56 protein-coding genes (1 of these 56 cut by a window edge) are annotated in these 55,705 nt (G+C 75.1%); 26 read left to right on the forward strand and 30 right to left on the reverse strand.

Features of this window, described 5'->3' with window-relative positions; genetic code table 11:
* Nucleotides 1-196: 196 nt before the first annotated feature.
* Both HH311_RS27515 and HH311_RS27520 read right to left on the reverse strand, forming a co-directional pair.
* Nucleotides 197-673 carry a hypothetical protein gene (locus HH311_RS27515; RefSeq protein ID WP_169186919.1) on the reverse strand — a complete coding sequence of 159 codons (477 nt, stop codon included), beginning with the start codon at nt 671-673 and terminating at the stop codon, nt 197-199.
* A 5-nt stretch (nt 674-678) separates the two neighbouring features.
* Complete coding sequence (locus HH311_RS27520; protein ID WP_169186920.1) at nt 679-1,800, reverse strand: magnesium transporter CorA family protein; 1,122 nt, start codon at nt 1,798-1,800, stop codon at nt 679-681.
* Nucleotides 1,801-2,207: 407 nt separating this feature from the next.
* Here HH311_RS27520 and HH311_RS27525 point away from each other — a divergent pair, with 407 nt between their 5' ends.
* Nucleotides 2,208-2,582, forward strand: a complete 375-nt coding sequence (locus tag HH311_RS27525) for a hypothetical protein (protein ID WP_169186921.1) — start codon at nt 2,208-2,210, stop codon at nt 2,580-2,582.
* A gap of 160 nt (nt 2,583-2,742) precedes the next feature.
* Here the strand turns inward: HH311_RS27525 and HH311_RS27530 are convergent, their stop codons facing one another.
* The 3 genes from HH311_RS27530 to HH311_RS27540 all read right to left on the reverse strand — a co-directional run bounded on the left by HH311_RS27530 (nt 2,743) and on the right by HH311_RS27540 (nt 5,142).
* Nucleotides 2,743-3,228 (reverse strand): DUF4188 domain-containing protein, encoded by a 486-nt coding sequence (locus tag HH311_RS27530; protein WP_169186922.1) that lies wholly within the window; start codon nt 3,226-3,228, stop codon nt 2,743-2,745.
* 79 nt (nt 3,229-3,307) lie between these two features.
* Nucleotides 3,308-4,351, reverse strand: coding sequence for a 2,3-butanediol dehydrogenase (locus tag HH311_RS27535; protein ID WP_169186923.1), 1,044 nt, complete (start codon nt 4,349-4,351; stop codon nt 3,308-3,310).
* A 32-nt stretch (nt 4,352-4,383) separates the two neighbouring features.
* Entirely contained in the window at nt 4,384-5,142 is a 759-nt protein-coding gene (locus HH311_RS27540; RefSeq protein WP_169186924.1) for an SDR family NAD(P)-dependent oxidoreductase, read from the reverse strand.
* A 290-nt stretch (nt 5,143-5,432) separates the two neighbouring features.
* Between HH311_RS27540 and HH311_RS27545 the strand changes: the two genes are divergently transcribed.
* The 3 genes from HH311_RS27545 to HH311_RS27555 are packed head-to-tail and all read left to right on the forward strand — an operon-like array spanning nt 5,433 to nt 8,793.
* Complete coding sequence (locus tag HH311_RS27545; protein ID WP_312030448.1) at nt 5,433-6,485, forward strand: thiamine pyrophosphate-dependent enzyme; 1,053 nt, start codon at nt 5,433-5,435, stop codon at nt 6,483-6,485.
* A gap of 14 nt (nt 6,486-6,499) precedes the next feature.
* Entirely contained in the window at nt 6,500-7,477 is a 978-nt protein-coding gene (locus HH311_RS27550) for an alpha-ketoacid dehydrogenase subunit beta (protein ID WP_312030449.1), read from the forward strand.
* Between the two features lie 8 nt (nt 7,478-7,485).
* Nucleotides 7,486-8,793, forward strand: coding sequence for a dihydrolipoamide acetyltransferase family protein (locus HH311_RS27555; RefSeq protein WP_169186925.1), 1,308 nt, complete (start codon nt 7,486-7,488; stop codon nt 8,791-8,793).
* Here HH311_RS27555 and HH311_RS27560 read toward each other — a convergent pair.
* Together HH311_RS27560 and HH311_RS27565 are read right to left on the reverse strand one after the other, a co-directional pair.
* The gene (locus HH311_RS27560) at nt 8,779-9,327 is read right to left on the reverse strand and encodes an Lrp/AsnC family transcriptional regulator (RefSeq protein WP_169186926.1); all 549 of its coding nucleotides are present in this window, start codon (nt 9,325-9,327) and stop codon (nt 8,779-8,781) included. The genes HH311_RS27555 and HH311_RS27560 overlap by 15 nt on opposite strands.
* Before the next feature lie 74 nt (nt 9,328-9,401).
* Nucleotides 9,402-9,836: an SHOCT domain-containing protein gene (locus HH311_RS27565; protein WP_169186927.1), complete on the reverse strand. Its 435-nt coding sequence runs from the start codon at nt 9,834-9,836 to the stop codon at nt 9,402-9,404.
* A gap of 244 nt (nt 9,837-10,080) precedes the next feature.
* Between HH311_RS27565 and HH311_RS27570 the strand changes: the two genes are divergently transcribed.
* Together HH311_RS27570 and HH311_RS27575 are read left to right on the forward strand one after the other, a co-directional pair.
* Nucleotides 10,081-10,242, forward strand: a complete 162-nt coding sequence (locus HH311_RS27570; RefSeq protein WP_169186928.1) for a hypothetical protein — start codon at nt 10,081-10,083, stop codon at nt 10,240-10,242.
* Entirely contained in the window at nt 10,239-10,901 is a 663-nt protein-coding gene (locus HH311_RS27575; RefSeq protein ID WP_169186929.1) for a hypothetical protein, read from the forward strand. The genes HH311_RS27570 and HH311_RS27575 overlap by 4 nt, the downstream gene beginning before the upstream one ends.
* A 24-nt stretch (nt 10,902-10,925) precedes the next feature.
* On the opposite strand, the gene HH311_RS27580 is transcribed toward HH311_RS27575, so the two are convergent.
* Together HH311_RS27580 and HH311_RS27585 are read right to left on the reverse strand one after the other, a co-directional pair.
* Nucleotides 10,926-11,318, reverse strand: coding sequence for a hypothetical protein (locus HH311_RS27580; RefSeq protein WP_169186930.1), 393 nt, complete (start codon nt 11,316-11,318; stop codon nt 10,926-10,928).
* A 40-nt stretch (nt 11,319-11,358) separates the two neighbouring features.
* Complete coding sequence (locus tag HH311_RS27585) at nt 11,359-11,949, reverse strand: hypothetical protein (protein ID WP_169186931.1); 591 nt, start codon at nt 11,947-11,949, stop codon at nt 11,359-11,361.
* Nucleotides 11,950-12,110: 161 nt separating this feature from the next.
* Here HH311_RS27585 and HH311_RS27590 point away from each other — a divergent pair, with 161 nt between their 5' ends.
* Entirely contained in the window at nt 12,111-13,061 is a 951-nt protein-coding gene (locus HH311_RS27590) for a magnesium transporter CorA family protein (protein ID WP_169186932.1), read from the forward strand.
* Here HH311_RS27590 and HH311_RS27595 read toward each other — a convergent pair.
* Nucleotides 13,049-13,642 (reverse strand): peroxidase-related enzyme, encoded by a 594-nt coding sequence (locus tag HH311_RS27595; RefSeq protein WP_169186933.1) that lies wholly within the window; start codon nt 13,640-13,642, stop codon nt 13,049-13,051. The two genes, HH311_RS27590 and HH311_RS27595, sit on opposite strands and share 13 nt — an antisense overlap.
* Complete coding sequence (locus tag HH311_RS27600; protein ID WP_169186934.1) at nt 13,639-13,965, reverse strand: hypothetical protein; 327 nt, start codon at nt 13,963-13,965, stop codon at nt 13,639-13,641. The genes HH311_RS27595 and HH311_RS27600 overlap by 4 nt, the downstream gene beginning before the upstream one ends.
* 266 nt (nt 13,966-14,231) lie before the next feature.
* On the opposite strand from HH311_RS27600, the gene HH311_RS27605 reads away from it, so the two are divergent.
* The 4 genes from HH311_RS27605 (at nt 14,232) to HH311_RS27620 (ending at nt 17,860) form a co-directional block, all read left to right on the forward strand.
* The gene (locus tag HH311_RS27605; protein WP_169186935.1) at nt 14,232-15,788 is read left to right on the forward strand and encodes an acetyl-CoA acetyltransferase; all 1,557 of its coding nucleotides are present in this window, start codon (nt 14,232-14,234) and stop codon (nt 15,786-15,788) included.
* Nucleotides 15,785-16,852, forward strand: coding sequence for an MBL fold metallo-hydrolase (locus tag HH311_RS27610; protein ID WP_169186936.1), 1,068 nt, complete (start codon nt 15,785-15,787; stop codon nt 16,850-16,852). Before HH311_RS27605 ends, HH311_RS27610 begins: the two co-directional genes overlap by 4 nt.
* A gap of 100 nt (nt 16,853-16,952) precedes the next feature.
* Nucleotides 16,953-17,129: a hypothetical protein gene (locus HH311_RS27615; protein WP_169186937.1), complete on the forward strand. Its 177-nt coding sequence runs from the start codon at nt 16,953-16,955 to the stop codon at nt 17,127-17,129.
* Between the two features lie 38 nt (nt 17,130-17,167).
* Nucleotides 17,168-17,860, forward strand: a complete 693-nt coding sequence (locus HH311_RS27620; RefSeq protein WP_169186938.1) for a DUF6962 family protein — start codon at nt 17,168-17,170, stop codon at nt 17,858-17,860.
* On the opposite strand, the gene HH311_RS27625 is transcribed toward HH311_RS27620, so the two are convergent.
* Complete coding sequence (locus tag HH311_RS27625; protein ID WP_169186939.1) at nt 17,844-19,220, reverse strand: pyridoxal-dependent decarboxylase; 1,377 nt, start codon at nt 19,218-19,220, stop codon at nt 17,844-17,846. The genes HH311_RS27620 and HH311_RS27625 overlap by 17 nt on opposite strands.
* Nucleotides 19,221-19,509: 289 nt before the next feature.
* On the opposite strand from HH311_RS27625, the gene HH311_RS27630 reads away from it, so the two are divergent.
* Nucleotides 19,510-20,058, forward strand: a complete 549-nt coding sequence (locus HH311_RS27630; RefSeq protein ID WP_169186940.1) for a hypothetical protein — start codon at nt 19,510-19,512, stop codon at nt 20,056-20,058.
* Nucleotides 20,059-20,424: 366 nt separating this feature from the next.
* Here the strand turns inward: HH311_RS27630 and HH311_RS27635 are convergent, their stop codons facing one another.
* Complete coding sequence (locus HH311_RS27635) at nt 20,425-21,258, reverse strand: LLM class F420-dependent oxidoreductase (protein WP_169186941.1); 834 nt, start codon at nt 21,256-21,258, stop codon at nt 20,425-20,427.
* Nucleotides 21,259-21,518: 260 nt separating this feature from the next.
* Here HH311_RS27635 and arr point away from each other — a divergent pair, with 260 nt between their 5' ends.
* Nucleotides 21,519-21,944, forward strand: coding sequence for an NAD(+)--rifampin ADP-ribosyltransferase (arr, locus tag HH311_RS27640; RefSeq protein ID WP_169186942.1), 426 nt, complete (start codon nt 21,519-21,521; stop codon nt 21,942-21,944).
* A 269-nt stretch (nt 21,945-22,213) separates the two neighbouring features.
* Here arr and HH311_RS27645 read toward each other — a convergent pair whose 3' ends face one another.
* The 6 genes from HH311_RS27645 to HH311_RS27670 all read right to left on the reverse strand — a co-directional run bounded on the left by HH311_RS27645 (nt 22,214) and on the right by HH311_RS27670 (nt 28,754).
* Entirely contained in the window at nt 22,214-22,357 is a 144-nt protein-coding gene (locus HH311_RS27645) for a hypothetical protein (RefSeq protein WP_169186943.1), read from the reverse strand.
* A 356-nt stretch (nt 22,358-22,713) separates the two neighbouring features.
* Complete coding sequence (locus tag HH311_RS27650) at nt 22,714-24,027, reverse strand: DUF222 domain-containing protein (RefSeq protein ID WP_169186944.1); 1,314 nt, start codon at nt 24,025-24,027, stop codon at nt 22,714-22,716.
* Between the two features lie 409 nt (nt 24,028-24,436).
* A complete protein-coding gene (locus HH311_RS27655) occupies nt 24,437-25,045 on the reverse strand; it encodes a histidine phosphatase family protein (protein WP_169186945.1) in 609 nt (202 codons plus the stop codon).
* Nucleotides 25,042-26,529, reverse strand: coding sequence for an FGGY family carbohydrate kinase (locus HH311_RS27660; protein ID WP_169186946.1), 1,488 nt, complete (start codon nt 26,527-26,529; stop codon nt 25,042-25,044). Before HH311_RS27660 ends, HH311_RS27655 begins: the two co-directional genes overlap by 4 nt.
* A complete protein-coding gene (locus HH311_RS27665; protein ID WP_169186947.1) occupies nt 26,526-27,887 on the reverse strand; it encodes an MFS transporter in 1,362 nt (453 codons plus the stop codon). Before HH311_RS27665 ends, HH311_RS27660 begins: the two co-directional genes overlap by 4 nt.
* A gap of 75 nt (nt 27,888-27,962) precedes the next feature.
* Nucleotides 27,963-28,754: a DeoR/GlpR family DNA-binding transcription regulator gene (locus HH311_RS27670; RefSeq protein WP_169186948.1), complete on the reverse strand. Its 792-nt coding sequence runs from the start codon at nt 28,752-28,754 to the stop codon at nt 27,963-27,965.
* 114 nt (nt 28,755-28,868) lie between these two features.
* On the opposite strand from HH311_RS27670, the gene HH311_RS27675 reads away from it, so the two are divergent.
* Genes HH311_RS27675 through fucP form a run of 4 tightly spaced genes read left to right on the forward strand, consistent with a single transcriptional unit; the run spans nt 28,869 to nt 33,462 of the window.
* Nucleotides 28,869-29,513 (forward strand): class II aldolase/adducin family protein, encoded by a 645-nt coding sequence (locus tag HH311_RS27675; RefSeq protein WP_169186949.1) that lies wholly within the window; start codon nt 28,869-28,871, stop codon nt 29,511-29,513.
* Between the two features lie 18 nt (nt 29,514-29,531).
* The gene (locus tag HH311_RS27680) at nt 29,532-30,587 is read left to right on the forward strand and encodes a 2-hydroxyacid dehydrogenase (protein WP_169186950.1); all 1,056 of its coding nucleotides are present in this window, start codon (nt 29,532-29,534) and stop codon (nt 30,585-30,587) included.
* On the forward strand, nt 30,584-32,098 hold the full coding sequence (locus HH311_RS27685) for an FGGY-family carbohydrate kinase (protein ID WP_169186951.1): 1,515 nt from the start codon (nt 30,584-30,586) through the stop codon (nt 32,096-32,098). The genes HH311_RS27680 and HH311_RS27685 overlap by 4 nt, the downstream gene beginning before the upstream one ends.
* 5 nt (nt 32,099-32,103) lie before the next feature.
* Nucleotides 32,104-33,462 (forward strand): L-fucose:H+ symporter permease, encoded by a 1,359-nt coding sequence (fucP, locus tag HH311_RS27690; RefSeq protein WP_169186952.1) that lies wholly within the window; start codon nt 32,104-32,106, stop codon nt 33,460-33,462.
* Nucleotides 33,463-33,474: 12 nt separating this feature from the next.
* On the opposite strand, the gene HH311_RS32885 is transcribed toward fucP, so the two are convergent.
* A complete protein-coding gene (locus tag HH311_RS32885; protein ID WP_169186953.1) occupies nt 33,475-33,687 on the reverse strand; it encodes a winged helix-turn-helix domain-containing protein in 213 nt (70 codons plus the stop codon).
* A 74-nt stretch (nt 33,688-33,761) separates the two neighbouring features.
* Nucleotides 33,762-35,006 carry a M23 family metallopeptidase gene (locus tag HH311_RS27700; RefSeq protein WP_169186954.1) on the reverse strand — a complete coding sequence of 415 codons (1,245 nt, stop codon included), beginning with the start codon at nt 35,004-35,006 and terminating at the stop codon, nt 33,762-33,764.
* A gap of 142 nt (nt 35,007-35,148) precedes the next feature.
* On the opposite strand from HH311_RS27700, the gene HH311_RS27705 reads away from it, so the two are divergent.
* Nucleotides 35,149-36,849, forward strand: coding sequence for an ATP-binding protein (locus tag HH311_RS27705; RefSeq protein WP_169186955.1), 1,701 nt, complete (start codon nt 35,149-35,151; stop codon nt 36,847-36,849).
* The gene (locus HH311_RS27710) at nt 36,837-37,475 is read left to right on the forward strand and encodes a response regulator transcription factor (protein ID WP_169186956.1); all 639 of its coding nucleotides are present in this window, start codon (nt 36,837-36,839) and stop codon (nt 37,473-37,475) included. The genes HH311_RS27705 and HH311_RS27710 overlap by 13 nt, the downstream gene beginning before the upstream one ends.
* Here HH311_RS27710 and HH311_RS27715 read toward each other — a convergent pair.
* Nucleotides 37,465-38,070, reverse strand: a complete 606-nt coding sequence (locus HH311_RS27715) for a dihydrofolate reductase family protein (protein WP_169186957.1) — start codon at nt 38,068-38,070, stop codon at nt 37,465-37,467. The genes HH311_RS27710 and HH311_RS27715 overlap by 11 nt on opposite strands.
* 150 nt (nt 38,071-38,220) lie before the next feature.
* On the opposite strand from HH311_RS27715, the gene HH311_RS27720 reads away from it, so the two are divergent.
* On the forward strand, nt 38,221-39,258 hold the full coding sequence (locus HH311_RS27720; protein ID WP_169186958.1) for an RNA polymerase subunit sigma-70: 1,038 nt from the start codon (nt 38,221-38,223) through the stop codon (nt 39,256-39,258).
* Between the two features lie 7 nt (nt 39,259-39,265).
* On the opposite strand, the gene HH311_RS27725 is transcribed toward HH311_RS27720, so the two are convergent.
* Nucleotides 39,266-40,099, reverse strand: a complete 834-nt coding sequence (locus HH311_RS27725) for a LysR family transcriptional regulator (protein WP_169186959.1) — start codon at nt 40,097-40,099, stop codon at nt 39,266-39,268.
* A gap of 69 nt (nt 40,100-40,168) precedes the next feature.
* Between HH311_RS27725 and HH311_RS27730 the strand changes: the two genes are divergently transcribed.
* Together HH311_RS27730 and HH311_RS27735 are read left to right on the forward strand one after the other, a co-directional pair.
* Nucleotides 40,169-41,059, forward strand: coding sequence for an NAD(P)H-binding protein (locus HH311_RS27730; protein ID WP_169186960.1), 891 nt, complete (start codon nt 40,169-40,171; stop codon nt 41,057-41,059).
* A gap of 51 nt (nt 41,060-41,110) precedes the next feature.
* A complete protein-coding gene (locus HH311_RS27735) occupies nt 41,111-42,703 on the forward strand; it encodes a hypothetical protein (RefSeq protein ID WP_169186961.1) in 1,593 nt (530 codons plus the stop codon).
* Here HH311_RS27735 and HH311_RS27740 read toward each other — a convergent pair.
* Complete coding sequence (locus tag HH311_RS27740) at nt 42,586-44,181, reverse strand: hypothetical protein (protein ID WP_169186962.1); 1,596 nt, start codon at nt 44,179-44,181, stop codon at nt 42,586-42,588. The genes HH311_RS27735 and HH311_RS27740 overlap by 118 nt on opposite strands.
* A 199-nt stretch (nt 44,182-44,380) precedes the next feature.
* On the opposite strand from HH311_RS27740, the gene HH311_RS27745 reads away from it, so the two are divergent.
* Complete coding sequence (locus HH311_RS27745; protein ID WP_169186963.1) at nt 44,381-47,569, forward strand: arabinosyltransferase domain-containing protein; 3,189 nt, start codon at nt 44,381-44,383, stop codon at nt 47,567-47,569.
* Between the two features lie 13 nt (nt 47,570-47,582).
* Here HH311_RS27745 and HH311_RS27750 read toward each other — a convergent pair whose 3' ends face one another.
* The gene (locus HH311_RS27750; protein WP_169186964.1) at nt 47,583-48,281 is read right to left on the reverse strand and encodes a GNAT family N-acetyltransferase; all 699 of its coding nucleotides are present in this window, start codon (nt 48,279-48,281) and stop codon (nt 47,583-47,585) included.
* A 101-nt stretch (nt 48,282-48,382) separates the two neighbouring features.
* Nucleotides 48,383-48,661, reverse strand: coding sequence for a hypothetical protein (locus tag HH311_RS27755; RefSeq protein ID WP_169186965.1), 279 nt, complete (start codon nt 48,659-48,661; stop codon nt 48,383-48,385).
* A gap of 63 nt (nt 48,662-48,724) precedes the next feature.
* On the opposite strand from HH311_RS27755, the gene HH311_RS27760 reads away from it, so the two are divergent.
* Nucleotides 48,725-49,231, forward strand: coding sequence for a hypothetical protein (locus HH311_RS27760; RefSeq protein WP_169186966.1), 507 nt, complete (start codon nt 48,725-48,727; stop codon nt 49,229-49,231).
* Nucleotides 49,232-49,288: 57 nt separating this feature from the next.
* Nucleotides 49,289-50,107: an ANTAR domain-containing protein gene (locus HH311_RS27765; RefSeq protein ID WP_169186967.1), complete on the forward strand. Its 819-nt coding sequence runs from the start codon at nt 49,289-49,291 to the stop codon at nt 50,105-50,107.
* A gap of 458 nt (nt 50,108-50,565) precedes the next feature.
* Here HH311_RS27765 and HH311_RS27770 read toward each other — a convergent pair whose 3' ends face one another.
* The 3 genes from HH311_RS27770 to HH311_RS27780 form a co-directional block, all read right to left on the reverse strand.
* Entirely contained in the window at nt 50,566-52,035 is a 1,470-nt protein-coding gene (locus HH311_RS27770; RefSeq protein ID WP_169186968.1) for a hypothetical protein, read from the reverse strand.
* Nucleotides 52,036-52,336: 301 nt separating this feature from the next.
* Nucleotides 52,337-53,077 (reverse strand): VOC family protein, encoded by a 741-nt coding sequence (locus HH311_RS27775; protein ID WP_312030451.1) that lies wholly within the window; start codon nt 53,075-53,077, stop codon nt 52,337-52,339.
* Complete coding sequence (locus HH311_RS27780) at nt 53,074-54,483, reverse strand: MFS transporter (RefSeq protein WP_211190904.1); 1,410 nt, start codon at nt 54,481-54,483, stop codon at nt 53,074-53,076. Before HH311_RS27780 ends, HH311_RS27775 begins: the two co-directional genes overlap by 4 nt.
* Before the next feature lie 104 nt (nt 54,484-54,587).
* Here HH311_RS27780 and HH311_RS27785 point away from each other — a divergent pair, with 104 nt between their 5' ends.
* Nucleotides 54,588-55,145, forward strand: a complete 558-nt coding sequence (locus tag HH311_RS27785; RefSeq protein ID WP_169186969.1) for an ABATE domain-containing protein — start codon at nt 54,588-54,590, stop codon at nt 55,143-55,145.
* Between the two features lie 15 nt (nt 55,146-55,160).
* Here the strand turns inward: HH311_RS27785 and HH311_RS27790 are convergent, their stop codons facing one another.
* Nucleotides 55,161-55,705, reverse strand: the 3' portion of a protein-coding gene (locus HH311_RS27790; RefSeq protein WP_169186970.1) for a TetR/AcrR family transcriptional regulator. Its footprint extends 82 nt past the window's final position; the window shows 545 of its 627 coding nt (coding positions 83-627); the start codon falls outside the window, past its right edge; its stop codon occupies nt 55,161-55,163.

Genomic DNA, 55,705 nt, shown 5'->3' on the forward strand with positions numbered 1-55,705 from the left:
CCGCTTCGGCCTGCCCTGTGTGCTCCTGATCAGCCGCCTCGCGGCCCCGCACGTGCCCGGTCTTCGACGAGGGGTACGCCAGGCATCTCCGCGGCCGCCCCGCTCTGCCTGCTGTGCCCTTGATCAACCGACCGTCCGCGCGCTCGTCCAGGAGCTCACCACGCCGGGGTGGCCCCTTCCCGATGAGGGCAGCGTGTCATCGACGGAGGACCTCCCGGGCCGCCCCGTGCCAGAACGGCACCGCGGCGAGGTAGAGACCCCCGACGGCGATGAGCCCGACCGCGGCGTCGACGCTCGTGCGGCCGTCCCGGGACCAGTACACGTCCTCGAGGTCGATCAGCAGCGCGAGCTCGTCGACGATCAGCGCCGTACCGCTGCCGTAGGCGGTCGCGGTGACCGGGTGCCGTCGGTGGCGCTCCTCGCCGCGCAGCGCGACGGCGCCGACGGCGGCGAGCAGGAGGATGCCGATGTTGTAGTGGTGCAGGTGGCGCCCGCCCGCGCTCATCCCGCCGCTCGAGGGCCCGTGGCCCGCCCGGATCCAGTGGGTGATCGCCCGGGTGATGGCGAACGTCGCGCCGAACCCGCTCCAGGCGACGATGAGCGACTGCTCGGTGGGGCCGACCCGATCGCGGGCGACCGCCCGCAGCCGGGTGACGAGACCCTGGTCCGCCATTCTCGTCACACCCATTTCCGGCGCTTGAAGCCGAGGTAGATCCCGCCCCCGATGACGAGCATGAGGACGATGCTGGTGACGAATCCCCAGGACTGCTGGAATCCGGGATACGGGACGTTCTGGCCGTAGAAGCCGGTGACCGCGGTGGGCACCGCGATGATCGCGGCCCAGCAGGTCAGCTTGCGCATGATCTCGTTGAGCCGGTTGCCCTGGATGGTCAGGCGGGTCTCGAGGATCGTGGTGACCAGGTCGCGGAGCGACTCGGTCCACTCGGTGGCTCGCAGGACGTGGTCGTAGACGTCCTGGTAGTAGGGCGTGAGGGCCTCGTCGAGCAGGTGCAGGTCGCGTCGCATGAGCGTGTTGACGACCTCGCGCATGGGGAGCACCACGCGACGGAGCAGCACCAGCGACTTCCGCAGCTCGAAGCTCCGCTGCTGCAGCGCCTGGCCGGGGTCGACCTCGGCGAAGAGCTGGTCCTGGAGCTCCTCGATCTCGTCGTCCAGGGACTGCACGGCGGTGAAGTGACCGTCGACGACCTGGTCGAGCAGACCGTGCAGCAGGAAGCCCACTCCGTGGGCGGCGAGGTCGGGGCTGGCGTCCCACCGGCCGACGAGGGCTTCCGGGTCGAAGCCGTCGTCCTTGCGGACGGTGATGAGCGCTCGCGGCGTGATGAACGCGGCGATCTCGCTGGCGGCGAGCCGCCCGGTCCCGGCGTCGAGCCGGACCGCGTAGGCGGAGAGGAACAGGTGGTCGTCGTACCGGTCGACCTTGGGCCGCTGGTGCTCGTTGACCGCGTCCTCGACGGCGAGCGGGTGCAGGCCGAACTCCTCGGTGATCACCTCGAGGTCGCCGGTGTCCGCGTCGTGCAGGTCCAGCCAGACGAACGTGTCGGGGTGGGTGTCCAGGTGGTCGCTGAGCTCGGCGACCGGGAAGCCCTCGTCGATCAGCCGGCCGCCGCGGTAGGCGCGGGTCCGTGCCGGGCAGCGCGGCGGGCTGTGCCCGGTGACCGTCCGACCGGCGGCGGCCGCCGGGTCGCCCCCGGCGAACGTGGTCCCGTCGGCCGGCCGGGCGCGCAGGCCACCCCCGGGCGCCGGCCCGGCGTCCGTGGTCACCGTCTCGGAGCTCATCGTCGTCCTCTCCCGTCCCGCGCCGATGTGAACGGAGGGATGACACGGAGGAGCCACGGGGAATCGGCGAGAACTGCTCCGCCGACGAATGGACGCCGGAGATCGGTGACCGGTGGATCCGTGTCGAGAGAGATCCACACGATTCCCAAGGAATGGTCATCACCCGGCGAATGGCGTGGCAACGCCGGACGCCGTCAACGGCCGAGGACGGGGACTCGGGCGGCCCGGTGCGCCGACTGCCGCCCTCTGTCCCTCGTTCGCCGGCCACGAACTCGACGGCTCTGCCCGACGGGCGACATCGGCCGCACAGCCGGCCGCCTGTCCGGTCGATTGACCCCGAAAACTTCTGCGCGACCATGACAGACAGTCGCCGGGATTCGCCCGGCCGGGGTGCGGGAGGAGGAAACGTGAGCGGCACATCGATCGTCGACGTTCCGGCTCCGCGGACCGAGGGCCCGGTGTTGCAGGCCCACGAGAAGGCGCGGTGCCGCGCCGCGGCCGCCCAGGCCCGAAGGGTCCTCCCGGAACCGGTGGGCGAACTGATCGCCCGGGAGCTCGACGCCTACGCGGACTTCGCCCACCGTTTCGACGCCTCCGGGCTCGTGCCCCGGGTCGTCCTCGCGGTCCTCGGTCGCCCCTCCCCGCCGCCGACGCCGTCGGCTCTCCCGGGCAGCGCGCCACCGCCGGCCGCCCCGGCGCAGGCGATCCGGAAACGGGTGGCGACGAGGCCGGAGAAGGTCACGCGCGTGCCGCACACCGGCCCGTTCTTCCGCGACCGGTGACACGGCGAGCCGGGTCGGGGGATTCCGGCGAGGGGCGCCCGCCACCAATAGAGCCGACCGGAGGTGCCCTTCGCTCGGAAACGACCTCGGGTCGCGGGATTCCGACGAATGGCGCCCCTCGCCCATAGGGCCGACCGGAGGTGCCCTTCGCTCGGAACACTCAGCCCGTGGGGACCGTCCCGTCGACGTCGTCCCGGCGCCGCACCCGCAGCCGGGCGGTGCTCGCGTCGGACAGCGGCACGAGCCGGCCGACCTTGCCCAGCCCGAAGGGCGGCATGTTGCCGTAGATGGCCTCGTACTGGCCGGCCTTCACGAGGTACGTCTCGTGCCAGATCCCGGTCCGGCCGTTGCGGCGGTAGTAGTTCCGCCACGCCTCGAGGTGCGGGTCGTCCTGGTCGCGCGCGAACGCCTCGAGGTGCTCGAAGGACCGCCAGTACTGCACGATCACCGGGAACCCCATCGTGTAGCCGAGCAGGCCCTTCTCCGGGTGGGCGACGAGGTGGTCGAGCATGTGCCGCATGCCCCGGCGACCACCGAGGTCGAGGAAGGTCCGGACGGGGTGGCGCAGGTCGGGTCGCGCCCCGATGAGGAAGACGACGAAGTCGCCGTCCACCTCCGCCGTCTTCCGGTCCTGTGCCGGTGCCATGACGGTCCCCCTTCTGTCGTCCACCGATAGGGCACACCCGGGACGTTCCGCCCACCAGGGCCGAATGGGCAGGAAGTGCTCAGAGGTCGATGAGGACCTTCATCCGCTCGCCGCGTCGCAGCTCGTCGTAGACCGTGAGCAGGTCGTCGAGCGGGGCGTGGTCGACCCAGCCCTCGCCGGTGATCCCACCGCGGGACATGGCGTCGATGACGTGGCGGTAGTCGTCGTCGGTGTAGACCAGCGAGGCCACGATCTGGGCCTCGCCGAGCAGCAGGGCGGTGGGGTTGAGCTCCATGGGCTGCTCGTGGATCCCGACGACGACGACCTTGCCCTGCGGTGCGAGGGCGCCGATCCCGGTGAGGATCGCGGCGCCGACCCCGGCCGCGTCGAAGACGACCCGGGCACCGAGGCCGTCCGAGGCCTCGTGGGCGGCGGTGGCGACCTCAGTGACCGTCGGGTCGATGACGGTCGAGGCGCCGAGGCGGGACAGGATCGCGCGCCGCTGCGCCGACGGGTCGCTGGCGATGATGTCCGTGATGCCCGCGGAGCGCAGGGCGAAGAACAGGCCGACGCCGATGGGGCCGAGCCCGGCGACGACGGCGAGCTCGCCCGGACGGATCCCCGAGAGCTCGACCGCGTGGTACGAGACGGCCATCGGCTCGACGAGCGCGCCGAGCTCGAGCGACACGTCCTCGGGCAGTGCGAAGACCATGGTCTCGGGCAGCACGGTGTACTCCGAGAGCCCGCCGCCGGGCCCGGACAGGCCGTGGAACGCCAGGATCCGGCAGGTGTTCGGGTGGCCCGCGCGGCACGAGGGGCACGTGCCGCAGGTGTAGGTCGGTCGGACCGCGACCCGGTCGCCCTCGCGGACCGAGGTGACGCCCGCGCCCATGGCGGTGACGGTGCCGGAGAACTCGTGCCCGAGGGCGACGGGCGCCTGGATCCCGGTCTGGGGGTGGGGCGCGACCGGCACGAACGTCTCGGAGGCGAAGTACTCGTGCAGGTCGGAGCCGCAGACGCCGTTGTGGGCCACGCGGAGCTGGACCTCGCCGGAGCCGGGTTCGGGGGTCTCGACGTCCTCGATGCGGATGTCGTGGGGGTGGTGGTAGATCGCGGAGCGCATCGGTGGGCCCGCCTTCCTCGAGGTGGTGGGGGTCAGCCGCTCATGCCGCCGTCGATCGCGAAGGTGGAGCTGCTGACCATCGCCGAGGCGTCGGAGGCCAGGTAGAGCGCGGCCGCGGCGATCTCCTCGGGGGTGGTGTGGCGCCCGAGCGGGATCAGCCCGTCGAAGTCGAGGGCGGCGTCGGCCTGCGACTTGCCGGTCGCGCGCATCTCGATGTCGTCCTGGAACGGCGTGGAGGTCGGCCCGGGGTGCAGCGTGTTGACCCGGATGCGGCGCTCCGCGACCTCCTTGGCCGCCGAGCGCATCAGCCCGACCTGGCCGTGCTTGGCGGCGACGTAGGCGGAGAGGTCCCCGAAGCCGACCAGCCCGACGACGCTGGAGGTGATGATGACGCTGCCGCCGTCGTTCATCCGGGGCAGCGTGTGCTTGAGGACGTGGAAGGCGCCGCCGACGTGCACCGCGAGCACGCGGGCGAACACGTCCTCGGGGTAGTCGACGATCTTCGCGACCTCGCCGGAGATGCCGGCGTTGGAGAACACCACGTCGAGGCGCCCGAAGCGGTCGACCCCGGTGGCGACGGCGGCGGCGACCGCGGCGGAGTCGGTGACGTCGGCGACGGCGGAGACCGCGTGGTCGGGTCCGAGCTCCTCGACCGCGGCCTTGAGCAGGCTCTCCTCGATCCCGACGAGCACGACCCGCGCGCCCTCGCGGACGAACAGGCGGGCCGAGGCGAGACCGATCCCGCTCTCCCCGCCGGTGATCAGGGCGACCTTGCCCGGCAACTGCGCCATCGGGCCCACCTCGGTTCTCGGGACTCGCGCGGGCTCCCATGAGACGACGGATCGCGTGCCATGGGCAAGGACGCAATCCGGGGACGCGGAGCGCGACGACGTGGACACCGCAGCCCGGCCGAGACGCACTTGAGCAGTCTGCGGACCTGGCCACTGGACAATCGTTCGGAGAGACTGGAACAATCTCCGTCATGTGATCAGCCACCGCTGATCCCGACGAGCGTCCGACGCGCCCGGAGACCCCGGACAGGACGTGGACCCGCACACCGCGACCCGGTGGAGGAACACCCGTGGAGACCTTCCAGCTCGTCTCCCCCGAGGGGGTACTGGCCGACGACCCGGCCGCCGCGGACGTCGACGGCGACCTGTGTCGTGGCCTCTACCGCGACATGGTCCTGGCCCGCCGGCTCGACGCCGAGGCGTACAGCCTGCAGCGCCAGGGCGAGCTCGGCCTGTGGCTGCAGTCCTGGGGCCAGGAGGCCGCCCAGGTCGGATCGATCCGCGCGATCCGCGACACCGACTGGGTCTTCCCGTCCTATCGCGACCACGCCGCCGCGATGTGCCGCGGCATCGGCCCCGAGGAGCTGCTCGCGCAGTGGCGCGGGGTGCGCCAGAGCGGCTGGGACCCGGCCCGCCACCGGTTCCACCTCTACACCCTGGTGCTGGCGGCGCAGCTCCCGCACGCGGTCGGCTACGCGATGGGCGTCCAGCGCGACGGCGCCGACGAGGTCGTCATGACCTACTTCGGCGACGGATCCTCGAGCGAGGGCGAGGCGAACGAGGCCTTCAACTGGGCCGTGACGATGGCCGCCCCGGTGCTGTTCTTCTGCCAGAACAACGGGTGGGCGATCTCCACGCCCACCTCGGCGCAGTACGGCGCCCCGCTGCACCGGCGCGCGGCCGGGTTCGGGCTGGCGACGCAGCTGGTCGACGGCAACGACGTGCTGGCCGTCCGCGCCGCCACCGCCCGGGCCGCGGCGGCGGTGCGGGCGGGGGAGGGGCCGGCGCTGATCGAGGCGGTCACCTACCGCATGGCCGGCCACTCCACCTCCGACGACCCGACGCGCTACCGCAGCGGCGCCGAGCTCGACCACTGGGCCACGCTCGACCCGCTCGAGCGCCTCCGGCGGCTGCTCGACGACCGCGGCTGGGCCACGCCCGGCTTCGTCGAGGAGCTCGAGACCGAGGCCACCGAGCTGGCCGCCGAGGTCCGGCGGGTCTGCCGGGCCATGCCCGACCCGGACGCCGACGCCATGTTCGCCCACACCCTCGCCGTCGAGACCCGCAGCCAGGCCGCCGAGCGCGCCGGGTACGCGGCCTACACGGCGTCGTTCGTGGACTGAGGACGGAGGACGCCGTGCTCACCCTGTCCCAGGCGATCAACCGCGCGCTGCGCCACGGTCTGGAGTCCGACCCGAAGGTCCTGGTCATGGGGCAGGACGTGGGCCGGTCCGGCGGCGTGTTCCGGGTGACCGACGGACTGCAGAAGGACTTCGGGGCCGACCGCGTCGTCGACACCCCGCTCGCCGAGGCCGGCATCGTCGGGACCGCGATCGGGCTGGCGATGCGCGGCTACCGCCCGGTGTGCGAGATCCAGTTCGACGGGTTCGTCTACCCGGCGTTCAACCAGATCACCTCGCAGCTGGCCAAGCTGCACGCCCGCTCCGGCGGCCGCATCACGGTCCCCGTCGTCGTCCGCATCCCGGTCTCCGGCGGTATCGGCGCGGTCGAGCACCACTCGGAGTCCAACGAGGCCTACTTCGCCCACACCGCGGGGCTGCGGGTGATGGTCGCGGCGACCCCGCAGGACGGGCACTGGATGCTGCGACAGGCGATCGAGTCGGACGACCCGGTGATCTTCTTCGAGCCCAAGTGCCGCTACTGGTCGAAGGGCGAGGTCGCCGAGACCGCCGACGACCCGCTGGTGCTGCCCGCCGAGGTCGCGCGCACGGTGCGCCCCGGCACCGACGTCACGCTGCTGACCTGGGGCTCGATGGTCGAGACCTGCCTGGCCGCGGCCGCGGCGGCCGACGGCGAGGGCCGCTCGCTGGAGGTCGTCGACCTGCGCTCGCTCTCCCCGATCGACACCGACGCCCTCGTGGCCGCGGTCGCCCGCACCGGCCGCGCCGTCGTCGTCCACGAGGCGCCGACCTTCGGCGGGCTCGGCAGCGAGGTCGCCGCGATGCTCTCCGAGCGGTGCTTCACCAGCCTCGAGTCACCCGTCCTGCGCGTCGGCGGCTTCAACGTGCCCTACCCGGCCGCCCGCCTCGAGGGGCACTACCGCCCCGACCTCGACCGCGTCCTCGACGCCGTCGACCGCGTCCTCGCCTGGTGAGGGGAACCATGGCCACCGAGACCTTCGTGCTGCCCGACGTCGGGGAAGGGCTGACCGAGGCCGACGTCCTGTCCTGGCACGTCGCCGTGGGGGACGAGGTGGGCGTCAACCAGGTCGTCGTCGAGGTCGAGACCGCCAAGGCCGCGGTCGAGCTGCCCTGCCCGTTCGACGGCACCGTCGCCGAGCTGTTCGCCGCCGAGGGCGAGACGGTGCCGGTCGGCGCGCCCCTCATCGCCGTGACCACCGCCGCCGTCGAGCAGGCCGCCGAGCACTCTCCCGACGACGAGGCTCCCGACGACGAGGCTCCCGACGACGGGGCTCCCGACGACGAGGGCAGCGGGAGCGTCCTGGTCGGCTACGGCACCAGTGCCGCCCGCACCCGGCGGCGTCGTCGGCGGCCCGCGAGCCCGGAGCCGGCCACCGGTCGGCCGAGCCGGCCCCCGGCGACGCCGCCGGTGCGCAAGATGGCGAAGGAGCTCGGCGTCGACCTGGCCGAGGTGACCTACGACGGCGACCGCATCCGTCGCGAGGACGTGCGCCGCCACGCCGGGACCCCGTCCGCGCCGGCCGCCTCGGCCGCCGCCCCGTCCGCCCCGTCCGCCGTCGTCGAGGAGCCCGGCGACCGGCGGGTGCCGATCACCGGCGTCCGGCGGGCGACCGCGGCGGCGGTGACCTCGAGCGCGTTCACCGCCCCGCACGTCACCGAGTTCGTGACCGTCGACGTCACGGCGATGACGGAGACCGTCGAGGCCCTCAGGGCCCACCGCGCCTTCGAGGGTGTGCGGGTGACCCCCCTGCTGCTGGTGGCCCGCGCGCTGCTCTCGGCGGTGCGCCACTTCCCCGACATCAACGCGCGCTGGGACTCCGAGGCCCAGGAGATCGTCCACCCGCGGGCGGTCAACCTGGGCATCGCGGCGGCGACCCCCCGCGGGCTGATCGTCCCGAACATCAAGGACGCCGCCGCGCTGACCCTGGTCGACCTCGCCCGCGCGCTTGCGGAGCTGACCACCACCGCCCGCGCCGGCCGGACCACGCCGGAACAGATGTCCGGGGGCACGATCACGATCACCAACGTCGGCGTGTTCGGCGTCGACGCCGCCACCCCGATCCTCAACCCCGGCGAGGCGGCGATCCTCTGCTTCGGGGCGGTGCGCCGCCGGCCGTGGGAGTACCGGGGCGAGGTCGCGCTGCGGGAGGTCACCGAGCTGTCGTTGTCGTTCGACCACCGGCTCGTCGACGGGGAGCTGGGCTCGCGGGTGCTCGCCCGGGTCGCGGCGGTGCTCGCCGACCCCGCCGGCGAACTACTCCTGGACTGACCCGTTGGTCATCGGGTCCGCGTGCTCGGGCACGAGCTCGGCGAGGCCGGTCCGTGCCGGGCGCGGCTGGTCGAGCCCGACCCGCTGGCGCCGGTCGAGGATGATCATCGTCTCGCTGTGCTGGAAGTCCGCGACCGACCACACGTCGCCGAGCAGCACCTCGCGCAGGTGGTGCTGGTCGCGGACCAGCAGGGAGAGCACCAGGTCCCAGCGGCCGGTCACCAGCTGGATCGCCTGCACCTCGGTGATGCCCCAGAGCAGGTCGATGGTGTTCTCGACGGGGCTGCCCTGGCGCAGCTCGATCGCGACCAGCACCTCCAGGCCGAACCCGAGGGCCGAGGGGTCGATGTCGAGGCTGAACCCCCGGATGACGCCATGTTCCTGGAGGCGGTCGAGGCGCTCACCGACCGCCCCCGGGGACATGCCGATGTCGCGGGACAGCTTGCGGGTCGACGCGCGCGGGTCCGCGCTGAGCAGGCTCAGCAGCTGACGGTCGACGTCGTCGATCCGTCGTGGTCCCTCCCGCTCGACCATCCGAACCCCTTTCCGGCCGGACTGGAGCGTAACCGCCGGGTGCGGGGGGTGACCGGTGTCGGGGCGCGGGAGGGTCAGGGCGCGGCGTGGGCGCCCGTGGTGCCGAGGGCCTTGCGCTTGAGCGCGTCGAACTCCTCCTGGGTGATGGCGCCCTCGTCGAGGAGGCGCTTGCCCGCGGCGATCTGGTCGGTCGGTCCTCCGGCGTGGCCGTTGGCGGCGATGTTCCGGACGTCGCGCTCGTAGTCGGCGCGCGCGGCGGCGACGTCGGCGGTGCGGCGCTCGGCCATGTTCCGGCCCTGGGCGATCAGGTAGATGAGGCTGCCGAAGATCGGGATGACGATGATCAGCACGGTCCACCCGGCCTTGCCCCAGCCGCTGATGTCGTGGCGCCGGAAGACGTCGCCGAAGATCACGAACAGCAGCCAGAACCAGATGACGAAGCCGAAGAACACGAGCATCGTCCAGAACAGGTCGAGCAGCGGGTAGGTGGCGCTCTGCGCGAGCAGCATCTCGGCTCCTCCCGGCGGCGCGGAGGGCCGGTACGTCCCGCGAGGTGCTCCTCGGGTGTCGCCGCGTCGTCGTCGGACGACCATGGCCCGCACCGGCCCCCGGTTCCTCATCCCCGGCGGATGATTCGTGCTCCCGGGACGACCGTGACCCACGCCACGAGCAGGGGTACAGTCGGTTGCGTCACCCGTTCGGGTGAACGATGTCGGGGATCGCGGGGCAGACCGCGGAGTCGGAGGTCACCACATGAACATCGGGCAGCCAGTGCGCACCCTCGTCGTCGAGCCGATCGTCAGTCCCGTCCCCGACGGCGACCTGCCCGGGCGCCCCGCCGAGCTGCCGCCCACCCCGACGACGCCGACGTCGGGCGCCGCGGCCGCGACCACCACCGGCGACCTCGACGGGTGACCCTCGTCCCCGACGTCGCCTCCCCCGTCGCGGGGTGGCGGGTCTGGACCGTGGCGGACCGCGGGCGGGGGCCCGAGCTCGTCTCGCCGGTCCGCCCGATGTCGTGGATCCACCGGGAGCCGGCCACCGCGACCTGCCTCGAGGGCTGCGCGGCGTGCCCGTCGGTGGAGTGCCGGTGCGGCCTCTACGCAACGGCCGGGCTCGCGCCGCTGGTGCTCGCGTGCCGGCGCGGGGCGGCGGTCCTGGGGTGCACCGCGCTCTGGGGCCGGGTCGTCGAGCACACCGACGGCTGGCGCGGCGAGCACGGCTACCCCCTGGTGCTCTTCGTGATGTCGGGGCTCCTGCTCGACCCGGTGTCCCGGATCCGGAGCACCCGCCGCGTGACCTCGGCGGTGCGGCACGGGCTGCCGTCGGGCCACGACCACGTCACCGGTCCGGAAACGCTCGCGCGGGAGCTGGCCCGGCTCTACGCGGTGCCGGCCCACCCGGCGCCCGGCCTGGCGGCCGACCGGCTGCGCGGCTGGGCGCGGTCGGGCGGCCAGGCGGCGGACGCGGTGCGCTCGGAGGCGGCCGACGGGCTCGCCGGGCGCCGCCTCGGCGACCCGGCGGCACACGCGCGCCTCGCCCGCCGCGCGCAGGAGCTGGTCGACGCGGCGTGACCCGGACTCGCGGGGACGTGACGACTACGCGTCGAAGCGGACCACCTGGCGGGTGTCGCGGTGGGAGACCGTGACGGGGTTGTCCCAGGTCGAGTCGCGGACCTCCCCGGCGGGGCCGGCGTCGGTCACCACCGCCCAGGAGTCGCCGACGGCGAAGATCGCCTGCACCGAGGCGGGGTCGGAGACCGTGCGGGAGGGCGCGGACGCGCGGCGGACGGGGTGCCGGGCGGTCCTCGTCATCTGCCCCGAGAGCGGCTCCCCGACGGTGGCGGTCCACTCCTCGGCACCGTGGACGAACCGGATCGACCGGACGCGGTCCTCCGGGCCGGACGGCTCGGCCCCCGCGATCGCGGCGAGCTCGGCGTAGCGGCTCTCGGCCCGGTCGGGGCCGACGCCGGGCACGAAGAACGCCGTCACCGTCCCGACAGTAGTGCGGCCGGCGTCGTCGCCGGCACCGTCAGCCGGCGACGATCTGCTGCCGCGGCCACGGGCCGCGGCAGGACAGGTCGTCGTGCCGTGCCTGCTCGGTGCGCTCTGTCAGCCAGTCGATCCCCACGATCTCCCGCGGCGACCACGCCGTCTCGCCCCACACCAGCCCGGCGCGCTCCGCGGTGGCGGTGGCGAGCCCGTCGCGGTGGGCGGGCAGCAGGTCCGAGTCGGCCAGGGCCGCCAGGTGCTCGAGGTCCACCGCGACGACGGGCCCGGGGGAGCGGAGCGTGGCGCCGACGTAGGCGTGCAGGTGCGGGCGCAGGCCGTTCACCCGTGGGACGCGCTCCTCGACGATGTGCGTGATCCGCGCCCGCGGCGACGCGCCGTCGGCGGCGGGGTCGCAGAACCCGGCCTGGATGCCGCGGACGGTCTCCCGGGCCTGGTCGACGTGGATCTTCCGGAGCACGGCGAGCTCGGCCGCGTGCCCGGTCGACTCGAGCATCGTCATGTAGACGGCGAGCGACAACGGGATCGGCAGCACCACGTCCACCGCGTCGTCCGGAGGGAAGCCGGTGACCAGGTCGAAGAGCGGGGCGGGGTCGGCACGCGGCCCGGACATCGACGTCATCTCCGACCACCCCCGGGCGCCGCCGTCGGCGCGAAACCCCAGCGTAGGGCGCCGTCGGGCGTGCCGCCGGGCGAGCGACGGGCCGCGCCTCCCGGCGCCCCGGGCACCGTCGGGAGGGGCCGCGCGGCGCGCGAGCGGGTAGTCCGCCCGCCGTGCAGGCCCTCGACGAGATCGACATCGACACGCTGCGGGAGCTGCGGGCCCGGGACGAGCCCGTGTGGCTCGATCTGCGCGACCCGGACGACGAGGGGCTCGCCCGCGTCGCCGACCTCCTCGGGCTTCACGAGCTCGCGCTCGAGGACAGCCGCGAGTTCGGCCAGCGCCCCAAGGTCGACCGCTACGACGACCAGCTCCTCCTCGTCCTCTTCGGCCTGGCCGTCGCCGACGACGGGACACCGCAACCGGTCGAGGTCCACGTCCACGTGGTCCGTGGATGTGTGCTGACCATCAGCCGCGTGCCGCCGGCCGAGCTCGAGCGGGTCCGGAGCAGCCTCCGGCACGACCCGGACCGCAGCGGGACCGACCTCCTCTACCGCGTGGTCGACGCGGTCGTGGACTCGCTGACCGACGGTCTCGAGCTGGTGGCCGCGGAGGTCGACGCCTTCGAGCAGACGATCTTCGACCACCCGCGGGCCCGCGACCGGGACCGCATGGCGGTCCTGCGGCGCACCCTGAACGGCCTGCGCCGGACGCTCGTGATCCAGCGCCAGGTGTTCCCCCGGGTCGTCGAGCACCTCACGGCCGTCGCCGACGACGCCGAGACCATGCGGACCTACCTGGCCGACGTCGGCGATCACCTCGGGCAGGCGCTGGACGAGGTCGAGGCCGACCGGGAGACCCTCCAGGGGATGCTCGACACCTACTCCAACGAGGTGCAGGAGCGGCTCACGATCGTCGCCACGGTCTTCCTGCCGCTGACGGCGCTCACCGGGTTCTTCGGGATGAACTTCACGTGGATGATCGACCACCTCGGCGCCGCCTGGGCCTTCTTCGGGCTGGGCGTGGGTGGCCTGCTCGTGTCGTGCCTGGTGATCATCGGGTGGTTGCGGCGCACCGGCCTGCTCGCCCCGTCGATCTCGCGGGGGACGGGTCAGAGGTCGTAGCCGCGGCGGAGCAGCATCGCGGCGGCCCGGGCGTTGCCCTGGGGGCCCATGCCCTCGACGCCGAGCGCGGAGGCGACACGGTTGCAGATCTCGAGCAGGGCCGCGGCGTGTGCGGCCTCGCGGACGGCGTCGTCACCGATGCCGACCGCCCGCAGCGGGGCGAGGTCGGCGGCCGTCAGGGCGTCCGGGTCGCGGGAGAGCCGGCGGAGGAACTCCGCCATCGCCGGCAGCGCGGACCCCGTCCCGTCCGGTGGCTCCGCCGTCCGGTGGACCAGGGCGTCGACGACGGGGTCGCCGAGGCAGTCGGCGGCGATCCGGGCGTGGACGCCGATGCAGTAGCTGCAGACGTTGGCGGCGGAGACGGTGGCACCGAAGAGCTCGCGCTCGCCGACGGTCCACCGTCCCGGTCCCCGCAGGACCGCGTCGGCGTAGCGGCCGAGGGGCTTGCCGAAGAACGCCGGACGGAACATCAGGACCTGGACGAACCCGGGGACGGACCCGCCGTACAGGACCCCCAGCACCGGCCCCATCACCCGCGCCGCGACCCCCCGGCCACGGCGGATCGACCGGAGCCGGATCACGACGGTTCCGCGAGCAGGCGTTCCACGGCCCGCAGGCGGGAGCCGCCGGCGGCGACCGCGACGGCGACGACGCACTCGAACACCGCGTCCTCGCTGTACCCGGCCGCGCGCAGCGTCGCGACGTCGTCGTCGGTCACCGCCAGGCCCCCACCGGCCACCTTCGCGACGAGCCCGGCCAGGTCGTCGGGCGGCGCGGTCCCGACGACGAGCGATTCCCGCACCGCCACCGGCAGGACCCCCGCGCCGTGCACCACCGCGGCCACCAGCTCACGGAAGCGCCGGTCGCGCGTGGCGGCGGCCGACGCCTGGTCGTCTGCGTCCATGCGCTCCCCCTCGTCGAGCCCCCCGTCGAGCAGCGCCGACGCTGGCCCGCGCGGGTCGCGATCAGGGGGACGACGCGGTCACGACTCGGCGGCCGGCTCCCGGTCCGTGGGGTCGGCGAAGCGTCGCAGGAGCGCGGTCAGGGTCGCCCGCGCGCTGATCTCCCGGGGGTGATGTTGACCCCGGGGTGCTTGGCGAGGTCGGCGTCGTCGGACACCGTGCGGGGCGGGAGCGGCCCGGCTCCCGCCCCCTCGCCCAGGAGCACGCCGTGACCAGCCCTTCGGCCCTCGACCCGCGCACCCCGGTGCTGGTCGGCGTCGGCCAGTGCAGCGACCCCGTCGACGGCGCCCACCACCGGCGGGCCTCGGCGGTCGAGCTCGCGGCGACGGCCGCCCGCCGGGCCCTCGCCGACACCGGTGCCGATCCGGTCGCGGTCGCGACGGCGGTCGACACCGTCGCGGGCGTCCGCCAGTTCGAGATCTCCATCCCGGGAGCGCCGTCGCCGCTGGGCCGCTCGGACAACTACCCGCGGTCGGTCGCGGGGCGGATCGGCGCCGAGCCCCGCCGGGCGATCCTCGAGGTCGCCGGCGGTCAGGGGCCACAGCACCTGGTCACCGAGCTCGCCGGGGCGATCGCGGCGGGCGAGGGCGAGGTCGCCCTGCTGTTCGGCTCCGAGGCGATCTCCACCGCGCGGCACCTCGCCGACGCGCAGGACCGGCCCGACTTCACCGAGACCGTCGGCGGCGACCTCGAGGACCGCGGCTTCGGCCTCGAGGGGCTCATCAGCTCCTACACCCTCGCGCACGGTCTCACCGACACCCCGAGCCAGTACGCGCTGCTGGAGAACGCCCGCCGCGCGCGGTGCAAGCAGTCCCGCGACGAGTACCTCCAGGGGATGGGCGAGCTGTTCGCCCCGTTCACCCGCGTCGCGGCGGTGACCCCCTACGCCGCGGCCCCCACCGAGCGCAGCGCGACCGAGCTCGCCACCCCCACCGCGGCGAACCGGCCGATCGCCGACCCCTACCTGCGCTACCTCGTGGCCCGCGACCAGGTGAACCAGGGCGCGGCGGTGCTCGTCGTCTCGGTGGCCGCCGCGCGGCGGCTCGGCATCGCCGAGGACCGGTGGGTGTTCCTCCACGGGCACGCCGACCTGCGCGAGCGGGACCTGCTCGACCGCGCCGACCTCTCGACGGCACCGGCGGCGGCGACGGCGGCGCGCCACGCCCTCGAGGTCGCCGGGATCGGCGTCGACGACCTCGCCACGATCGACCTGTACTCCTGCTTCCCGATCGCCGTGTCCGTGGTGGCCGAGGAGCTCGGTCTCGAGCCCGACGACCCGCGCGGGCTGACGCTCACCGGCGGCCTGCCCTTCTTCGGCGGGGCCGGCAACGACTACTCGATGCACGCGATCGCCGAGACGGTCGCGGCCGCGCGCCGGACGCCGGGCAGCTACGGGTTCGTCGGCGCCAACGGCGGCATCCTCAGCAAGTACTCGGCCGGGGTCTACTCCACCGCCCCCACCGGGTGGCGGGCCGACCGCAGCGCCGAGCTGCAGGCCGAGCTCGACGTCCGGCCGGCCCCGGAGACCGTCGAGCGCGCCGAGGGCCCCGCGACGATCGAGACCTGCACGGTCAAGCACGACCGCCGCGGGAACCGCACCGGCATCGTCGTCGGGCGCCTCGACGCCACCGACGCCCGCTTCCTCGCGCTCGTCACCGACGACGCCACCCTCGACCTGCTCACCGGCGCCGAGGAACCCATCGGCGCCGCCGTGCACGTCGCCCAGGCCGAGGGCCACAACGTGGCGACGGTGCCGGCCCCGTGACCGGCACGGACACCGTCGTCGAGGTCCTCGGGACCGAGCAGCACGCGTGCTGGGCCGAGCGGGTCCTGCCGCCGGTCGAGCAGCTCGCCGGGTGGCTGTGGTCGGTGCCGGTGCCCATCCCGGACAACCCGCTGCGCTACACGTCGAGCTACGTCCTGCTCGGCGACGACGGGCCGGTGGTCGTCGACCCGGGCTGGGACAGCCCGGACGGGTGGACCGCGCTCACGGCCGGGCTCGCCGCCGCCGGGACCACGGCCGGTGAGGTCGCGGGCATCGTCGTCACCCACGTCCACGCGGACCACCACGGGCTGTCCTGGCGGTTGCGGGAGCAGTCCGGGGCGTGGGTGGCGATGCACCCGGCCGAGCGCGACACCCTCCCGCAGCGCACGCGCACCGCGGATCCCACCGAGCGTCGCCGGGCCGTCGAGCGCTGGTTGGCCCGCAGCGGCGCGCCGGCGGCCGACGCCGCGGAGCTGCTGGCGCCGTTGCGCGGTGACCAGGACCCGGGCGGGATGGCGGAGCCCGACGTCCTGCTCGACGACGGCGACCTCGTCCCGGTCCGCGGCCGGACCGTACGGGCACTGTGGACCCCGGGGCACACGCCCGGCCACCTGTGTCTACGCGACGAGGACGCCCGGCTGCTGCTCACCGGGGACCACGTGCTGCCCCGGATCACCCCGAACATCGGGCTCGCCCCGGAGACCGAGCGGCCGGCGCTGGCGGACTTCCTGACCTCGTTGCGGCGGGTGGCGGCCTTCGACGACCACGACGTGCTGCCGGCCCACGAGTGGCGGTTCCGGGGGCTGGCGGCGCGGACGGCGCAGCTGGTCGAGCACCACGAGCGGCGCTGCGCCGAGCTCCTCGGCGTCGTCGCCGAGCTCGGGGCGCCCACGATCTGGGCGCTCGCCGAGCACCTCACGTGGTCCCGCCCGTGGTCGGAGGTGGGCGCGATGCGCTTCGGGGCGATCGCGGAGACCGCGGCGCACGTCGGGTACCTGGAGAGCCTGGGGCAGGTGACGCGCTCGCGCGGCGAGGACGGCGCCACGGTCGTGCGTCTCGCCTGACGAGCCCGCGGATCAGGCACGCAGCAGGGTCTCGGCCGCGCGTCTGCGTCGTGGCGGTCGGCCTGGTCCACGTCCGGCCGTCGGTGCCTAGGGTGGAGCCATGACGGCGTTCGGCGGCATCTTCCGGGGTCCGAAGATCGAGGGCGTCGAGGAGTCGGACGAGAACGGACAGCGGGCCCGGGTCGTCGGGCTCGACCTCGACAGCGGTGTGGTCCGCGTGCGGGCGGCGAGGCCCGAGCCGGAGACCGACGAGCTCCCGGAATCGCCGGCCGACTGACCCTGCTGTGCGGGGCGCTCCCCGACTTACCGTGGGGTGTGCTCCTCCAGCCGCTGGCCTCGCTGACCGACCTCGCGCTCGGGCTGGTCACGCTCTACCTCTGGCCCCGGGTGCCCCGGGACGTCGAGGGGGCGAAGTACTGGCGCGCGGCGTTCGCCTGGACGGCGGTGACCGCGCTGATCGGGGCGGTCTACCACGGCTTCCTCGTCGGCGATCCCCGCTGGGGCCAGGTCACCTGGGCTGTCATGAGCATCATGGTCGTCGTCGTCATGTCCTACCTGCTGGCGGCGACCGTGGTGCAGGTCCTCGGGCCGACCCGCGCCATCGTCTTCTGGCCGCTGCGCCTCATCGGGTTCATCGCGTACGCGGTCATCGCCGTCACCGGCCACCCCAGCATCATGGCGATCATGTGGTGCGAGAGCCTGACGATGGCCTGCGTCGTCGGACTCTGGGTCTGGGCGTGGTGGCAGGGGCATCCGGCCGGGGGCGCGGTGCTCGTCGCCATCGGGGTGAGCATCGTGGGCGCGCTGTTCCGGCTCGTCCCGGGCGCGACGGACCTGCTGCGGATCGACCCCGACTCCGCATACCACATCGGTCAGGTCGCCGGGATGGTGCTGCTGGCCCGGGCCGTCGCCCACGGGCGGCCGTCGGCGGCCGTGGTGGCCGGCGGGGCGGGCGCCGGCGAGCAGGCGGCCGACGAGGTCGGTGGCGCCGCTACCCGGCGCGACTGACCGCGGCGATGGCGTCGGTGACGGCGGCGACCGACCGGCTGATGTCCCCCGGCGTGGTCGACCAGTTCGACACGGAGAGGCGGACGGCCGGTCGGCCGTGCCACGTCGTGCCGCCGACCCAGCAGGTGCCGTCCCGCTGCACGTGGTCGACGACGGCGGCCGTGTCGGCGTCCTCGACGCGGAACAGGACCTGGTTCAGCACGACGTCGTTGAGCACCCGGACCTGCGGGCAGCGGGCGAGCTCGTCGGCGGCCTGGCGGGCCAGGGCGCAGCACCGGTCGACCAGCTCGGCCACCCCGTGCCGGCCCAGCGCACGGAGCGCCGCGTACACCGGGAGGGCCCGCGCCCGCCGCGACGACTCCGGGGTGAGGGCGGACGGGTCACGGCCGCCGACGGCGAGGTAGGAGGCGGTCACGCTGAGGGCCGCCACGGCGGCCGCCGGATCGCGGACGATCGCGAGCCCGCAGTCGTAGGGCACGTTGAGCCACTTGTGGGCGTCGACCGCCCACGAGTCGGCGCGCTCGACCCCGGCCAGCAGGGGCCGGCGCCCGGGACTGGCCGCCGCCCACAGGCCGAACGCACCGTCGACGTGCAGCCACGCCCGCTCCCGGGCACTGACGACGTCGGCGATCGCGTCGAGCGGATCCACAGCGCCCGTGTTGACCTCCCCGGCCTGGGCGCACACCAGCACGGGGCCCTCGACCTCGACGAGCGCCGCCGCCAGGGCGTCCGGCCGCATCCGGCCCTGGTCGTCGGCGGGCACGCGCCGCGCGCGTCGCGCACCGAAGCCCAGCAGCCGCAGCGCCTGGACCGCCGTCGCGTGGACGTGGTCCCCGACCAGCACCGTCGGGACCGGTGCCCCCGCGAGCCCGTCGGCCTCGACGTCCCACCCCTCCCCGGCCAGCAGGGCGTGCCGTGCCGCCGCCAGGCAGGAGAAGTTGGCCATCTGCCCGCCGGTCACGAACCCCACCGACGCGCCGGCCGGCAGCCCCAGGAGCTCGAGCACCCACGCCGCGGCGACCTGCTCGACCGCCGCGACCGCGGGGGACAGCACGGCGACGGCGGGGTTCTGGTCGAACGCCGACACCAGCCAGTCCGTCGCCAGGGCCGCGGGGAGCGTGCCGCCGGTGACGAAGCCGAAGTAGCGCGGGCCGCTCGTCGCCACCAGGCCCGGTTCCAGCGCGGCGACCAGCCGGTCGAGTACCGCCACGGGGTCGGCGCCGTCGTCGGGCAGCGTCGGGTCCAGGCGGTCGCGCAGCGCCTGCGGCTCGACGGGCACGCCGACCGGTCGCTCGGGCAGGGATCGCAACCACGAGCCGGCCAGCTCGGCCGCCCGGTGCAGGACGTCGTCGTGCCCCATCGCCGTGACGGTAGCCGCGGCGTGACGGTGCGGCCACGGTCCGGAAGTCCGGGCCGGGAGGGTAGGCCGTTCGTGAGGGCGAACGAGCCGAACCGACTACAGACCGCAGCGCCCACCCCGGCCTAGCGTCGTCCACGGGGGAACCACGTGCGTGCGATCCACGGCACGGAGAGCGCCCCCGGTCCGGCGGCCAGGCGCTGCCGGGGAAGGTGAGGGGATCGTCATGTGGGTCATTCCTCCGCTCCTGCCAGGGGCGAGCCGTGCCGACCGGGACTGGCACCGTCGCGAGGTGGCGGCCACCGAGCGCGAGATCAAGGACATCTGGACCAACGTCTGCCTGGTCACGCACCTCGCCCAGGTAATCCCGCCGCCCGGCGCCATCCTCCAGGCGCCGCTGGTCGGCACGATCACCCTCGACTCCGTCCCCGCCCGCTTCTCGGTGAAGCTGCGGCCCGGGCAGCTCCCGATCGACTTCGCGAAGCGGACCGCCCGCTTCGCGGCCGCCTTCGGGGTCCCCGCCGTCGAGGTCGCCACGCTGACCCAGGACAACCAGTGGATCTCCATCCGGCTGATGGAGCCGGTGTGGATCGAGTGGCCCGACGAGTACGTCCTCGACACGGCGGCCCTCGACGAGCCCGTCCCGCCGCTCGCGGCCACGGTCGCCGGCGACGACGGCCGGCTGCCGGCCGGCGCGACGAGCGCCGCGCCCGGCCGGCACCGTGCGACGGAGCCGGGCGCTGCGCCGTCGACGGAACCCCGGCCCACCACCCCGCTCGGCAGCGTGCTGCGGTTCCTCGGCGACTTCTGGCGCCTGCCGGACGCGAGCACGACGCCGTGAGCCGCTGAACGCGGGGGTCTGCCCCCGCGCCCTCGGGGGCGCGCCCCATCCCGCCCCGCCCGGCCTCCGGGCACCGTCGTCACCACACGACGACGGGCCCGGAGGGAGGGCGCGATGGACACGACGAGGAGCCCCGGGAGGCCCGAGCCGGTCCCGGTCCTGCTGCCGCGGCGCCGCTCGCCGGAGTCCTGGGCGGTCAGCTGCGCGGCGTGCGGCCTGACCGTCGGCGCGCGCCGCTGCGCGGCCTGCGGGCGGGGTGTCTGCCTGCCGACGCGCTGCCCCGGGTGCGGGAGCGGGCTGCGGGGCCGGCGGGGGTGCTCCGATTGCGGGGCACCCGGGCCGACCACGCCGTGACGCGCCGGGCCCTCACAGCTCGAGCGCCCCGGCCAGGGACGTGAGCGCGGGGATGTAGTCGCCCGGGTCGCCGACGAGGACCTGGGCGCACACGTGGTCCGCGCCCGCGTCGAGGTGGGCGGTGAGGCCGGCGGCGACGGTGGCCGGGTCCCCGTGGACCGCGAGCGCGTCGACCAGGGCGTCCGACGCGGTGTCGAGGTCCTCCTCGGTGAAACCGGTCCGCAGGAGGTTGTTCCGGTAGTTGGTGAGCTTCAGGTAGGGGTTGCGCACCTTCTCGCGCCCGATCGCGCGCGCCCGCTCGACGTCGGTGTCGACCACGACCTTCTGCTCCGGCGCCAGCAGCGGGCCGGCGCCGAGGATCTCCCGCGCGCCGCGGGTGTGCGTCGGCGTCGTCAGGTACGGGTGCGCGCCAGCCGTGCGGTCCCGCGCGACGGCGAGGACCTTCGGTCCCAGCGCGGCGAGGGCGCGGCCCTCGACCGGCACCCCGCCGGCGTCGAGCTCGTCGAGGTACTCGACGATCGTGGCGTAGGGCTTCCGGTACTGCCCGACCGCCTCCGGGTGCCCGATCCCGACGCCGAGCAGGAACCGGTCGGGGTAGCGCTCGGCGATCCGCCGGTAGGACGTCGCGACCTCGGCCGCCGGCGATGCCCACATGTTGACGATGCCCGTGGCCACCACGAGGCGGTCGGTCGCGGCGAGGAGCGACTCGGCGTGCTCCAGGTCCGCCGGCGGGCTGCCGCCGAGCCAGACGGCGCCGTACCCCAGCCGCTCGATCGTCGCCACGAGCTCCGGGGACAGTTCCGTCCCCCGCGCGAACACCCCGTACCGACCCGGTGCCACCGTCATGAGCGCCTCCGTCGTCCCGCCGGCTGTCTCCTCGCCGGCTCCTCTGTCCCGGCCAACCCGCTCGTCCCGGGCCGCATTCCGGCCCGTGAGGGCTCGTCCGTCCCGCGGCGCGGCGCACTCTCGACGAACGTGACGATGTCGGACAGGAGATGGGTGACGACGCCGCCCTCGTCGCGAACGAGATCCCGCCGGAGCCGGGTCGTGGATGCCATCCTGGAAGGCCTGCCGGAGCTGCTCTCCCGAGAGGGTCACGACGAGTCATGACCGGGCCGACGCCCTTTGAGGTCCACGAGTCGGGGTCGTTGCTGCACGGGACGAAGGCGGACCTGCGGGTCGGCGACCTGCTCGTCCCGGGCCGCCTGTCGAACTTCGAGGCCGGCCGGGTGATGAACCACGTCTACGTCACGGAGACGCTGGACGCCGCGGCGTGGGCGGCCGAGCTCGCCCTCGGCGACGGACCCGGGCGCATCTACCTCGTCGAGCCGACCGGGCCGATCGAGGACGATCCGAACGTCACCGACAAGAAGCTCCCCGGCAACCCCACCCGCTCCTTCCGTACCCGGGAGCCGGTGCGCATCGTCGGGGAGCTGGAGGGCTGGGTCGGCCACACGCCGGAGCAGTTGGCGGCGATGCTGGAGGGCCTCGCCGACCTGCGGCGCCGCGGGGCCGCCGTCATCTACGACTGAGCCGCTCCCGTCGCCTGCCGTGAACACCCGCGAGCAGGACCTGGCCGAGATCTACGTCGAGATGCTGAACGCCCACGAGCCCGACATGGTCGACCGGTCCGTGGCCGAGAACTACGTGAACCACAATGATTTCGTCGCCGACGGTCGCGAGGCGAACCGGCAGTTCTGGCGTGCGTTCTTCCTCGGGGCCTGTGCCACCGGGAGACCCGTGAGTGGAGAGAGCTCGGGGGCGGACCGGCGGCCCGCCCCCGAGTCACCCGGCCGTCAGATCAGTCGTCGCAGTGCGACTTGTGCTTCGGCTTGCACTCCTTCGGGGCGCAACAGTCCTGCGGCGGCTTGCACTGGTGGCAGCCACAGCCGCGGTGGTGGTGGTGCTTGTGGCGGGGCGGCGCGCAGAGGTCCAGCAGTCCCATCGGTGTGTCCTCTCGATCTCCGGGTCGAACCCTCGTCTCGGGGGCTCGGGGTTTGGTCGCGGAGACGATGTCGCCGCGTCCGTGATCCAGGTATCTCCGGTTCGTGATCTGTCGTTACCTGCCCGACGTAAGTTGCGTCGAACAGATGTGGTCGCTGAGCCGATCGGCGGCTACAGATTCCTGGAGAACCGGTCAAAACAATACGAATGGCCACGTACGTGCGAATTGTCCTATTCGGGCGCGGGGCGGGTCATCCGCTCTCGGCGACGGTCTCCTGCGCCGTCCGTTCCGGCGGTCCAGCGCCGCACGGTTCTCGAACAGTGATGGTCCTCGCGGGACCTCGACCAACCAGGGTCTCAAGGTCCGGCTCGGCTGGTGTATGTGTGGCCGGTCGGGGTGGTGGTGCGCACGGTGTGGGGGTGCTGGCCGTGCCCGTCGTGGACGGTCTCGACGGTCCAGTCGGGCATCTCGCGGGTGTAGTTGCCGCGGGCGCAGACCCCGCGGCCGTTGGCGAGGCTGGCGGGGCCGCCGGCGCGGGACTGGACGATGTGGTCGTGGTGCCTGATCGGGGCATCACAGAACGGTTCCCGGCAGCGGCCGTGGTCGCGGAGGTCGATCAGCCGGGCGAGGAACCCGTCGAAGCGCCGCTTCTGGGGGTCACCGCCGAGCAGGCCGCCGTGGCCGGGGTGGGCGAACAGCCGCCGCCACCACCGCTTGCCCTGCGTGGAGCGCAGCAGGTCGCGCACGATCCCGGCGGGTAGCGGCCCGTGGCCGACCAGCTCACCGGGGGTGGGGCTGTCGGGGTCGGTCAGGGCGTCGAGGGGCAGCACGATCCCGACCTCGACATCCACGTCCTCGGCGCGGGCCTGCCCGGTCACCCGCTCCACGAGGGTGTCAGCCATGACCTGGTCGCGGCTGCGACCGCCGGTGTCACCCGTGGCGATCAACCCGTCAGCGTGGCGGCGCAGCGCGGCCAGGCAGGCCACGCCTTGTTCGACCGGCAGCAGCGCCGAGAGGACGCTCATGGTGTCCGGGGCGGGGCGCACCGTGACCCGCCGGTCCTTCCGCGCGGTGCGGCCGCGCTGGGTGTAGCCGGCGGGGTCGGTCTCGTAGGCGGTCTTCTTCACCGTCGCTTCGGCCCGGCGGAATGCCAGCTCGTCGAGGCGAGCGTCTCCGAGTTCCTTGTCCACCGCACGCCGTGCCGCCGCGTCGAGGTGGCTGGTCTGGGCGACCACGGTCTCGGCCAGCCGCTCACTGATCCGCCCCGCCGCCAGCAGCCGCCGGGTCTCGGGCAGGTCGGCGGCCAGGGCGCGCGCGATGCTCAGGCGCCGCGAGCCCTGCCAGGACGAGACGTGGGCGGCGAGGGCGATCTGGTCGGCGATGCCCTTGCCCAGCTTCTCCGGGTCCAACTGCCCGGCGGCGACCAGCTGGGCCTGCGCTTCGACCTGGGCACGTCCGAAGGCGACCATGGCGGTGTGCTGGGCCGCGGCGAGCGCGGCGCGCATCTGTTCCAGCACCGCGACCCGGTCGATCAGGGCGGCGCCACCGTCGCCGCCACGCTCGCCGTCACCGGTCGGGTCGGTGGGGGCCTGCGCGAGTTCGCCGAGGCGGGCGAGCATCGCGGCCAGCTCGTCGCTGACCGCATCACCCACTGCCTCGTTCGAACTCATGTGCGAAGAATAGCGAGACCCCCTGACATCCAGGTTCGGTGTAGCTCCGGGAGGGCCCCGGGGTGAGGCTCGCGGCGCGGGTGTCCACGGCTGCCACCAACTGGATGCTCACCGACGGTCGAGACACCCGTGGCGCGGCCGAGGCGAGCGAGCCGTCGTCGGCCGGTTCGTGCGGTGGTGGGGCGCCGGGGCCGCCGGCCGCGGGTCGCGCCGACTCGGCCCCGGGCGGCGCGGCAGCGGACGGATCCGTGGCGGCGCGACCGAGTCGCGGCGACTCGGTCGCTCCGGAGGCCTTCGTCGTGGGGAACGCGGAGCCGTCGACGACTTCTGCGCAGATGTCCGGTCGAGGGCTCGCCGTGGTCGTGGCAAGCAGCGGGCCCGCGTCGCTCGGCCGCTGCTGCGCGCCGGATCAGACGCTCGGGACGTTGTACGCGAGGAGGGCCGCCGGACCGGCCGGTGCGGGCCGCACGACGGTGCGCGCCGCGCCGCCCACCCGCGGGAACACGCGGCGGTAGTCGTCGAGGGGGATGCCCAGGAGCTCACACAGCAGCAGCCGGATCAGGGTCTGGTGGGCGACGACGAGGACGCGCCCGTCGGGGTGCGCCGAGCCGACCTCCCGCAGCACCGGCATCGCCCGCGCCACCGCGTCGCGACCGGGTTCGCCGCCCGGCAGCGGCTGGGTCGCCGGCCGGGCGAGGAAGGCGTCGCGCTCGGCGGGGAACCGCGCGGCCATCTCCTCGCGGGTGAGGCCGTCGCCGGCGCCGAAGTCGACCTCGACCAGCCGCGGGTCGACCTCCGCGACGTGGCCGGCGGCCTTCGCGGCGGCCTCGGCGGTGTCCCGGGCACGGGGCGACGGCGAGGTCACCACCGCGTCGAGCCCGGCCGTCGCCGCCCAGCGGGCCAGCGCCGCGGCCTGCTCGCGACCCCGTGCGGACAGGGGGACGTCGGAGCGGCCGGTGTAGCGGTTCTCGGCGTGCCAGACGGTCTCGCCGTGGCGGACCAGGACGATCTCGGTCACGGCCCGCATCCTTCCGGCAGCCACCCGCGCGCGACGAGTGCGGCCCGGAAGGTCTCGTAGCGCTCGTCCGCGGCCGGCGCGTGCCGGGGCTCGAGGACCTCGCCCCGGTGCACCATGACCTCGGCGGTCGCGACCAGGTCGGGCTCGTCGTCGGCGGCCGCACGCGCGAGCACGGCCATGCCGAACGCGGGCTCGGCGTGGCGGGGCCGGTGCAGGGGGACGCCGAGGACGTCGGCGCGACGCTGGTTCCACCACCGGTTGGCGGTGGCGCCGCCGGTGATCGTGCGCGGGCCGGTGACGTCGGCGCCCAGTCCAGCCAGGTGCTCGAAGGCCAGCCGCTCGACGAACGCGACGCCCTCCGCGATGCCGGCGAAGGCCTGCCGCTCGCCGACCGCGCCGACCAGCTCGTCCAGCCCCCGGGCGTGCCGATCGTCCAGCCAGAAGCCGGCCGCGTCGGGCGCCGCGAACGGGAACCGCTCGCCCCGCCCTGACAGCGGGTAGACGACCGGTACCACCGGCGGCTCGTGGGCCAGCAGGGCCGCGGTGTGCTCCTCGAAGCGCCCCGGCGCGACGAGCTCGGCGAGGACGGCGGCCCCGGTGCTGGACGCCCCGCCGGGCCACCAGCCGCCCTGGGGCCCGAGGTGGCAGTAGACCGACCCGGTGGGGTCGCGCAGCAGTTGCTCGGTGACGCCCTTGAGCACCAGCGTGGTGCCGAGCACGGTGTTCCAGGACCCGGGGGTGACCGCGCCGGCGGCGAGCTGGGCGGCGCAGCCGTCGGTCATGCCGGCGACCACCGGCGTGCCCGCTCGCAGCCCGGTGCGCTCGGCGACCGCAGCGTCGACGCCACCCACGACGGTGCCCGGCCGGACGACGTCGGGCAGCTGCGCCGGGTCGATCCCGAGTGCGCCGAGGACCTCGGTGGGCCAGCGGCGCGCCACGAGGTCGTAGCCGGTCTTGAGCGCGGAGCTGGTGTCGGTGGCGACCGGGTGCCCGACGAGGTGGGCGTTGACCACGTCGCCCTGGTGGCGGACCCGTCCGCCCGGGTGGTCGGCCAGGAGCGGGAGCAGGGTGGGCAGCGCCCAGGTGGGGCCGACCACGTAGCCGAGCCGCTCCCACACCGCCGCCCCGGCCTCGCGGACGCGGTCGAGGTGGGCCGCGCCCCTGGCATCGTCGTACATGACGCCCGGGGTCAGCGCGGCCTCCCGCTCGTCGACCAGCACGACGCTGCCCGAGGTGGCGTCCACGGCGAGCCCGTGGACCCGGCCGACGTCGACCGCCCCGGCGATCTCGCCGAGGACCTCCTCGGCCGCGCGGCACCACTCCTCGGGCCGCTGCTCGTGACGGGCGCCGCCGTCGGCGCCCCGGTCCCGGCGGCTGTGCAGCGGCCGCGATGCCGCCGCGCGGACCTCGCCGTCGTCGTCGACGGCGAGCGCCCGGACGCCCTGGGTGCCGAGGTCGACCCCGACGACGACGCGTCCGGTCACGCCGCCTGCGTGCGCGGGGCCGCCGGGAGCCGGCGGGCGACGCCGGGATCGACGTCCGAGCGGATGAGCAGCGAGATCCCCGCGACGACGAGGTACATCAGGCAGTAGGCCACCGCGACGCCGCCACCGCCGGTGAGCGGGTAGAGGGCGGTGACGGTCAGCGGGCCCAGCAGGGCGGCTCCGCCTGCGCCCGTGTTGAGGATCGCCAGCGCCGCCCCCTTGTCCTTGGGCGCCACCATCGACGGCATCAGCGCCGACAGCGGGACGAACCCGGCCAGCACGATCCCGTACACGGCGCCGAGGATGGCGGTCAGCAGGAAGTCCTGCGAGGCGATCGCCCCGAAGTACCACAGCGGCGTCGCCACGGCGCAGCCCAGACACCCGAAGACGGTGACGGTGCGGCGCCAGCCGAAGCGGTCGCCGAAGACGCCGAAGAACAGGTTGGCGCCGATGTTGGCGGCGTAGGCCACCGTGGAGAGCACCGCGACCTGGGCGGTCGTCAGGAAGCCGCCGCCCGGGGTGTCCGGGCCGAACACGAACGGGAACATCGCGAAGAACCCGTACTGCGGGGCGGTGTTCACCAACCGCACGAAGAAGCCGGCGACGGTGCGCTTGTCGCGCCACAGGATGTCGATGCCCTCGAGCAGCCGGCGCGGGCTGCGCGGGTGGGCGACGGTCTCGTCGGCGATCGGCCGCAGCCCGTGGGCCTCGGTGACGGCGAAGCACCCGATGGCCGCCCCGACGACGACCAGCACCAGCGAGATGACCAGGGTGCTGTACTGGCTGATCCCCAGCGGCCCCACGCACAGCGCGGCGAGCGCGGCCCCGAGCGTCGGCAGGCCGCCGGTGAACGCGAACCAGAACCAGCCGGCGGCCGAGCCCCGCATCCGCGCGGGGGCGATCGTCTGGATCCACACCAGGAACGAGAAGGCGAACAGGGGATAGGCCAGGCCGCGGACCGCATAGGAGGTGATGATCAGCGGGGCGTTCTGCGCCGGCACCGCGACGAACAGGAACACCAGCTCGAAGACCACCCAGATCGCGGCGCCCAGCCACATCACCCGGCGCGGGCCCCAGATGGCCGAGAGGGTGCCGGAGAACCACGACGCCACCAGCGCGGCCACGCCGTAGAGGGTCACCGTGGCGAACGAGGCCTGGCTGCCCGACAGACCGCCGCCGGCGGGGTCGGCGAGGAAGGCCGACAGGAAGCTGGTCTCGACGCCGTCGCCGATCATGAAGACCAGGACGGCGACGAACCCCCACCGCAGCGCGTACGGGATCCCCCAGCGTTCGAGCAGGGGCCGGGGCGTGCCCTCGACGTCGTCGGTGCGGATCGGGGCGTCGTTGCCCTCGCTCATGGTGGCCTCCACGGGGCTGTGCGGCGCACCACGTTTACCAATCTGAGTGTTAATATCACAACCCTCGACGAGACTTCAGGTGGGCGCCACGGTCACCCGCGTGTGCTCCCGGAGCTCGACCAGCAGGTCGTCGCCGACGCCGTCGTCGATCACGAGGGCGTCGAAGACCTCGAGCGGGCGCACCTGGTGCAGCGCCCGCCGGGGCGCCTTGCTGGAGTCCATGAGCAGCACCGTGCGGGTCGCCGCCTCGATCATCGCCCGCTTGACCAGGACGATGTCCTGCTCCTGGTGGTAGGTCATCGAGCCCGTCATCGACGAGGTGGAGACGAAGGCCGAGTCCACCGCCATCGAGGCCACCGACTCACAGCAGGCGATGCCGCCGAACGAGTCGTGGGTGCGCGAGTAGTCGCCTCCCAGCCCGATGAGCCGCACCTCGGGGACGTCCTTGAGCAGCTGCAGCGCCGGCAGGTAATTGGTCACCACGGTCAGCGGACCGACCTCGTGCAGGCGCTCGACCAGCGCCAACGTGGTGGAGGAGTCGTCGACCATGATCGACGAGCCCGGCTCCACCATGGCCAGGGCGGCGTCCGCGATCGCCGCCTTCTGCGCGCGGTGGCGGGTCCGCCGGAACTCCGAGTGCGACTCGAACACCGACGTCGGCTGCGCGGAGACCCCGCCGCGGTACTTGCGCACCAGGCCGCGCCGGACGAGCTCGTCGACGTCGCGGTGCACCGTCATCAGGCTGACCCCGGTCAGCTCCACGAGCTCGGCGGCGCTGGCCGACCCCGCCGCGAGGACGTGGTCGACGATCTGCTGCTGACGAGCGGTGCGCGGGTGCACCGCCCCGCCCGGGGCCGGGGGACTCATGGACCCAGCCTCCCGGACGTGGTGGCGCGCGCCACAACGAGGGGTTTCGTCCTCACATTCGCGATGTTAACTTCACAGGCGGTCCGCAACGGTGCGACGAGGGGAGCAGGCCCCGTGCTGATGGAGCAGGAACGCCTCGAGCTGGTCGAGTACTGCCGCCGGATGCAGGCCGACGACCTGACCGTCGGGACGTCGGGCAACCTCAGCATCCGTCGCGGGGACCACGTCGCGATCACCCCGAGCGGCGCGGCCTACGAGGACCTCACCGCGGAGTCGATCTGCGTGGTGACGGTCGACGGCGAGCAGGTCGACGGGACGCTGGAGCCCTCCTCCGAGGTCCCGATGCACACGCTGGTCTACGAGCACACCGACGCCACCGCCGTGGTGCACACCCACCCGCTGTACGCGAGCGCGTTGTCGGTGCTGCTCGACGAGCTCCCGCCCGTGCACTACATGATCGCCCTGCTGGGCGGCCCGGTCCGGGTGGCGCCCTACGCCACGTACGGCAGCCGCGAGCTGGCCGAGCACAGCGTCACCGCGATGCGGGGGCGCTTCGGGGTCCTGTTGCAGAACCACGGCGCCACCACCCACGGCGAGAGCCTCGCCAAGGCCTACACCCGCAGCGTGTACCTCGAGTGGATCTGCCGGATGTACCACCAGGCGCGGCTGCTGGGCGAGCCCCGGCTGCTGCCCCTCGACGAGATCGACCGGGTGGCGGCGAAGCTCGACAGCTACGGCCAGACGGTGCCGTCGCGCTGACGTCGGCAGGAGGACGCCATGCAGGTGCTGTGCGCGGGGGACGAGTTCATCACCCCGACGATGCTGGTCGAGGCCGTCCGGTCCGAGCTGGCCGGGGAGGACGCCGGGTTCACCACCCACGCCAGCCGGTGGCCCGGCGAGCCCTGGTACGCCACCGGCGAGGTGGCCGAGGCGGCCGGCGCCGAGGACGAGATCGTGGAGGCGGTCCGCGGGGTCGACCTGCTGGTCACCCACCTCGCGCCGGTGACCGAGCGCGTGCTCGCCGCCGCCGACCGGCTCCGGCTGGTCGCCACGCCCCGGGGCGGCCCCACCAACGTCGACCTCGACGCCGCGACCCGCCACGGCGTCGCCGTGGTGAACCTGCCCGGCCGCAACGCCCGCGCCGTCGCCGAGTTCACCGTCGGCATCCTCATCGCCGGCCGGCGCAACATCGCCCGCAGCCACGCGCGGATGCGCGAGGGCGAGTGGACCGGCGACCTCTACCGCTACGACGAGGCCGGACCCGAGCTCGCCGGGCAGACGGTCGGTCTGGTCGGCCTCGGCCAGGTCGGCACCCGGGTCGCCGAGCTGCTGCGCGCCTTCGGCGTGCGGCTGCTGGCCGCCGATCCCTACGTCGACCCCGACGTCGCCACCGAGCGCGGCGTCCGGCTGGTCGGTCTCGACGAGCTCGTCGAGTCCAGCGACGTGATCAGCCTCCACGCCCGGCTCACCCCCCAGACCCGGCGCATGATCGACGAGAAGGTGCTCGACCGGGTCCGGCCGGGCGCCTACCTCGTCAACACCGCCCGCGGCGACCTCGTCGACCACGACGCCCTCGTCGACGCGCTGCGCGCGGGCCGGCTGTCCGGCGCCGCGCTCGACGTCTACGCGGTCGAACCGCCCGCCGCCGATGACCCGCTGCGCACCATGCCCCAGGTGGTCACCGTGTCCCACCTCGCCGGCGCGTCCCGCGACGTGGCCCACCGGGCGGCCCGCCGGATCGCCGCCGACGTCGGCCGCTTCGTCGCCGGCCGCCCGCTCGAGCACTGCCTCAACCCCGAGGTCCTTCCGGCCCGACCGGGGGTGGCGTCGTGATCGTCGGTGTCGACGTCGGGACCTCGCTCACCAAGGCGGACGCCTACGACGACCGCGGCCGGACGCTGGCCTCGGCGGAGCGGGCGTCCCGGCTGGAGCAGTACCCCGAAGGGCGGGTCGAACAGGACCTCGAGGACGTCGTCGCGTCGGTGGCCGACGTCGTGCACCGCGTGGTCGCCGACGCGGGCGGCGAGGAGGTCCGGGCACTGGCCCTGACCGGGCAGGGCGACGGGCTGTGGTTGCGCGACGCCGCGGGCGCCGCGACCCGCCCGCCGATCTCCTGGCTAGACGACCGCGCCGCCGACGTCGTCCGCGCCTGGCAGGACGACGGCACCCTCGCCGCGGTCTACCGCCGCACCGGGGCCGCCCTGTTCCCCGGCTGCCACGCCCCGCTGCTGGTCTCCCTCGAGCACGACGAGCCGGAGGCGCTCGAACGGGCCGCGGTGGCCGGCTACTGCGTCGACGCGCTGGTGCAGCGGCTGACCGGCGTCGTCACCGTCGACGCGTCGGACGCCTCGCTGCCCTTCCTCGACGTCGTGTCCCGCCGGTACGACGACGCCGCCCTCGCGGCGTGCGGGGTCTCCCACCACCGGAGCCTGCTGCCGGACCCGGCACCGTCGGGATCGCTGTTCGCCCTCGACCGGCGGGGCGCCGGGATCACCGGTCTGCCGATCGGCACGCCGGTGACCGGTGGGCCGTTCGACCTCCCGGCCTGCGCGGTCGGCGCCGGGCTGTCCACCCCCGGCGACGGCCTGCTCATCATCGGCACGACCCTCGCGTGCGAGGTCTTCACCGACCGCGTCGCGCCGGAGGAGCCCGACGACGCGGCGGGCCCCGAACCGGCCGGGATGTGGCTCTGCACCCCGCGGGAGGAGATGTGGCTGCGGGCCATGCCCGCCATGGTCGGCACCGCCGGGCTCGACTGGCTCCTCGACCTCCTCGGGGTCGGCATCGACGCGCTCCCCGGGCTGCTCGAGGGCACGCGGCCCGGCGCCGGGGGCGTCTCGGCGCTGCCGTTCCTGTCGGCGTCGGGGGAGCGCGCCCCGTTCGTCGACACCCGCGCCCGCGGCCAGCTCGAGGGCGTCACCCTGGGGACCTCGCGCGGGGACGTCGTCCGCGCCGTGTGCGAGGGCATCGCCTACACCGCCAAGCACTGCTTCGAGCGGGCCGCGTCCGCCGCCGACCGGGCCGGACGGCTCGTCGCGTGCGGCGGTGGTTCCCGCTCCCGGGCCTGGGCGCAGATCTTCGCCGACGTGCTCGAGCGTCCGCTGGTGGTCCCCGACGATCCCGGCCTCGGCACCCGGGGCGCGGCGATGACCGCCGCGCGGGCGCTCGGCGACGACGTCGACCCCGCCACCTGGGCCGCCCCGTCCCACACCGTGGAGCCCGGCCCCGACGCCCACACCTGCTACGCCGAGGGCTACCTGCGCTACCGCGCCCACGTCGACACCGCCCGCGAGTTCTGGGCCCGGCAGGCCCAGGGCTTCCGACGCGCGCCCCACCCGGAGTGATCCCCGTGCTCATCAAGAACCCCGCCCGGCAGCTGGACTCCGGATACCTGGACCGGACCCCGCTCTTCCAGTTCGTGCTGCTGTCGCTGCTGTTCCCGATGTGGGGCGCCGCCGCCGGGCTGAACGACATCCTGATCACGCAGTTCAAGCACGTCTTCACGCTCTCCGACGCGGCGACCGCATTCGTGCAGTCGGCGTTCTACGGCGGCTATTTCCTGATCGCCATCCCGGCGTCGCGGATCGTGCGGCGGACGTCGTACAAGGTGGGCGTCCTGATCGGGCTGTCCGTCTACATCATCGGGTGCGGACTGTTCTTCCCGGCCAGCATGCTCGCGACCTACGGGATGTTCCTGTTCTGCATCTTCGCCGTCGCGATCGGGCTGAGCTTCCTCGAGACCAGCGCGAACACGTACTCCTCGATGCTCGGACCGCGCCGGACCTCGACGCTGCGGCTGAACATCTCGCAGACGTTCACCCCGCTCGGCAACCTGACCGGCGTGATCCTCGGGAAGTACCTGATCTTCGGTTCCGGGGACTCGATCCAGGCGCAGCTGGACGCGGCACCGACGCCCGAGGCGAAGCTGGCCCTCGGCCACGAGCTGCTGCAGAACACCCTGCTGCCCTACAAGTACATCCTCGTCGTCCTGGTCTGCCTGCTCGTGCTGTTCCTCGTCACCGAGTACCCGCGGAGCAAGCCGCGGGGGGAGACCGCGGAGCAGCCGGCCGGCCTGGGCGAGACGTTGCGCGTCCTCGGCCGCATCGCGCAGTACCGGAAGGGCATCGTCGCGCAGTTCCTCTACGTCGGCCTGCAGACGGCGGTGTGGTCGTTCACGATCCGGGTGGCCCTCGAGCTCTACCCCGGCATGAACGAGCGCGAGGCGACCAACTACATGATCGTCGGGTTCATCTGCTTCCTCGCGGGCAAGTTCGTCGCGAACGCCCTCATCGCGCGGTACTCCGCCGCCCGGGTGCTCGTCGTCTACTGCGCCATCGGCGCGGTCCTGCTCGTGCTGGCCGCCTTCGGTCCGGCCGCCTCCGCGATCTGGTTGGTGATCGCCTCGAACCTGGTGATGGGCCCGTGCTGGCCGACGATCTTCGGTCAGACCCTCGACACCATCACGGACAAGCGCTACCAGGAGACCGGCGGCGCCATCCTCGTGATGGCGATCGTCGGCGGTGCGGTCGTGCCGGTGGTGCAGGGTGCGGTGTCGGACGCGCTCGGGTCGCTGCAGCGGTCGTTCGTGGTCTCCGCGGTCTGCTTCCTCGGCATCCTGCTGTACTTCCGCAGCAACCTGCGCCACCACGTGACCGACGCCGAGGAGCCCGCCGTCGAGGCCGGCGCCCTGCGGGAGGAGCGCGCCTGATCCGGCGCCGGGTCACTCCGGGGCGCCCACGTAGGTGCCGCGCCGGTAGACGACCGTGACCACTCCCTGGGCCTGCAGGAACCCGATCGCCCGGGTCAGGGTGGACATCGACACCCCGTGCTCCTCGGCGACCACCCGAGCCGGCGGGAGCCGCTCTCCCGGCCGGAACTCCCCGGCCTCGATGCGGGATCGCAGCGCCACGGCGGCGGCCTCGGCCGGCTTCACGGTCGTCGAGCGTAGGCAGCTCGCCCCTGGCCCGGAATGGACCTGGGTCCAGTCTTCGGGCTGGCCGGCGGCGTTCAGGGGAAGCCGACGGCGCTCTCCGAGAGCGGCAGTTCGTCGGTGCGTGGTCCCGGTGGCGGGTCGGTGACGACGGTGTCCGGGGTGACCGTGCCCTCCCAGGTCAGGGTGTCGATCTCGAAGGGCAGGTTCGTGGCGGACAGCGGTGCCGGGGAGTCCATGAGCTGGAAGTGCAGGTGGGACTCGGTGGTGTTGCCGGAGTTGCCGGCACGGGCGAGCACCTGGCCCCGCCGCACGCGGTCACCGACCCGCACCGCCGGCGACCCGGTCTGCAGGTGGGCGTAGAACGCGTAGGCGCCGCCGCCGAGGTCGAGGACGATCCGGTTCCCGCCCAGGTCGTTCAACGGCAGCGTCAGGAACTGGTGCGGGGGAGCCTCGGGCATGTCGCCCACCACGGCGACGACCGTCGCGTCCGCGACCGCGAGCACCGGCTGGCCGAAGGTGAAGTAGTCCTCGTTGCGGTTCGGGTCCCCGGCGAACGTGGCCTGCGTGCCGCGGGTCAGGTCGACGAGGGGCCGGGCGGCGAGGTCGAAGCGGGACCAGTCGACCGCGTACCGCTCGCCGCCGTTGATGCGCCCTCCGAGCGGGACCATGGCGGCCCGGTGCGGGGTGAGGTCGCAGCAGCCGTTGACCGCGACCCAGCCGGGCCCGGTCAGCGGCGGCCCGATCACCCGCGGCGCCGGTCCGTCGATCCCGACCGGCCCGGTGACCTGCTCGCTGCTCGACGGGAACGTCGCCGCCGCGAACGTCGCCTGGTTCGGCGGCAGCGGGCCGAACGTGGCCCGGACGCGGTGCACCACGGACGCAGGCACCGCCTCGCGGGTCGCGTAGACGTCGTCGAGGAGGAGCAGGACGGTGCGGCCCGCCGCGATCTCGGCGACCGGCGTCGGGGGGAGCGTGTAGTCGCCCACGAGCAGGGACCGGGCGGTGATCGCCGACCCGGTGAGGGTCCCGACGACGCGGCCGCCCGGACCGTCGGCGAGGGACTCCACCGAGGTGAGGGTCGCGGCGCGCGGCCCGGCGTTGAGCACCTGCAGCTCGTAGACGACGTGGAATCGCCCGTCCGTGCCCCGGACCGGCGACGGGGCCTGGGGCACCGGTGTGATCACCAGCGGCAGGAACGTCGGCGGGTCCTGCGGCACCGGTGTCGCGGGCGGCGGGCTCGCGGTGGTCGAGGTGCTCGCGCATCCCGCGAGGACGACGAGGGTCGTCAGGACGACGACCGCGAGAGGGTGTCGACGCATCCTCGCCCCCCGGGGATTCGAGCCGAACCTCGACCGTAGGGAGCGTCGCGAGATGTGGACATGGGCCTGGGTCCCGTCCCGGGACGCGAGTTGGGTCCCGTCCTCGTGGACCCGGAGCCGGACCCGGTGACAATCTTGGTCGGTGCGACGACCAGCCACCGGGGCGCCGACCGTGGCACTGCGGCAGCTCGCTGCGCTCGGTGTCGCGTTCGGTGTCGTGGAGATCGTGCTGTTCCCTCCGGGACGGTGGCAGGACGTCGCCCACGCGGTCGCCTACACGGTGACCGCCTGGGTGTACCTCGGCGCCGGCATCGCGGCCTGGTCCCGCCGCCCGGGGAGCCGGATCGGGCCGCTGCTCACCGCCGGCGGCGGGATGTGGTTGCTCTGCGGCCTGGCGAGCACGACGGTCCCCGTCCTGGTCGGCCTCGGCATCGTCGTCGCGACGATCCCGGTGGCGGTCCTGCTGCACGTGCTGCTCGCGTTCCCCTCGGGCCACCTGGGAGATCGCTGGTCCCGACTGCTGGTCGTCGGCGGGTACGTCACGACGACGGTGCTGCAGGCGCCGGTGTGGCTGTGGGACCCGGCGTCCCCCTTCCTCTTCGCGGACCGTCCGGACCTGCTGTTCGCGGGCCGTCTCGTCAACTCGACGTGCGCCTTCGTCGTGATCCTCGGGACGGCCGCCGTGGTGGTCGCCCGGCTGCGAGCCGCCCGGACCGCGGACCGGCCGGTCCTCGCGCCGCTCTACCTCTACGGTGGCGGCGCGATCGTCGTGGTCGTCGTGGCCGGCAACCTGTACCGCGTCGCGCCGGTCGACCCGGTGGTGGTCGACTGGGTGCAGGTCGCCCTGCTGGCCGGGGTGCCGATCGCCTTCGCCGCCGGGGTGCTGCTCGGCGGGTTCGCCCGCACCGCGGCGATCGAGGAGCTCGGGGTGTGGCTCGGGAGCACCGAACGGCGCCGCGGCGAGGTCGGGCCGGCCCTGGCCCGCACCCTCGGGGATCCGTCGCTGACGCTGGCGTTCCGGGGCGACGACGGGAGCTGGGTCGACGGCGACGGCCACCCCGCGGTGGTGCCGCCCGGCCTGGCGCTGGTCCCCATCGAGCTGGCGGGGCGGCCCGTCGGCGCGATCGTGCACGACCCGTCGCTGCAACCGAACCCCGACACCGTCCGGGCGGCGGGCCGGGTGGTGGCGATCGCCGTCGACCGCGAGCGGCTGACCGCGCGGCTGCTCGCCGAGCAGGAGCAGCTGCGCGAGTCCCGGACCCGCCTGGTCGAGGCCGGGGACCGCGAGCGGCGCCGCCTCGCCCGCGACCTGCACGACCGGCTGCAGAGCCGCCTGGTCCTGCTCGCCCTGCGCGCCGGGACCGCGCGGCCGGAGACCGCCGACCTCGAGGCGTTCCGCCGCGACGTCGACCAGGTCGCCGCCGAGGTGCGGTCGATCGTGGCCGGCGTGATGCCCGCCCTGCTCATCGAGCGCGGGCTGAGCTCCGCGGTCGAGGACATGCTGGCCCGCACCCCGCTGCAGACGAGGCTCGACACCGACGACCTCGACGGGCCGGGGCTCCCGCCGTCGGTGGAGGGCACGGCGTACCACGTCGTCGCCGAGTCGATCACCAACACGGTGAAGCACGCGGTGGCGTCGTCGCTGGTGGTCGGGCTGCACCACCGCACCGGCGTCCTCACCGTCTCGGTGCACGACGACGGGTGCGGAGGTGCCGTCGCGTCCGGTGGGACCGGTCTGCGGGGGTTGCGGGACCGGGTCGAGGCGCTCGGTGGACGCTTCGCGGTGGACAGCCCGGACGAGGGCGGGACGACGGTGGTCGCGGAGATCCCGTGCGCGTCCTGATCGGCGAGGACGAGGCCCTGCTGCGCGAGGGCCTGACCCTGCTGCTGCGCCGCGAGGGCTTCGAGGTCGTCGCGGCCGTGGCCGACGCGTCCTCGCTGGTCGACCAGGCGCTGCGGCTCGCGCCGGACCTGGTGCTCACCGACATCCGGATGCCTCCCGGACGCACCGACGACGGGCTGCAGGCGGCGATCCGGCTCCGGGCCGCCCGTCCGGGGCTGGGCGTCGTCGTGCTGTCCCAGCACGTGCACGGGCAGTACGCGCTCGAGCTCCTCGGTGCCCGCCCGCGCGGGGTCGGTTACCTGCTCAAGCAGCGCATCGCCGAGGTGACGAACTTCGTGCGCGACCTGCGCCGCGTCGCGGGTGGCGACGTGGCCCTGGACCCGGAGGTCGTCTCGGCGATGCTGGAGCGACGCGACGACGGGGTCGAGCGGCTCTCGGTGCGCCGCCGGGAGGTGCTCGCGCTGGTCGCCGAGGGGCGCAGCAACGCCGCGATCGCCCGCCGTCTGGGGATCACGGAGAAGGCGGTGGTCGCCCACGTGTCGGGGATCTACGAGACGCTCGGGCTCCCCGACGACGCCGACGACCACCGCCGCGTCCTCGCGGTCGTCCGCTACCTCACCCACTGACCGGGGCAGCGCCCGGAAGACCGCTGCGGACCACCTCGTAGGTCACGACGGCGAGCCCCTTCCCGAGGGTGCCGACGCGCACGAGCCGCAGCGGTGTCCGGTCGGTGGTCGGGCCGAAGAGCCGCGCGCCGTCCCCGAGCAGGACGGGGAAGACCACGAGTCGCAGCTCGTCGACGAGGCCGTGCTCGAGGAGGGCGTGGACGAGCCGGGCGCTGGCGTACACCAGGATCTCGCCGTCGACCTCCCGGGCGAGGGCCGGGACGCGGTCGACCACGTCCGCGCCGATGAGCGTCGAGTTCGACCACCGGGGCGGCGCCGTGCCGGAGGACACCACGTACTTCGGCAGCCCGTTCAACCGGTCGGCCCACGTCCCGGTGCGTGACTGCCAGCGCGCGGCGAAGAACTCCTCGCTCCGTCGGCCCATCAGCAGCGCGTCCGCGCCGAGTGTCTCCGCGGTCGCGGCCTCGGCCCACTCCTCGAGGTCCTCGCCCCCGAACCGGCCGAACCAGCCGCCGCGCCGGAACCCCTCCTGGCCGTCGGGGTCCTGCACGATCCCGTCGAGCGAGACGTTCGCGCTGACGACGATCCTTCCCATGTCGGTCTCCTCTCCCGGTCCCGTGACCCGTCGGCGATACGGTCCCCGCGACGGCCCGGAACCGGGCGCTCCCGGGCCGCCCAGTTCGCCCCCGCGCCGGTGTCCACCCGACGACGGGGAGCGCGGCGGACCCGGGACGGAGGCGCGGCGGTGGGCACGGACGAGCTGGTGGCCCGGGCACGGGCGGGGGACGGTGCGGCGTTCGAGCAGCTCACCGAGCCGTACCGTCGTGAGCTGCAGGTGCACTGCTACCGCATGCTCGGGTCGCTCCACGACGCCGAGGACGCCCTCCAGGACACGCTGCTCGGAGCCTGGCGCGGGCTCGGCGGGTTCGAGGGCCGATCGTCCGTGCGGACCTGGCTCTACCGGATCGCCACCAACCGGTGCCTCAACCTGCGCCGCTCGACGGCCCGCCGCCCGGCGAAGGCGTGGGACGTGCCCGGGGTCGAGCCGCCCGAGCCGACGCGGCTCGGCGAGTGCCCGTGGCTGGAGCCCTGCCCCGACACCCTCGTGGCGGACGTGCTCGACGGCCCGCCCGGACCCGAGGCCCGGTACGAACGGACCGAGTCGATCTCGCTCGCGTTCGTGACCGCGCTGCAGCTGCTCCCGCCGCGCCAGCTCTCGGTACTCCTGCTGCGCGACGTCCTGGGCTTCCGGGCCGCCGAGGTCGCGGACGTGCTCGACACCTCCGTGGAGTCCGTGACGAGCGCCCTCAAGCGCGCGCGGGCACGCCTGCGCGGCCTGGACGCGGCTCGGCCGCCCGCACCCGCACCCCTGTCGCCGGCCGAGGACGTCGTGGTGGCGCGGTTCGTCGCGGCGTACGAGTCGGCCGACCTCCCCGCACTCGTGGCGCTGCTGAGCGACGACGTCTTCGTCTCGATGCCCCCGCTGCCGCACGAGTACGAGGGGCGTGAGGCGGTGGGCCGGCTGTTCGAGCGCATCTTCGGGGCCGGGCGACGGTTCGACCTGGTGCGCACCCGGGCCAACGGGCAGCCGGCCTGCGGGGCCTACCTCCGCGGTCCCTCGGCCCCCGGGGTGGGGCTGTACGTCCTCACCCTCGCCGGGGACCGCATCGTAGCGCTGACCCGCTTCGAGCACACCCTGCTCGGTCCGTTCGGACTGCCTCCCGCCCTGACGGACGCACCGGGCGGACACGACGCGGCCGTTCCCCGGTCGGTCCGGCGCTGACGGACGATCAGTCCGCGACCGCGAGCCGCGGAGCGTCCGCGCCCAGGGTCTCCACGGCCACCGTCGCGAAGTCGAGGACGCGCTGCTCCCGACGGTCCTCCGCGACGACCACGCAGGTCTGCGCCGGTTCGGCGTCGGTCAGCGGGCGGTGGACCAGGTCGGGGCGGGAGTAGGACCGCGCCACGCTGCGGGGGACGACGGCGATGGCCGTCCCCGAGGCGATGAGCTCGAACTTCTCCTCGAGCGAGTCGGTGCGCCGCCCCTGCGTGTTGAGGAGCGGCCGGCCCTCCAGGTCGGCGAGGTGCAGCCGTCGTCGGCGGGCCAGTGGATGCGACGCGGGCAGGCAGACCACCTTCGGGTCGCTGCCGACGGGCACGCTGCGCAGGCCGGTGTCGTCGAACGGGCGGCGCAGCAGGCCGACGTCGGCCCGGCCGTCGCGCAGCGGCGCGTCCTGCTCCCACCAGTCCAGACGCAGCAGCGCGATCTCGACGTCGGGATGGGTCGCGGTGAACGCCCGGACGGCCTCGGAGACGTGCAGACCCGGGGCGAACGCGACGACGACCCGTGCCACGCCGCGGTCGACCTCGTGGACACGGCGGAGGGCGGAGTCGACGGCGGCGAACAGCCCGCGCGTCTCCTCGTGGAGCTGCTCGCCCGCCGGGGTCAGCTGCACCCGGCGGGTCGTGCGGGCGAGCAGGGTGCAGCCGAGCTCGTGCTCGAGCGCGCGGATCTGCCGGCTCAGCACCGGCTGCGCGATGTAGAGGGCCTGAGCGGCGCGACCGAAGTGGCGGTGCTCCGCCACCGCGGCGAAGTACCGCAGCTTGCGGAGATCCAGGTCCATGCCCTCAAGGTATCAATCTCGGCGGACAGGTATTGGACGCTCGCGGCCGGGCGGACGGAGCCTGGACGCATGATCGTCCTGACCACGCCCACCGGTGACATCGGTGGGCAGCTCCTCGAGCTCCTCCTCTCCCGGGCCCCCGACGAGCCGCTCCGGGTCGTCGTCCGTGACCCCGCGAAGCTCTCCGGCGCCGTCCGGGACCGGGTCGAGGTCGTGACCGGGTCCCACGGCGACGCCGACGTCGCCGACCGCGCGTTCGCCGGCGCGGACGCCGTGTTCTGGGTCGTCCCGCCGGATCCGTCGGCGCCCAGCCTCGAGGCCGCCTACTCCGGGTTCACCACGCCCGCGGTGAAGGCGTTCGCCGCGCACGGGGTCCGGCGGGTCGTCGGGGTGTCCGCGCTCGGACGCGGCACGACGGTCGCCGACCGCGCCGGCCTGGTCACGGCCTCGCTCGCGATGGACGACCTCATCGCCGGCAGCGGGGTGGCCTACCGGGCGCTCGCGAACCCCGGGTTCATGGACAACGTGCTGCGCCGCACGGCCTCGATCCGCGACGAGGGCGTGTTCGCGGACACGGCGTCGCCCGCCCGCCGGGCCCCGCTCGTGGCCACCCGCGACATCGCGGCCCGGGCGGCCGAGCTGCTGCTCGACCCGTCGTGGGAGGGCGTCGGCAGCGTCCCGGTCCTCGGGCCGGAGGACCTCTCGCCCGAGGACATGGTCCGCACCATGTCCGAGGTCCTGGGTCGGCCGGTGCGCTACGAGCGGCTCCCGCTCGAGACCCTCGCTGCCGGGATGACGGCCGGCGGGGTGGGCGACGCCTTCGTCCGGGGCATGGTCGACATGATGCGGGCCAAGGACGAGGGGCTCGACGCGGGCGTGCCGCGGACCCCGGAGACGACGAGCCCGACGACGTTCCGGCAGTGGTGCCAGGAGGTGCTCGTCCCCGCGGTCGGGGCCTGAGCCGGTGGAGACACAGCCCGCCGCCCCGGAGGGCTCTGGCACGCTGCCGCGGTGACCACGCCGCGCCGCCTGCTCCTCGCGGTCGCGGTGGCGGTCCTCGTCGCGGCGGGCCTGGTCTGGCGGCTCGGCCTCGGGACCGACGGCGCGCTCGGGGCGGCCGACAACGCCGACGGCGCCCGCCTGTTCTGCACCGCGTGGCTGGCCCCGGACGCCACCGACGGGCACGCGTCGGGCCACGGCATCGTCGTCACCCGGTTCCGCACCGGCGGCCCCGCCTGCCGCATCCCCGCCCCGGTCACCTCCGCCGGCGTGGTCCTCGGCGCGGTCGTCGCGGCCACCACCGGCCCGGCGGAGCCCGCGCCGTTCGACCTCGAGGCGCTCGCCGCGGCGTACGCCGGGCTGTTCGGCCTCGGAGCCGGGATCGCGGCGTGGGCCGCCGGCGCCCGGGCGAGGCCGGGCCTCGTGGTGCTCGCGGTGGTCGCCCCGCCGGTCCTCCCGCTACTGGTCGTCCCGTGGTGGTCCCGGTTCCTGGTGTCGACCTACGACGAGCCGGCGGGGCTGCTCGGCGCGGCCTGGATCGCCGGCGGACTGCTGGCGGTCGCCGTCACCCGCCCCGCCGACCGGGCCGCCCGCACCGCCGCGCTCGCCCTGCTCGCGGCCGGGGCGGTGGTCGCGGCCACCGCCAAGCCCGCCTTCGTCCCCCTCGGGCTCACGGCCGCGGCCGCGTGCCTGCTCGTCGCGGTCGGCGCGACCCGGTGGCGGCGCCGGGTGCCGGGCCTCGTCGCGGGCGTCGTCGCCGTCGCCCTCGCCGCCTCCCCGGTGCTCGCCGGGATCCGCTACCAGGACACGCTCTACGAGGTCCCGAACACCCACGACCTGGTGTTCACCGCGATCCTCCCCGAGTCCGGCCCCGCCGCGCTCCCCGCGCTCGGGCTGCCCCCCGAGGCGTGGCAGCGCTCCGGCGAGCACTACTACCTCGACCTCGGCCGGAACGTCCCCGGCTGGACCGAGGTCCCCGGCCCGCGGACCACGGCGATCCGCGCGGCCGCCCGCGCCTACGTCGCGGCGCACCCGCTGCTCCTGGCGAGGATGGTGCACCGGGGCCTGATCGCGACCCTCCGCCCGCAGGTGCCCTACCTGGTCCCGACGACGGCGGGCGCGCGGACCGTGAGCGGCTCGCTCCCCGTGCCCGACGTCCCGGAGGGGGCGCAGCACATGGGGGTGACCTTCGCCTACTTCGACCGGCTCCCGGGCCGCTGGGTGCCGCCGACGATCGTCGCGGCGGCCCTGCTCGCCGCGGCCGCGGCGACGGTCCTCCCGCGCCGCGGCCGGGGCCGGACCGCCCGGGGCCTGGCCCGCGTCTCGGGGGTCCTCGCCGTGGCCGCCGTCGGGACCGTGGTGCTGGCCGTGCTCGGCGACGGCTACGTCGAGCTGGCCAAGCACGTGTGGCTCGCGTCGTACCTGCTGGTGGTGACGGCGACGGTGCTCCTGCTCGCGGCGGGGACCGCCCTGGCCCGGCGCCGGCCTCACTCCCCGTTGAGCGACACCGCCGCGGCGTCCGCGCCCGAGGGGTCGAGCACGAGCCGGCCCGGACCGCGGCCGGGCACGTCGGTCGGCCAGCCGGGCCCGGTGCCCTTCACGTAGCGCAGGACGTGGTCCGTGGGCCGCACCGGCGCGCGGTCGGCGTGCAGGGTGTCGAGCCGCAGCAGGAACCTCCCGACGGGGCCCGACGTCGCCTCGCGCTGCGCGACGAGGGCCATCAGCCGGGCGTGGTCGGAGAACCCGTCGACGATGTCGCAGCGGCAGCCGTAGGCGAGCGCGCCGATCTCGCCGGGCGCGAGCACCGACTGCCCCGGCGGCACCGCCCGCGCGAGCTGCTCGCCCGCCGCGAGGTACTGGCCCGACGTCGCCCAGTTGCCGAACAGCGCCGGCTGCGCCCAGGGCACCCCCAGGGCGGTCTGCAGCCCGATCCCGGCGCCCGCGACGACGGCGAGCGCGGCGGCGAGCGCGCCGGTCCGCCGGACGGCGAGGTCCGCGGCGCCGAGCGCCGCGCAGACGGTGAGCAGCCCGAGCGACGGGCAGTAGTACCAGAGGTAGGACGAGACGCCCATCGCCGCGTAGACCGCGTAGTGCGCGAGCCCGGCCACCCCGCAGGCGACCACGACCCGGTCGGCGAGCCGGCCCGAGCCCCGGGCCCACGCCACGGCGGCCACGACGAGCGCGCCGAGCCCGGCCGCCACGACCGCGGAGATCAGCACCATCGCCACCGGCCAGCGCTGCGCGAAGAACAGCGGGCCGTTGCCGAAGACCTCGCCGTTCGGGAACGCCCCGCCGGTCTTGATCACGAGCGTGTCGGGCACGAAGCCGCCCAGCACGAACCACGACCACAGGTGCCAGGGCAGCACGACGACGGCGGCCGTGCCCCAGGCGAGGAACATCCGGCGCGGGGCGCGTGGCGCGGCCCCGACGAAGAGCACGGCCAGCAGGACGACGGCGGGGACCGCGAGGTCGGGCCGGCACAGCACCGCGAGACCGGTGACGACGCCGGCCGCCACCGCCCGCCGCGCCGCCGCGTACCGGGCCACCCCCAGCAGGAGGGCCGCGCCGAGGAACGACTCCATGCCGACCACGCTCGCGAAGAGCGGCGAGGTCACGACCAGGCCGACGACCAGGCCGACCACCACCGCGCGGCGCCGCCCGAGCGCGCCGGCGAGCCCGGCGGCCCAGCCGCCCAGCAGGGCCGTGGCGAGGACGAGCACGAGGCCGGCGGCCACCACCGGGCGGCCCCCGGTGACCAGGATCCCGGCGGCCAGCAGCCAGACGTTCAGCGGCGAGGTGGCCGTGTTGGCGTCGCGGAACAGGGTCAGGCCCCAGTGGCCGTGCTCGGCGAGGTTCCGCGCGTAGTCCAGCGTGATGTAGGAGTCGTCCGGCATGCCCCGGTGGGCGAGCAGGAACAGCACCGCGCCGGCGAGGGCGCCGCACGCCGCCGCGGGCGCGGTCGGTGTCCACACCGTCCGCCACCGCGACGTCGCCGTCCCGACGGCGGGGGTGGTCCCGTGCGCCGGGACGGTCGCCTCGTCGACGAGCTCCCGCCCGGGCGCGGTGGTGGGCTCGGCCGACATGGCTGCTCCAGCTGGGGGTCGACACGCACGACGGGCGGAGCGCTCACCGTAGCGGGGCACCGCGCTGCGCCGTCCGAGGCCCGCCCGTCGCGGAAATCCACCCACCTGCGACGACACACCGGTGAGGACCCTGCAGGCGCCGCGGGGGACCTCCCTAGTCTCCTCCTCGGCGGTACCCCGACCGTCGAGGGGAGGCGCGATGACCACGGGGACGACCCTCGGGTCACCGGCCGTGCCCGACGAGGCCGACGGCGAGGCGGCTTCCGAGCGCCCGGCCCACCTCGGTCGGCGGGCGCGCCTGCTCGTGGCGCTCGGCGCGCTCGCCGTCGTGCTCGCGGTCGCGGCCGCGCTCGCGCCCGTCGTCGTCTCGACCTCGACGGTCCTCTGGCCCCCGCCCGGACGTCCGGCCACGTCCACGACGCTCGCCCTCGCCCCGCCGCGACCGCTCTCCTTCGACGCGACCGTCCCGTGCGCGGCGCTGGCCGGTCCCGGACCCGTGGAGGGGCTGCGCACGGTTCCGCCCGGCGAACCGCGCGGGCTGCTGGTCGCCGCCCGGGGCGAGGGCGCCGCCCGACGCGTGACCGTCGACCTGGACGGCGCCCGCCTGGTGGACGCCCCGCTCGGGACCGCACCGTGCACCTGGCGGGTGGACGTGGCGGCCGGGTCGCCGCCGCATGTCACCCGGGACGGCGCCCCGGTCCCCCCGGCCTGCGGGGCGTGCGCGGAGGTCGAACCGCCGCAGGTGACGCGCCTGTCCACCGGCCGCCCGGGCACCCCCGGGCTCGCCGTCTCGCTCCAGCCCGACGACCGCTACGACTCCTCGCCCTCGACGCTGAAGACCTGGCTGCTGATCGCCCAGCTCGTGGTGCTCGCGGTCCTGGTGGTGGTGCTGGCCGGCCGGCCCCGACGCGGGCCGCCCGGCCCCGGCGCGCGACTCGCCGCCCGGCTGCGGTCGGGGATCGCCCGGGTCCGCGGGCACGCGTCGCCCGCGGACGCCGTCGTCGTGGTCATCTCGGGGGTGTGGGCCGTGATCGGCCCGACCAACTTCGACGACTCCTGGTACCCGCTGATGGCCCGCGCGGCCGAGCGCACGGGGACCATGGCCAACGCGGTCTACATGTGGAACGCGACCGAGAGCCCGTTCGTCGCGTCCCAGTACCTCGTCGGGGCCTGGGGCGCCCTGGGTGGCTGGTCGCTGCTGTGGATGCGCCTGCTCGCGGTCCTGCTCGGGCTGCTCGCGTGGGCCGGGCTGCGCGTCTACACGGTCCTGGCCCTGCAGGGGACCGGTGTGCGGGACGCCAAGGTGCCGTGGGCGCTGCTCGTCGCGCACCTGCTGTGGTGGCTGCCCTACGGGCTGACGCTGCGCCCGGAGCCGCTGATCGTGCTGCTGTCCGTCGTGGTCCTGGTGTGCGGGCAGCTCGCACGCCGGTGGGGCGGGGCGGGCGCGGTGGGCGCCGTCGCGGTGGCCGTCGGCGCGGCCGCGCTGGCGGTGACGTGCTCCCCGACCGGGCTGGTCGCGATCGCCCCGCTCGTCGTGGACGCCGGGCGGGGCTGGGCGTGGCTGCGGGCCGAGTGGGGACCGCACCGGTGGTCGGCGCTGGCCGCGGTCGCGGTGGTGGTCGCGGCGGGGACGATCGCGGTGCCGGTCGGGCTCGGCGACGCCTCGGTCGGCGACGTGCTCGAGGCCCAGGCCGTGCACTCCTGGTACTACGCGACCGTCCCGTGGTTCGACGAGCTGGTCCACTACCAGACCCTGCTCAGCCCCCAGGTGACGCCGTGGGCGCGGCGGGCGCCGGTACTGCTCACCCTCGCCGTGCTCGCCGTCGCCGCGGTCTCCAGCGGCGCCCGGGACGACCGCGACCCGCTGCGGCGGCTGCTCCTCACCAGCGCGGCCACCACCGCCCTCGCGTTCGCCCTGCTCGCGGTCAGCCCCACCAAGTGGGTGCTGCACTTCCCGGCCGTCGCGGCGTCGGGCACCGTGCTCGTCGCGGTCGCGCTGCTGCGGGCCGCGCTGCCCCGGCAGGACCGGGCCCTCGCCACCGCCGCGAGCGTCGCGGTGCTGGTCACCGCCGCGGCCATGACGTTCGCGGGCCTCAACGTCTGGCGGCCGTTCTCCGACCGCGGCCAGCCGTTCGGCCCGCACGCCGCCGGCGACCTCACCCGCGCGGAACAGGGCCTGCTCGCCCCGCACCTGGGCCCGATCTACCTGCGGAACCCGCTGGTGTGGCTCGCGATCGCGCTGCTCGCGGCCTGGTGGGCGCGCGCGCGGTGGATGCCGCGGGCCCCTCGCCCGTCGCCGGCCCGCGCAGTGCTCGTCGCGGCCTGCCTCGCCGTCGTCGTCGGGCTGGTCGGGGTGTTCACCCTCGCGCCGCTGCGGCAGTACCCGGGGTGGACCGTCGCGCTGGGCAACGTCCACGACGTCGCGCACTCGGCCTGCGGCCTCGAGAACGAGGTGTCGGTGCTGCGCCCCTCGCCGACCCCGCTCGGCGCCCCGACGCCGGCCGTGCTCTCCGGCGACTTCCTGGCCGCGGTCGACAGCCCCGTCCCGCGGCCCGTGCCGGGGATGGGCACCGTCTGGCACACCGACGGGCCCGCGGTCTCCGGCACCGGGTCGCTCGACTCGGGGTGGTACCCGCTGCCGCGCGGCGCGGGCCGCCCGGCCGCGGCCGGCGACCCCCGGCCCGCGGCGACCGACGTCGTCGTCCCGGTCCTGCCGCGCCCGGACGGCGCCACCGAGGCCGGCGTCCGCCTCGAGATCGGCACCGGACCCGTCGGCGCCCCGACCTCGGTGACCCCGGAGAAGGTCGGCCTCTCGCCCGCCGCCGACGAGCGGACCTGGCAGGAGATCCCGATCTCGCTGGTCGGGCTCCCGGGGCCGCCGACCGCGGTCCGGGTCGTCGCCGACTCACCGACCGGGGTGCTCGCCGTCGCCCAGCCCTGGATCGGGGGACCGCGCCCGATCCGGGAGCTGCTCGCGCCCGACGGCGGCCCCGGGGTGCCGGTGCGCGCGGACCAGATGACCTCGGCGTTCTGGCCGTGCGTGGACCAGCAGTTCGTCGAGGACGGCGTTGCTCCGCCCACCCGCTACCGGTTGCAGGCGGGGGAGGACCTCGGCGACAACTTCACCGGGCTGTGGACCGACAACACCCTCGGCGGGGTGTGGCGCGGCGAGGACCTGGAGTCCACCTACGTGCGCCTCCCGACGGCGGTCCCGGTGGGCGGCCCGCCCACCCGCCCGTGGGGGTCGGTCGACCTCGTGGTGCACGACCTGCCGACCGGCGGGACGGCCCTCGACCACGGCACCACCACCCGGTCGGGGCTCGCACGGCTGCCGACGATCGCCCGGCAGTCCTACGCGGACGTCAAGTTCCAGGGCATGGACGACTGACGGACGGGCCCGCTCAGCGGCGGCCGAACAGCATCTCGACCGGGACCATCAGGGTCTTGGTGATCTCGCCGGAGAGCCGCAACCACCACCGCAGCGGACGTGGGACGACGAGGAAGTCCCCGCGGGCGGCGGAGCGCAGGACCTGGCGGACGAGGCCGTCGTCGGGCGCCGCGCCGTGACCGGCGGTGCTGACGCGGAGCGTGGAGATGCCGTCCTGCTGGGCGGCGTCGTCGACCTCGCCGAGGTGTTCGACGAGCCGGCGGATGCCGCTGTTGTCGGTGAGCACCTCGGCGGTGAACTCCTCGACGCCCTCCTCGGCGGCGCGGCGCGCCAGGTCGTGGGCCAGTTCGGTTCCCAGGCCACGCTGCTGCCAGGTGTCGGCCACGGTGATGGCCATCTCGGCGACGGTGTGGTCGTCCCCGTCCCGGATCCAGCGGGCCTCGCCGACCACGTCGCCCTCCTCGGCGGTGACGGCGACGAGCGCCTCGTGGTCGCGGTGGTCGACGTCGGCCAGCCGGCGCAGCGCGTGGGCGGACACGGTCGGCTTGCCGCTCAGGAAGCGCTGGAAGCGGGAGCTGGTGCTGAGCTCCTCGAACATCGCGCCCAGGCCGGCCTGGTCCTCGGGACGCAGGGTGCGCAGCACCACCGGGTCGCCGGAGCGCAGCCGGACACGACGGTGCACCGCCGGCGCCTCGTGACGGGGAGAGACCATGACTCCAGGGAAGCGGGTCCCGGCGGATCTGCCAACCGCCGTTCCACGACTCTCATCGTCGTCACAGCGCGGTCAGGTCCCCCGCGCCGCGTCACGCACCGTCAGCCCCGAGGTGCGCTGTCCTCGGGGACCGGGCGGGGCCGGCGGCGCAGGTGCTTGCCGAACCTCTGCTGGGCCCCCTGCTTGGTGGTCCCGTAGAGCACGCCGATCTCGTGCCAGGTGGTGCCGGCCCACCGCGCCTCGGCCGCGGCGGTCTGCTCGATCTCCTCGGCCGCCTCGCGCAGCCGCCGGGCCGCGTCGAGCACCTGCCGTGGATCGTCCGTGGCCGCCAGCGACTCCAGCGCTGCCCGTGCCCGCCGTCGCGGGGCACCGTCATCCATCGGTCAACGATAACTTGACGTCTCTCCGGCGGATGGACACCATGGGTCAACGGGTCGTTGACCGTGGCGGGGTCGGGGGAGGGCGTCGTGGGCAAGAACAAGAAGAAGGCGAAGTCGAACGGCACGTCCACCGGCAGCGCGAACGGGACGGCCCCGGCCGGGACGCACGACGAGGCCGCCGGGGGCGACGACGCGGCCGCGCCGCGGGACGAGCAGCGGCCCACCCTGCAGCGCCGCCGCGAGAAGCTGCAGTCGCGGATGCGGGCGCTCGAGGCCGCCCAGCAGCAGGTGTCGCGGCTCGAGCAGGACCTGGACGACACCGCCCGCACCGCCCGGGAGCAGGAGTCCGCGCTCGCGGCGGCCACGGCGCGGGTCGCCCGGCTCGAACAGGCGCTGCTGGCCGTCGACCGCCGGCGCGCCGAGCTGCAGTCCGCGCTCGAGGAGGTCCGGTCCGACGTCGCGCGGGCCCGGGAGCGGGCCGCCGCGGCGGAGCGCAAGTACGACGGCGCGGTGCTCGCGGAGCTCGTGCGGCGCGAGAAGGCCGTGGACCTCGCCCTGCACACGCCCTGACCGGGGCTGGTCGAGACCTGACCGTCGCCCGTCGGGCCGGCAGGGTAGGAAGGCTCCATGGTGCCGGAGTCGGAGTGGCAGGCAGCGCGGCAGCGGTTCGTCGAGCACGCGACCGGACCGTTGCCCGAACTCGTGGCGCCCCGCGAGGTAGCGCTCGATCTGGGGCCCCTGGCCGCCCAGTTCCTCGAGCTCGGCGAGGTGCTGTTCCACGTGCCGCTCGAGACCGGCGTGATCGGGGTCCTCGAGCGGGTGGTGCAGCAGGCGCAGGCGCTGGTCCCGGCGGCCGACATGGTGTCGGTGACCCTGCGGGAGCGCGACGGCAGCTTCCGCACCCCGGTCGAGACCGACCCGCTGGCCACCCGCGCCGACCTGATCCAGTACGAGACCGGGGAGGGGCCCTGCATCGAGGCCACCGCCGCGGCGAGCCCCGGCTTCGTCGTGAGCCGGGATCTGGGCCGCGACCCGGCCTACCCCCGGTTCGGCCCCCGGGTGGTCCAGCTCGGCATGTCGGCGCTCTGCGCGACCGGAATGTTCCCCGGCGGCGAGACGCCGCGGTCGGGCGCGCTCAACTACTACTTCCGCGATCCCGAGGACCTCGCCGGGGTCGACCCCGACGTGATGCTGCTGCTGGCCGCGCACGGTGCGGTCGCCCTGCGCGCCGCCCGTGCCGTCGAGGCCGAACAGCTGCGGAGCTCCCAGCTCTCCGAGGCCTTGCAGTCCCGGGACGTCATCGGGCAGGCCAAGGGCATCCTGATGGAGCGTCGCGGGATCGGCGCCGAGGAGGCGTTCGACGTCCTGCGCCGCACGTCCCAGGACCTGAACATCAAGCTGCGCGACCTCGCGAGCACCATCGCCCTCCGCCGCGCCGAGCTCTAGCTCGTCGCCACGCCTCGTAGCGGCGGGGCGTGACCCCGGGGCGAAGGAGCCACGACGAGCCGACCCCTCAATCGGCTCGTCGTGGCGTCCTTCCGACCCTCGAACTCGCCGAGGGTCGCCATTCCCGGCTCGGGGTGCCGGGCAGTCCGGAAAGTGCTCCACCGTTCGGCGCGTGGAGCGGCGCTCGCGGTTCCGCAAGTGCGCAGGAACTGCGGTATCGGCGGGGATTCACCGCTCGGCGTCGGCGGAGATCCGCATTCCTCCGGGACGCCGTGTGGTCAGGGCAGGCCGGCGACGCCGGGGCGTGCCGGTGCCGCTCTCCGCTCCCGGTGACGGTCGGCGTCCGACGTCGTCACGGCACCCGGTGGCCGCCGGGGGCGGGTCGGGACAGTGACCTCAGGACCGACACGGGGGCGTCGGTCGTCGTGGGGCGCGCAGCGCGGGAGTGCGGACGGACCTCAGCCCGGTCCGACCACGATCTCGGGGGACCACCACGTCGCCCGGCGGCGCACGGCGGCCAGGGCCAGGCCGGCTGCGGCCAGCAGCACGGCAGACGTCTCGGGAGAGAGCCCCACCGGGGCCCACGAACCGTCAGCACCGGTCGTGGCGGCCGACCCCGCGCCGGCGGGCATCGCGAGCGGCTCCGGGAGACCCGGCGTCACCGGTGTGGAGTGGTCGGTCAGACCGTCGTACGCACCTGGGGGACCGTGCCCCGGAGAGACGACGACCTCGCGTGGTGGGCCCGGGGGCGCCGGCGTGGCCGACCCTGTCACGGGCGCGCCGAGCGTCGTCGGGGGAGCCGGCGTCGCCCCGACCGGGGCGAGGGACGGGGCCCGTGGCGGGTCACCGGACGACGTCGGGGGTGTGGCCGCGGAGAGCGGGGCGAGGGGCAGCGACGTCGCGGCGGCGCCGACGGAGCCGACGGGCTCGGGGCCGACGGAGACGGGGCCGACGGAGACGGGGCCGACGGAGACGGGGCCGACGGAGACGGGGCCGACGGACAGGGGGCTGACGGACAGGGGGCTGACGGAGACGGGGCCGACGGACAGGGGGCCGACGGACAGGGGGTCGACGGACAGGGCGGTCGTGAGGGCGCCGTCGGTCGAGCGCGCCGGTGAGGTATCGAGCGCCGGCACCGCCGCGGGCACGGCGAGCGCCGGGATCGAGGTCGTCAGCGGCGGGCCGAGCGCATCGCTCACGAGCCGGACCGGCTGGGTCCGGGCCACGTCCGGCGGGGTCGGCTCGGGGATCACCGCGGTCGTCGGCCGCGGGACGGAGCGGGCCGGGGTCGACCCGCCGCCGGGCAGCACCGTCGGCGCCACCGGCACGGCCGCCGGGATCGGCGCGCCGGCGAACGCACGAACGGCCGGTTCGTGACCTTCTTCGGTGATGAACCGGCCGTTCGTGTCCCGGCGGGCCGGAGCCGTCGCCACCCCGGCCGGCGGCGAGGCGCTGCGTGCACCACCGGCGCCCCGGGTCGCGGGCTCGGTCGGCCGGCGCGCGCCCGCCGCGGTGCTCGCGGCCGCGGACCGGCCGGCACCCGCACGCGCAACAGCGCGGTCCGCGGGCTCGTCCGACGCCCGCGTCGCCGGCCGACCGGCACCCGGTGAGCGGTGGCCGGTGACCGAGCCGCTCGGCCGCGTCGTGCTCCGTGGTTCGTCGGTGTGCGTCGCCCGGCGGACGCTGACCGACGCGCCGGTGCCGACCGAGCGAGCGGCGGGCTTGGTGGCCTGGTGGGCGGGGGCATGGGCGCCGGGCGTCGACCCACCGGACGGGCGGCCACCGCCGGTGTCGGCGTGGGCCTGGGCGGCGAACACCGCACCGAGGAGCAGCATCCCGGCGAGCAGGCCCACGAGCAGCAGCAGGCGCCGCACGGCCGCGCCGAGCGCGGAGCCGGGCTCAGCGGGGCTGCTCCCTGCGTCGATCATCGTGCTCCCGGACACCCCACGGCCGCCGCGTCCCGACGACGACGTGGTCGCATTTCCCTTTCGTGGGCACCCAGATTGGCACGACCGTCGCCCGGATACGAGACCCCGCGGACATTCTTCGTGTTCCCGATTCCGACGTCCTCGGGCCATTCGACACTGAGCGACGAATTCGCGGTGAGACTAGGCCGTTCTCGTCAATCCGGCGGGAGAAGATCCCATTTTGTCGCTCCCGGTCACCAGTCGTCCCGCCGCCCGAGCGGCCGGAGCCCGCTCGTCCGCGGCTGACGGGTTCGGCGGAGGCTCAGCCCTCGGAGGGGTCGAGCACGCAGAACTCGTTCCCGGAGGGGTCGGCGTACACCCGCCAGGGCAGGCCCTCGGCCTCGTCGACGGGTTGGGCGCCGAGGGCCCGGAGCTCGTCGTCGCCGGGGGAGGTCCGGCGCACGTCGAGGTGCAGCCGGTTCTTCGTCGTGTGCGGGGCGGATTCCGGGCACAGCTCGAGCAGGGGGCCCACACCGGCCGGGTGCCGCAGTGTCCGGATGCCGGGGGTGCCCTCCGCCGGTACCCACCCCGTCAGGGCGGCCCAGAACCGGGCGTCCCGGTCGGGATCCGCGCTGTCGAGGGGCAGGGCCGCGATCGGGCCGGTCGCCCGGTACTCGGCGCGGTCGTCCATCACACAGAACGGGTTGCCCTCCGGGTCGGCCAGCACCACCCAGGGGACCTCGCCCTGGCCGATGTCGGCACGGGTCGCGCCGAGGGCGAGGAGCTCGTCCACGCGGGCGGCCTGGGACGCCCCACCGAGGACGTCGAGGTGGAGCCGGCGGCCGTCGTCGGGACCGTCGGGGACCGGCTGGAAGCACAGGTCGAGCCAGGTGTCCCCGAGGTGGAGGCGGTGGCAGTCGTCCCCGGCGGGTTCCGCGCCCAGGGCCGCGGCCCAGAAGCGCCCCAATCGGTCCGGGTCGCGGGCGTCCCACACGATGTTCTCGAGGTGCACGTCGCCGATCCTCGCGGGCCCACCCGGCGCCGGACCTCCGAGGGCGGTCACGACGCCGTCCGCCGCGAGCCGCCCCGCGCCCGGAGGAGGACGGCGACGACGGCGGCGGCGGGCAGGAGCGCCACCGCGCCGAGCGCGCCGGGCACCCCGACGACGCCGAGGAGGCCGCCCACCGCGGCCGGTCCCACGGCTCCGCCCTCGAAGACGGCGAAGTTGAGCAGGCCCGCCGCGACGGTCCGGTCGTCCGCGGCGACGAGGTCCGGGACGAGACCGGTGACGACGGCCTGCGCGCCCGCGAACCCGATCACGGTGAGGCCGGTGCCCGCGACGGTGACGACGACCCCGGCGCCCGCCACGGGCACGGCGACGAGGAGGGCGCCCAGCGCGGTGAGTGCCGCGAGCCCGCCCAGGACCCGCCACGATCCGAGGCGCCGCACCACCGGGCCGACGCCCCGACCGGCCAGGACCGCGCAGGCCGCTGCGGGGACGAGCACCGCCCCGGCGACGAGGCTGCCGCCGCCGACGGCGTGCTGCACGAGGCTCGGGGCCACGAACAGCACGCCGTAGTACCCCGCGAAGACCGCGCCACCCGCGGCGCCGGCGACCACGAGGCCCGGGGCCGCGACCACCCGCCGCGGCACGAAGCGGTCGGGTCGGGTGCGCAGCCGCCGGAGCACGACGACGACCGCGACGATCCCGGCGACGCCCACGACCGCGGCCGCGGCCGCGGGCAGCCCGACCGCCCGGGTCTGGAGCAGGACGACCACCGCGGCGGCGAGGGTCGTCAGGGCCGCCGCGCCCACCACGTCGAGGCGGCCGACCTCGGCGTCGAGCGGGGCCGGCACCGCCCGCAGGGTCCGCCGCCCGAGGACACCGAGCAGCAGCAGGACGGGCAGGGCGACCGCCGGGACCGCGAGCACCACGCGCCATCCCGCCCAGGCGTCGAGGGCACCGCCCAGCAGCGTGCCCAACGCCGACGCCGTCCCCGCGGACGCCGCGACCGCGCCGAGTGCGCGCAGCCGGGCCCGGGCCGGGAGAGCACCGGGGAGCGTGACGGCGGCGATCGTCGCCGCTCCGGCACCGACGCCGCCGACCAGGCGCCCGACGACGACCACCGCCAGCGTCGGCGCGAGGGCGGCGACGATCGAGCCCGCCGCCACCAGCGCCATGCCGACGACGAGCAGCCCGCGGGCTCCCCGGCGGGCCGCCCACCGTCCCGCGAGGGGCATGGTCGCCGCCGAGGTCAGCGACCAGCCGGCGAGGATCCACGCCGTCGCCCCGAACGGCACCCCGAGCGCCGTGGCGACGCCCGGCAGCGTCACCGACGGAGCCCCGACGGAGACGAACAGCGGGAGGACGGCCACCCCGAGCAGCAGCCCGAGGCGGGCGCCGATCCGCTCCGCGTCCGGGCCCGCCTCGTCGGGAGGCGCCGTCGTCAGGCCGGGGGCGTCGGTCATCGGGAGCTCCTCGTCGGTCGCGGCGCGTGCCGCCGACGGGGTCGTCGTGACACACTAGAAGGCGATCGCGTGTCACGCTACGAGCCGGAGGAGTTACACGTCAAATGCTCGACGCGTATCACCAGAGCGGCGTGGACCTCGCCGTCGACCTCGCCAACACCCTCAAGCCGGTCAGGGGCGAGGACCTGCTCGACTCCGTCGCCGCGCTGCGCGCGTTCCTCGGGGAGCACCTCCCGGCCGCCGAGCGCGCCAAGCCTCCGTCCGCCGCCGACCTCGAGGCGGTGCGGGCGGTGCGGACCACGGTGCGCGAGGCCCTCGAGCGAGCGGCCGACGACCCGGAGCACGTCGCCCGGCTCGTCAACGATGCCCTGCGGGAGTGCCGGGCGGTCCCGCAGCTGCGGCCCGACGGCGACGGCTGGCGTCTCGAGACCGCCCCGGGCCACGGCGGCTGGGCGGAGGTCGTGGCGGTGCGGGCGCTCGACGCCCTGGCCGCCGTCCTGGTCGAGTACGGGCCGACCCGTCTCGGGGTGTGCTCGTCGCCGACCTGCCGCTCGACCTTTGCCGACCTGTCGCGGAACGGCTCGAAGCAGTACTGCAGCCGCGGCTGCGCCCACCGCGCGAGCGTCGCGGCCTACCGGGCCCGGGGGCGGTCGTCGTCCTGAGCCGGTCGGACGCGTTCAGCGGTCCAGCGCCCCCGAGAGCACCGTGTCGAGGACCGCGGTGAGCTCCGCGTCCAGGCGGAACGGCTCCGGGTCGACGTGGATCCACCGCACGACCGCGGAGTAGTAGCCCAGCGCGAGCAGGCGCCCGACCTGGGCGGCGTCGGTGCTCGGGCGGAGGGCCTCCCCGCTCGCGGTGACCAGCGCGGCGAGGTCGCGGCCCAGGGTGTGGCCGAGGAAGACGTCGCTGTGGTTCAGCGACAGCGTCAGCAACGCCCGGGTCTCGCGGCGGGTCTCGAGGTTCACCTCGGCGAGTCCCGCGAAGTAGCGCTCGAGGACATCGCGCAGGCTGCGCCCCGCGTGGTCGGGGTCGTGGTCGGGGTCGCCGAGCGCGGCGGCGGCCCGCTGCCGGCGGCGCAACGCCCACTCCTCGAGGAAGGCAGCCTTGCGGGGGAAGTGGTTGAACACCGTCGTGCGCCCGAGGACCGCCCGCGCGGCGATGTCGTCCATCGAGGTCTGGTCGAACCCGTGCTCGACGAACAGGGCGATGGCCGCGTCGTAGA

This window comes from Actinomycetospora sp. TBRC 11914 (genome assembly GCF_012933465.1).
Lineage (GTDB): Bacteria > Actinomycetota > Actinomycetes > Mycobacteriales > Pseudonocardiaceae > Actinomycetospora.

Bases quoted from the DNA above. Each gene is read 5' to 3' on its own strand.
- HH311_RS27625 (WP_169186939.1), bottom strand. From the start codon at position 19,220: ATGGGGCACGACGACGTCCTGCACCGGGCGGCCGAGCTGGCCGGCTCG.
- HH311_RS27645 (WP_169186943.1), bottom strand. From the start codon at position 22,357: ATGGGACTGCTGGACCTCTGCGCGCCGCCCCGCCACAAGCACCACCAC.
- HH311_RS27770 (WP_169186968.1), bottom strand. From the start codon at position 52,035: ATGATCGACGCAGGGAGCAGCCCCGCTGAGCCCGGCTCCGCGCTCGGC.
- HH311_RS27755 (WP_169186965.1), bottom strand. From the start codon at position 48,661: ATGGATGACGGTGCCCCGCGACGGCGGGCACGGGCAGCGCTGGAGTCG.
- HH311_RS27700 (WP_169186954.1), bottom strand. From the start codon at position 35,006: ATGCGTCGACACCCTCTCGCGGTCGTCGTCCTGACGACCCTCGTCGTC.
- HH311_RS27600 (WP_169186934.1), bottom strand. From the start codon at position 13,965: ATGGACGCAGACGACCAGGCGTCGGCCGCCGCCACGCGCGACCGGCGC.
- HH311_RS27565 (WP_169186927.1), bottom strand. From the start codon at position 9,836: ATGCTGCTCGCGCAGAGCGCCACCTACCCGCTGCTCGACCTGTTCTGG.
- HH311_RS27515 (WP_169186919.1), bottom strand. From the start codon at position 673: ATGGCGGACCAGGGTCTCGTCACCCGGCTGCGGGCGGTCGCCCGCGAT.
- HH311_RS27785 (WP_169186969.1), top strand. From the start codon at position 54,588: ATGCTCGACGCGTATCACCAGAGCGGCGTGGACCTCGCCGTCGACCTC.
- HH311_RS27530 (WP_169186922.1), bottom strand. From the start codon at position 3,228: ATGGCACCGGCACAGGACCGGAAGACGGCGGAGGTGGACGGCGACTTC.
- HH311_RS27540 (WP_169186924.1), bottom strand. From the start codon at position 5,142: ATGGCGCAGTTGCCGGGCAAGGTCGCCCTGATCACCGGCGGGGAGAGC.
- HH311_RS27745 (WP_169186963.1), top strand. From the start codon at position 44,381: ATGACCACGGGGACGACCCTCGGGTCACCGGCCGTGCCCGACGAGGCC.
- HH311_RS27570 (WP_169186928.1), top strand. From the start codon at position 10,081: ATGAACATCGGGCAGCCAGTGCGCACCCTCGTCGTCGAGCCGATCGTC.
- HH311_RS27680 (WP_169186950.1), top strand. From the start codon at position 29,532: ATGCAGGTGCTGTGCGCGGGGGACGAGTTCATCACCCCGACGATGCTG.
- HH311_RS27560 (WP_169186926.1), bottom strand. From the start codon at position 9,327: ATGGTCGAGCGGGAGGGACCACGACGGATCGACGACGTCGACCGTCAG.
- HH311_RS27725 (WP_169186959.1), bottom strand. From the start codon at position 40,099: ATGGACCTGGATCTCCGCAAGCTGCGGTACTTCGCCGCGGTGGCGGAG.
- HH311_RS27765 (WP_169186967.1), top strand. From the start codon at position 49,289: ATGGTGCCGGAGTCGGAGTGGCAGGCAGCGCGGCAGCGGTTCGTCGAG.
- HH311_RS27780 (WP_211190904.1), bottom strand. From the start codon at position 54,483: ATGACCGACGCCCCCGGCCTGACGACGGCGCCTCCCGACGAGGCGGGC.
- HH311_RS27520 (WP_169186920.1), bottom strand. From the start codon at position 1,800: ATGAGCTCCGAGACGGTGACCACGGACGCCGGGCCGGCGCCCGGGGGT.
- HH311_RS27715 (WP_169186957.1), bottom strand. From the start codon at position 38,070: ATGGGAAGGATCGTCGTCAGCGCGAACGTCTCGCTCGACGGGATCGTG.
- arr (WP_169186942.1), top strand. From the start codon at position 21,519: ATGACCGGGCCGACGCCCTTTGAGGTCCACGAGTCGGGGTCGTTGCTG.
- HH311_RS27740 (WP_169186962.1), bottom strand. From the start codon at position 44,181: ATGTCGGCCGAGCCCACCACCGCGCCCGGGCGGGAGCTCGTCGACGAG.
- HH311_RS27615 (WP_169186937.1), top strand. From the start codon at position 16,953: ATGACGGCGTTCGGCGGCATCTTCCGGGGTCCGAAGATCGAGGGCGTC.
- HH311_RS27730 (WP_169186960.1), top strand. From the start codon at position 40,169: ATGATCGTCCTGACCACGCCCACCGGTGACATCGGTGGGCAGCTCCTC.
- HH311_RS27665 (WP_169186947.1), bottom strand. From the start codon at position 27,887: ATGAGCGAGGGCAACGACGCCCCGATCCGCACCGACGACGTCGAGGGC.
- HH311_RS27670 (WP_169186948.1), bottom strand. From the start codon at position 28,754: ATGAGTCCCCCGGCCCCGGGCGGGGCGGTGCACCCGCGCACCGCTCGT.
- HH311_RS27650 (WP_169186944.1), bottom strand. From the start codon at position 24,027: ATGAGTTCGAACGAGGCAGTGGGTGATGCGGTCAGCGACGAGCTGGCC.
- HH311_RS27635 (WP_169186941.1), bottom strand. From the start codon at position 21,258: ATGACGGTGGCACCGGGTCGGTACGGGGTGTTCGCGCGGGGGACGGAA.
- HH311_RS27555 (WP_169186925.1), top strand. From the start codon at position 7,486: ATGGCCACCGAGACCTTCGTGCTGCCCGACGTCGGGGAAGGGCTGACC.
- HH311_RS27535 (WP_169186923.1), bottom strand. From the start codon at position 4,351: ATGCGCTCCGCGATCTACCACCACCCCCACGACATCCGCATCGAGGAC.
- HH311_RS27750 (WP_169186964.1), bottom strand. From the start codon at position 48,281: ATGGTCTCTCCCCGTCACGAGGCGCCGGCGGTGCACCGTCGTGTCCGG.
- HH311_RS27585 (WP_169186931.1), bottom strand. From the start codon at position 11,949: ATGTCCGGGCCGCGTGCCGACCCCGCCCCGCTCTTCGACCTGGTCACC.